This window comes from Streptomyces sp. RLA123, assembly GCF_056270165.1.
In genome coordinates, this window is sequence record NZ_JBWDOR010000003.1 from 2,353,406 (window position 1) to 2,411,076 (window position 57,671).

Sequence of the window (57,671 nt, forward strand, 5' to 3'; positions counted from 1 at the left end):
CGCCTCCGCCAGCTTGCGGAACAGCGCCCTGGCGTCGACCTCCTCGATGACCTCACCGGTCATGCGGGCACGCAGGCCGAACTTCTCGCCGTTCTCGTACGCCGTCATGAACTCTGCGTTCACGCGGACGGAGTTGTTGGCGTTCTGGTACTGGACGGACGCGATGTCGTCGCCGCCCAGGTCCATGTCGAAGCCCGCGTCGCGCAGGGCGCGGATCTTCTCCTCCTCCTTCACCTTGGTCTCGATGAAGGCCTCGACGTCCGGGTGGTCGACGTCGAGCACGACCATCTTGGCGGCGCGTCGGGTGGCACCGCCGGACTTGATGGTGCCGGCGGAGGCGTCGGCGCCGCGCATGAAGGAGACCGGGCCGGAAGCATTGCCGCCGGAGGAGAGCAGCTCCTTGGAGGAGCGGATGCGGGAGAGGTTCAGGCCGGCGCCGGAGCCGCCCTTGAAGATCATCCCCTCTTCCTTGTACCAGTCGAGGATCGACTCCATGGAGTCGTCGACGGAGAGGATGAAGCAGGCGGAGACCTGCTGCGGCTGGGCCGTGCCGACGTTGAACCAGACCGGCGAGTTGAAACTGAACACCTGGTGGAGCAGTGCCCAGGTCAGCTCGTGGTCGAAGATCTCGGCGTCGGCGGGCGACGCGAAGTAGCCGTGGTCCTCACCGGCCTTGCGGTAGGTCCTCACGACACGGTCGATGAGCTGCCGCAGGCTGCTCTCGCGCTGCGGCGTGCCGACCGCGCCGCGGAAGTACTTGCTGGTGACGATGTTGACCGCGTTCACCGACCAGGAGCCGGGGAACTCCACGCCGCGCTGCTCGAAGTTGATCGAGCCGTCGCGCCAGTTGGTCATGACGACGTCACGACGCTCCCAGACCACCTCGTCGTAGGGGTGCGTCCCCGGGGTGGTGTGGATGCGCTCGATACGCAGACCCTTGGCAGGCGCCGCGCCCGCCGCGCCTGCCGCCTTGCCGGACTTGGCGCGGGAACCCCGTGCCGGGCCGCTCGTCGTCTCTGTCATGTGCCGCCTCCCATTACAGGCATTACATCTAAAACGCCTTGAAGCGCCGCGATCTTCCCGCGGCGATGCTGTTGCACGGCCGGAACACCCCTGCGGGTGCCCGGCAAATCTGAGTTGTCCGCCGGCCCTAGTCGGCGGCGGCGACGGCGACGGGCGACGGGACAGCGCCGTCCCGGTCCCGTTCGCCGGTGTCGATCGGTGACCTCCGGTCGCGCAGCTCGGCGATCGCGGCCTCGAAGTCCTCGAGCGAGTCGAAGGCCTGGTAGACCGAGGCGAAGCGCAGATAGGCGACGAGGTCCAGGTCCTTCAGCGGGCCGAGTATGGCCAGGCCGACGTCGTGGGTCGACAGCTCCGCGCTGCCCGTGGCGCGCACCGCCTCCTCGACGCGCTGCCCGAGCTGGGCGAGTGCGTCCTCGGTGACGGGGCGTCCCTGGCAGGCCTTGCGGACTCCGGCGATGACCTTGTTGCGACTGAAGGGTTCGGTGACCCCGCTGCGTTTGATGACCATCAGCGAGGCCGTTTCCACGGTGGTGAAGCGGCGGCCGCAGTCGGGACACTGCCGGCGACGGCGGATCGACGTGCCGTCGTCGGTGGTTCGGCTGTCGACGACGCGGCTGTCGGGGTGTCGGCAGAAGGGGCAGTGCATCGATTCCCTCTCCCTCCCTCACCCACGGTGAGCGCACGACGATATGACGCGGGGAACCCCGGGGGGCCTCGCGAAGCAGCCACAAGCATAGGCGATCCGGGAGGGCCTGAAGACCCGGGACCACTACTTGTGGGGCCTGCCCCCTATGCAACCACTAGATCTGGTGGCCTGGGGGTCATGTGCGCCAATCCGGCGGAGCGCGTGTCGCGGCCCGCCGACGGGACGGGAGCCTACGCGACCCCACGCCCCACGGGAGCGGCGGGGCGGAAGTGACACACTGGGTGTACGGATCGTCACGGCTCGCGCATCATGGAACCCGGGGCGTAGCGGACGAACGCCGGAAGCCGGGCCGCGAAGGCCGGGAGAACCGCGGGAGAACCGCCGGGAAGCGACGGAAGATCGACGAGGGCGGCAGGCGGCCGGAAACCCGTCCGCGCGACGGGGATTGGGCGCGGCGGATTCCCGGGAAGAATCGAATTCGCATTCGATCTATATCATCGGCGCCTTGATCTCGTCAGCGGAACTGCGGAAATTCACTCGAACGTGTGTTTGGCGCAACCTTTCGAAAGCAACTACCGTTGTCTTACTAGGGAGAACATCTCGAGAGGGGCCGCCGTGACCACCACCGCCGACAGCGCCACACTGACCGCACATGACCGCCCCCAGGACCGGCTACGCCCGATGGATGCGATGAACGACGAGACCACCAAGCCCGCACGCGCACTTCCCGGACGACCTCCTGGAATCCGCGCGGACAGTTCCGGACTGACCGACCGGCAGCGCCGGGTCATCGAGGTCATCAGGGACTCGGTGCAGCGCCGTGGATACCCGCCGTCCATGCGGGAGATCGGCCAGGCCGTGGGCCTGTCGAGCACCTCGTCGGTCGCCCATCAGCTGATGGCCCTGGAACGCAAGGGGTTCCTTCGCCGGGACCCGCACCGGCCCCGCGCCTACGAGGTGCGCGGCTCCGACGCCGCGCAGGCGCAGCCGACCGATACCGCGGGCAAGCCTTCCGCGTCGTACGTGCCGCTGGTCGGCCGGATCGCCGCCGGTGGCCCGATCCTGGCCGAGGAGTCGGTCGAGGACGTCTTCCCGCTTCCCCGCCAGCTGGTGGGTGACGGTGATCTGTTCGTGCTCAAGGTCGTCGGCGACTCGATGATCGAGGCCGCCATCTGCGACGGGGACTGGGTGACGGTGCGCCGTCAGCCCGTCGCCGAGAACGGCGACATCGTCGCCGCGATGATCGAGGGTGAGGCCACGGTCAAGCGCTTCAAGCGCGAGGACGGCCATGTGTGGCTGCTTCCTCACAACTCCGCGTACCAGCCCATCCCGGGCGACGAGGCGACCATCCTCGGCAAGGTGGTGGCGGTGCTGCGCCGGGTCTGACCCACGACCCGCCCGTGACCGGGCCCCGGAACCTCTGCGCCGGTTCCGGGGCTCGTCTGTGCACGGGCCTGTCCTGTGTATGGGCGGGGTGCCAGGCCCCAGGACGTGGACCCCCGCTAGGACACCGGGGCCTCGGTCGCCTTCGCGGCCGCGTCGATGGCGGCGAGCGACCTGCGGACCTGATCGCGGTCCGTGGTCTGCCAGAAGTCCGGCATCGAGGCCTTGATGAAGCCGCCGTAGCGGGCCGTGGCGAGCCGCGGGTCGAGTACGGCGACCACGCCCCGGTCGTCGGCCGCGCGCACCAGGCGGCCGGCGCCCTGGGCCATCAGCAGCGCCGCATGCGTGGCGGCGACCGCCATGAAGCCGTTGCCGCCCTTGTCCTCCACCGCTTTCTGACGCGCGCTCATCAGCGGGTCGTCCGGCCGGGGGAAGGGAATCCGGTCCATCACCACGAGTTGGCAGCTGTCACCCGGCACGTCCACCCCCTGCCAGAGCGAGAGCGTGCCGAACAGGCAGGTGCCGGGGTCGGCGGAGAAGCGGCGGATCAGCTCACCCAGCGTCTCCTCGCCCTGGAGCAGCACCGGGTGGTCGATGCGGCCGCGCAGCGCCTCGGCGGCCGCCTGGGCCGCCCGCATCGAGGAGAACAGCCCGAGGGTGCGGCCCCCGGCGGCCTCGATGAGCTCGGTGAGTTCGTCCAGCATGTCCTCACGTCCGCCGTCCCGTCCGGGCTGGGACAGGTGGCGGGCGACGTAGAGGATGCCCTGCTTGGGGTAGTCGAAGGGCGAACCGACGTCGAGGCCCTTCCAGACCGGGAGTTCGTCTTCGCCCTCCGCGGCCACGGTGCCCTCCCGAGGGAGACCGAGCGAGGCCGCGACACCGTTGAAATCGCCGCCCAGGCGCAGCGTGGCCGAGGTCAGCACGACGGAGCGCTCGGTGAACAACTTCTCGCGCAGCAGCCCTGACACGTTCAGCGGGGCCACCCGCAGTGAGGCACCGAAACGGTCGTGGCGCTCGTACCAGACGACGTCCCACTCGGAGCCCTCGACGATGCGCTCGGCGACCTCGTGGACATTCTCGGCCGAGGCGAGCGCCATCTTGCGGACGGCGTCCTCGTCCTGCACGGACCGGTCGCGGGTCTCGCCGAGTGAGGTGATGACCAGCCGGCAGGCGTCGCGCAGCGCCATCAGGGCGTAGCGCAGATCCTCCGGCAACTCCTCCAGCCGCCCGGGGAGGGCCAGCTCCATCAGCCGCTCGAAGCCCTCGGACGCACTCATCAGGGCGTCCGCGGCCTTCTCGTTGACCAGCTTGGCGGCCAGTCTGACGGTGCGGTTGACCCGGCCGGGGGCGAGCTCGCCGGTGGCGACACCGGTGACCCGCGAGACGAGTTCATGAGCCTCGTCGACGATCAGCACCTCGTGGGACGGCAGGACCGGCGCGCCTTCGAGGGCGTCGATCGCCAGCAGCGCGTGGTTGGTGACGACGACGTCGGCCAGTTTCGCGCGCTCGCGGGCGGCCTCGGCGAAGCATTCGGCGCCGTACGCGCAGCGGGAGGCGCCCAGGCACTCCCGGGAGGTGACGGCCACCTGCTGCCAGGCGCGGTCGGACACGCCGGGGGTGAGGTCGTCCCGGTCACCGGTCTCGGTCTCGTCCGACCAGTCCCGCAGCCGCAGCAGATCCTGGCCGAGTTTGCTGGTCGGCGCCGCGGCCTCGAACTGGTCGAAGAGGCCGGCCTCGCCCGTGTCCTCCTCCCGGGGCACGCCCTCGTGGAGCCGGTGCAGGCACAGATAGTTCGACCGGCCCTTGAGCATCGCGAACTGCGGCTCCCGCCGCAGCAGCGGGCGGAGCGCGGTGACGGTACGCGGCAGGTCGCGTTCCACGAGCTGGCGCTGGAGCGCAAGGGTCGCCGTGGCGACGACCACGCGCTCCCCGTGCGCCAGGGCGGGCACCAGGTACCCGAGGGACTTGCCGGTGCCGGTGCCGGCCTGGACCAGCAGGTGGGAGCCGTCGTCGACGGCTTCGGCGACGGCTTCGGCCATGGTGACCTGGCCGGGTCGCTCCACGCCGCCGACCGCGGTGACGGCGGCGTGGAGGAGGTCGGTGAGGGCGGGCTTCGCGGGCTGTGTCATAGCAGCACCACCCTACGGGGCGGCACCGACAACGCAGGCGGCCGCGGATCACTCCGGGGCCCTGCATCCCGCGTCCTCTGCCTCAGAGGACGTGCCGCAGGGCGCGGTCCCGGATGAGCAGGGCGGCCCGCTTGCCGGGCATCTGCACCTCCGCCGAGAACCGGAACCCCGCGGCGAGGAAGGCCGACACCGAGGGGGTGTTGCGCAGGTCGGGCTCGGCGACCACCCGGGCGCAGCTCGGGCGGTGTGCCAGGACGTGGTCGGCGACGGCACGCAGCAGGACGCCGCCGAGACCGCGCGCGCGGTCCGAGACGCGGCCGATGAGCAGATGGAGCCCGGTGTCGTGGGGCCTGGCCGGGTAGTAGCGGGCGAGGCGGTCCAGGTCGGCCCGGTAGATCTCCCAGTAGCTCATGGGGACGCCGTCGAGCACGCCGATGCACGGCACGCTGCGCCCGTCGCCGTCGAGCTGGGCGCGCAGGTGGCGCTCGGCGACCGCCGGGGCGCCCGCGAGCTGCCAGAACGCGGCGACGGCGGGATCGTTCATCCAGCGGCTGATCACCGGCAGGTCGCGTTCGGGCCGCGCGGGGACGAGGTGGAAGGTGCCGGCCGGAGTGTCCACCGGGCCCCAGTCGGCGACCCCGTCGAGCAGGTCGTCGAGAGCGGCGGGGCGGCTCCCGCGGTCGTCGGCGGTGACGTCCTCCGCGAAGAGGGCGCGGACCTCGGGGGGCAGTTCCAGGTCCAGTGTGTCGTCCGGGCCGGGGGCCTCGCGGCGGGCGGGGGCGCCCGGGGCACCGGGGTCCTCCGAGGTGGCGGTGCGGCCAGGGCGTGCGGTGTGGGTGTTGGAGTCGGCGGCCGTCATGGCGGCTGCTGCCTCCTCTCTTCGTGGCCTCCCGCGGTCAGGCGCGGAGGGGGTTGGGGACGGAGACGTACACGGACTGCGTGTCGACGGGGCCGGCCAGTTCGTCCAGGCCGTGCAGCCGGGTGAGCAGGTTGGCCTTGCACCTCAGCTCCGGTGCCTCCAGCAGGTGTCCGGGCAGCGGGGAGCGGCCGCCCGCGGCGGCCTTGCCGAGGAAGCGGCGGAAGGCGGCCAGCAGCACGCGCTCGTCGGCGAGGCGCTGGGAGCCGAACGCCCCGATGAGGCCGAGGACGTTGTTGATGCCCAGGTAGTAGGCGAGTCGCTCGTCGGCGACGGCGTCGGGCACGAAGGTGTCGCTCACGGCGCCGACGCCGGGACGGCGCGCCTCCAAGGCGGTGCGTGAGCTCTCGCGGAAGTAGTAGCCCTGGTTGTCGCGGTAGCGGCCGCCGGCCGGCCAGCCGTGGGCGTCCAGCACGACGAGGGTGTTCTGCTGGTGGGCCTCCAGGGCGATGCCGGCCTCGCCGTCGAGCCACAGCACCGGGCGCACGACCGCGTCGAGGTAGCGCAGGAACCATTCCGCCGACACCGCCGCCGCGGGCCGCCCGCTGCGTGCGGCCAGCCCCCCGACCAGCTCGGCGAGGCGCGAGGGCATTCCCGGTCCCCCGTCGGGCGCGGGCCGCGGCGCGGTGAGTCCGGCGAGGCAGGCCACGTCGTCGCCGGGCCCGAAGGGGTTGTGCCGTACGACGACGTCGAGACCGCGGACCGGGGCGCCGTCGTCCGGGGCGTCGACGGCGAGCCAGGCCGGGTCGCGGACGATGTCGAACCCCGGGTGGGCCAGGCGCCAGCGCTCGGCCAGGCCGGCCCGCAGCAGGCGGTGCACCTCGACGCCCCGGTGGAGCTCCTTGCGGAGGTTCTCGCGGCGGGAGTTGGTGATGCGTACGGCGAGGGAGAGCTTGAGCATCGCGGCCGTGCCGGGCCGCAGGACCGTCCGCACGGAGGACGTCGGGTGCCAGGGCTCGCCCGCCGTGCCCAGGTCGTGCAGCAGTCCGGCCTCCACAAGCGCACGCACTTCGGGCCGGTGCGCGAGATCGCGTGCCTGCCAGGGGTGCAGCGGCAGCGGCACGGTGCCCGGCGGGAGCCGCCGGACGACGTCGGGGCCCGCCAGGGCGGCCATAAGGCGGGCGGCCGGCACGGTGCGCCCGCGCTCGGTCCACGCCGAGTCGCCGGCCAGGACGCCGCGGTCCACGGCCGCCCAGTGCAGGGCGAAGGACCCGCGCCGTTCGGGCGCGTAGACGGCCGATTCCGCGTCCGTGAGGCCTTCGCGGCTCTTCGGTGTCGGGTGCAGGGGATGGCCGAGGACAAGAGCCTGTTCGGCGTCGAGGAACGGGATCGTGCCGGGCGGCGCTGCCGGTCGTGCCCTGCGCTCGGCGACGATCGCCGTGGTCCGGCGGACGGAGTCCGCGACCCGGGCCACCAGGTCGGCGCCGTCCGGTGCGGGGACGCCCGCCTCGCGGGCGAGCAGGGCGGCGAGCGTCACGGCGCCCACCTCCTGGCCCGCGGCGGACAGGCGCGGGGGGCCGAAGCGGTGGTGACCGGTGGCCGACCAGTGGCGGACCGGCACCCGCAGTTCGGTTCCGGTCGCGGGCAGCGGCACGCACAAGGTGTCGCCCTGCGGCACCGGCAGGCCCGTCTCCCGGGCCCAGCACCGCAGCAGCGCTTCGGTGCCGGCCGCGTCGGCGACGGCGTACGGGTCGTCGTACTCCTCCTGCCGGGCCTGCGGGGGGACCGTCGCCGGGGTCCCGACGAAGGGGCGTGCGGTCATGGGATGACTCCTCGGGAATCGGCGTGGCGGCGCGCGGGGCCGGCGGCGTCCGGGGTCACGAGGGCCCCCACGTCCGGTTCGCGGCGGCCGCCGTCAGGGCGTCGGCCAGGCGGTCGAGGACGGCCTCGGACTGCTCGTCGGTCATGGTGAGCGGGGGCAGCAGGCGGACGACGCTCGCGTCGCGCCCGCCGAGTTCGACGATGAGGCCGCGGTCGAGGGCGGCGCTGCGGACGGCGGCGGCCAGGCGGGGTGCGGACGGCGGGACTCCGTGGACGCCGGGTGTGCCCTCGGGGTCGACCAGTTCGAGGCCGAGCATGAGGCCGCGCCCGCGGACGTCCCCGACGCAGGGGTGGGCGGCGGCGAGTTCACGCAGCCGGACGAGCATGCGGGCGCCGAGGGCGGCGGCGCGGGCCGCGAGGCCTTCGCGGCGGACGTGGGTGAGGGTGGCGGCACCCGCGGCCATGGCGAGCTGGTTGCCGCGGAAGGTGCCGGCGTGGGCGCCGGGCCGCCAGACGTCGAGTTCCTCGCGGTAGACCACGACGGCGAGCGGCAGGCTGCCGCCGATGGCCTTGGCCATCACCATCACGTCCGGCACGACACCACTGTGCTCGACGGCCCAGAAGGCCCCGGTCCGGCCGACGCCGGTCTGCACCTCGTCGGCGATGAGCGGGATGCCGCGGGCCCGGGTGACGGCGCGCATGCGGCGCAGCCAGGCATCGGGGGCAGGGATGACACCGCCCTCGCCCTGGACCGGTTCGAGGAGCATCCCGGCGGGCGGCCGGACACCTCCCTTGGGGTCGTCGAGCAGGCTCTCCGTCAGCCGGGCCGACAGTTCCGCGCCCTGCTCCCCGCCGATGCCGAACGGGCAGCGGTAGGCGTACGGGTACGGGAGCCGGGTGACACCGGCGTCCGCGGCAGCGCCGGCCGCGCCCCGTACGGCGGTGTCGCCGGTGACGGCCAGCGCGGCGGCCGTCATGCCGTGGTAGCCGCCGGAGAAGGCGAGCAGGCCGTCGCGGCCGGTGGCGGTGCGCACGAGCTTGAGGGCGGCCTCCACCGCGTCCGTGCCGGCCGGGCCGCAGAACTGCACCCTTCCGTGCTCGGCGAGTTCGCGGGGCAGCGTCTCGAACAGGGCGGTGGTGAAGGCGTCCTTGACAGGGGTGGCCAGGTCCAGCACGTGCAGCGGGGCGCCGGAGTCGAGGACGGCGCGGATGGCCTCCACGACGACCGGGTGGTTGTGGCCGAGCGCGAGGGTGCCCGCCCCGGAGAGGCAGTCGAGGTAGCGGCGGCCGTCGGCGGCCTCGATGGTCATCCCGTGCGCGCGCACGGGCACGACGGGAAGCGAACGGGCGTAGGTGCGCGCAGCCGACTCGCGCAGCGATTGTCGTCGCAGGATGCCCTCGGCGTCACCGAAGTCGCCCTCGTGCACCGCCAGTCGGTCCGGTGCGCTCGGCATGGCGGCCACGTGCTCACTCCTCGGTGTCGGGTGCGGCGCCCCCGGAGCTACCAACGACCGCACGCGCGCACGGCAACTGCCTGTGCCGGAGATCTCACGGCGGAACCGTCCGCCCGGCACGTGCCGTCCCCCTTCACGGGGCATACGTCGCCCATGAGAGGGCAGAGTTGGGCATTGCCCGTCAGCGAGCAACCGACATGTTCACAACAGGGGGATCGCAACCGATGCCATCGATAAGCCGGTTGGCCGTGGCGGCGACCACGGCCGCGTTGCTCGCCGTCACCGCGACCGCCTGCGGCGGGTCGGGCGACAACGCCGATGCCAAGCCCAGCCCCTCGGCGACCGCGTCATCCGACGACAGCGGGCTCCAGCTGCCCACCGATCTGCCCACCACCCTTCCCACCAGCCTCGACGACCTGGACAAGTGGGCGGACGCGCTGCAGAACGGCGGCTGGAAGGACTGGGACAAGGACAAGTGGCTGCGGGACGCGGCCGACTTCATCAACCCCATCATCAAGGACCTCTGGGACGCCGACCGGCTCCGCGAGGCCGACGGCACCCCGGACGACGAGCAGAACCCGGACGTCCGTCGCGCGGACGACGGCACCACCGACCCGGAGCCCGCCGCGATCAGGGCACAGCGGCTGGCGACCCCGTTCCACGACGCCTCACCGGCGACGGGCAAGCTGCTGTTCGACATGCCCGATGGCCAGGCGGTCTGCTCGGCGACCGTGGTGAGCGACCCGGCGAACCCCGGGAAGAGCAATCTGGTGTGGACGGCAGGCCACTGCGTGCACGCGGGCGCCGCGGGCGGCTGGTACCGCAACATCGTCTTCGTACCCTCCTTCAACGATAAGGGCCTGAGCGGCGCGGCACTGCAGAGCGCCACCAAGGAGCAGCTCGCCCCGTACGGCACCTGGTGGGCGGCAAAGGCCGGCACCTCGCAGCAGTGGATCGACGGCGGCGGGGAGTCCTCGGAGACCAGCTCGGCCTACCCGTACGACTTCGCGGTCCTGAAGGTGACCAACCCGGACTCCGCCACGTCCCTGGAGGAGACGGTCGGTGCCTCCGTGCCGGTCTGGTTCGACGCGCCCACCTCGGCCGGCATCGACTCCATGGACGTCCGCGGCTATCCCGCGGCGGCGCCCTTCGACGGCTACGGCTACCAGCAGTACCACTGCGCGGGCGACCCGGTCCGGCTGGCGCTCACCAGGGGCGCGCCCACCATGCACTGGCTCGGCTGCACCATGACGGCGGGCGCCTCGGGCGGCGGCTGGTTCGCCAAGGAGCCCGACGGCAGGCTGGCCCTGGTCAGCAACACCTCGATCGGCCCGCAGGACAGCCCCCGGTGGCTGGCCGGACCGCATCTGGGGCCCGAGGCCGAGGCGATCTTCAACGGCGTACGGGAGTAGCGCGGCGGAGAACGCCGCAGGGCCCGCCCCTCCATGGGGGCGGGCCCTGCGGCGTCGGTACTCGGCAGGCTAGCGGCGCGCGGCGAGCGCGAACGGCTCCAGCTCCGCCGCCAGCTCGTCGTGGACGCGGGCCTTGAGCAGCGTGCCGTCGCCGGTGTGCTCCTCGGAGAGCACCTCGCCGTCGGAGTGCACCCGGGCGACGAGTGCGCCCCGGGTGTACGGCACCAGGGCCTCGATCTCGACGGCGGGCCGCGGGAGCTCGTCGTCGATCATCGTCAGCAGCTCCTGGATGCCGCGCCCGGTACGGGCGGACACCGCGATGGAGTGCTTCTCGCGGCGCAGCAGCGACTGCAGCACCACGGGGTCGGCCGCGTCGGCCTTGTTGATCACCACGATCTCGGGCACGTCCAGCGCGCCGACGTCACGGAAGACCTCGCGGACCGCGGCGAGCTGCTCGTCCGGGTTCGGGTGCGAGCCGTCCACCACGTGCACGATGAGGTCGGCGTCGGCGACCTCCTCCATCGTGGAGCGGAAGGCCTCGACCAGGTGGTGCGGCAGGTGCCGCACAAAACCGACGGTGTCGGCCAGGGTGTAGAGCCGCCCGCTCGGGGTCTCCGCCCGGCGCACGGTCGGGTCCAAGGTGGCGAACAGCGCGTTCTCCACCAGGACGCCCGCACCGGTGAGCCGGTTGAGCAGCGAGGACTTGCCGGCGTTGGTGTAGCCGGCGATCGCCACCGAGGGCACCTTGTGACGCTTGCGCTCCTGGCGCTTGAGGTCGCGGCTGGTCTTCATCTCCGCGATCTCCCGGCGCATCTTGGCCATCTTCTCGCGGATGCGGCGCCGGTCGGTCTCGATCTTGGTCTCACCGGGACCACGGGTGGCCATACCGCCGCCCGAGGAGCCGGAGCCACCGCCACCCATCTGCCGGGACAGCGACTGACCCCAGCCGCGCAGGCGCGGCAGCATGTACTGCATCTGCGCGAGCGAGACCTGCGCCTTGCCCTCACGGCTCTTGGCGTGCTGGGCGAAGATGTCGAGGATCAGCGCGGTCCGGTCGACCACCTTGACCTTGACGACGTCTTCCAGGTGGATGAGCTGGCCCGGGCTGAGCTCACCGTCGCAGATCACGGTGTCGGCACCGGTCTCCACGACGATGTCCCGCAGTTCCTGCGCCTTGCCCGAGCCGATGTAGGTGGCCGGGTCCGGCTTGTCGCGGCGCTGGACGACGCCGTCCAGGACGAGTGCGCCCGCGGTCTCGGCGAGGGCGGCGAGCTCCGCGAGGGAGTTCTCCGCGTCGCGGACGGTGCCGTCCGTCCAGACACCGACGAGCACGACCCGCTCCAGGCGGAGCTGCCGGTACTCGACCTCGGTGATGTCCTCCAGCTCGGTGGACAGACCCACCACACGGCGCAGGGAGGCACGTTCGGAACGCTCGAACTGCTCGCCGTCACGCTCCCCGTCGATCTCGTGACTCCAGGCGACGTCCTCTTCCATCAGGGCGTCGGCCCGAAGGCTCTCGGGGAGGCGCTGGCGGCTGCTTGCAGAGCTCGAAGAGGAAGAAGAGGAGGTCATTGGATCCTTTGCTCGGAGAGGAATCGATGGGCGGGGCGCTCGCGCCTCGCTTGTGGGACAACGCCTGGCGCGTCCGGTGGATTCCCCGGCCGCGCCGCCGTCGCCGTACCTAGATGGTCGCACGCCGGTCGCCGCCCGGTCACGCGACTTTCGCCCGCGCGGGCCGGGGCCCTCAGTGGTGCCCGCCGTGCGGGGCGCCGTGGTGCCCGCCGTGCGACTGACCGTGCGACTCGGCGTGCGGTCCGACGTGGGGCCCCGGCTTGGCCGCGGCCGTTTTCCAGTCGGGGTGGCCCGGCATGGGAGGCGTGGTGGGCCCGTACAGCCACGCCCGCAGGAAGGGGCCGAGGTCGCGGCCGGCGGTCTCCGAGGCGAGGTCGATGAAGTCCCTGGTCGTGGCCACGCCGTCGCGGTGCCGGGTGACCCAGGCCCGCTCGAGCTCCTGGAAGACGTCGTCGCCGATCTCCTGGCGGAGCGCGTACAGGGCGAGGGCGCCGCTGAAGTAGACGTTGCCGCGGAAGATGCTCAGCTTGGCCTGCGCTCCGGGGTTGCCGGGCACGAGCGGGTGGGCGGGAGGCCCGCCGGCGCGGCGCAGCTCGCCGTCGATCTGGTAGGCGCTCCTGGCGAGCTTGTCCAGGGTGTACTCGTGGTACTTCTCGGCGCCGTAGCGCCACTGGTACCAGGTGGCGTGGCCCTCGTTCAGCCACAGGTCGGACCAGGTAGCCGGGCTCACGCTGTCGCCGAACCACTGGTGGGCCAGTTCGTGCACCATCACCGGCGTGGCGTCCGCCTCGCGGGCCATCAGGACGCGGCGCTCGAAGAGCGAGAGGGTCTGCGTCTCCAACTCGAAGCCGGTGACCGTGTTGGCGGCGAGGATGCCGTAGGTCTCGAAGGGGAACGGGCCGACCTGCTGCTCCATCCACGCGATCTGGTCGGCGGTCTGCGCCAGCCGCTTCTCCAGCGTCGCCCGGTCCGGGTCGGCGGCGTCCAGGACGTCGCGCAGGGGCAGGCCGCCGGGCCCGGTGCGGTGCAGGACGGCGCTGTGGCCGATGGAGACCTGGGCGAGCTCGGTGGCCATGGGGTGCGCCGTGCGATAGGTCCACGTGGTGGTGGCGCCCCGGGTGAGGGACGGCTCGGGCAGACCGTTGGCGACGACCGTGAGGTCCTTGGGGGCGGTGACGTGGAAGGCGAACCGCGCCTTGTCCGAGGGGTGGTCGTTGCAGGGGAAGACGGTGTGGGCGGCGCTGGCCTGATTGGCCATGACCAGTCCGTCCTTGGTGGGGATCCAGCCGGTGTCGTCCTTGGTGGTGGGGTCGCTGGTGTGGACGACGGTGATCTCCGTCCGGCCGCCCTCGGGGACGGGGGCGGACGGGGTGACGACCAGTTCCTCGCGCTCGGTGGTGAACCGGGCGGGCCGGCCGTCGACCTCGACCGAGCTCACGATGCCCCGGGCGAAGTCGAGGTGGAAGCTGCGCAGGGTGTCGGTGGCGAGCGCGTCGATGCGGGTGACGGCGCTGAGCGGCCGGTCCTTGCCGTGGTAGGTGAGCGAGATGTCGTAGTCGAGGACGTCGTACCCGGGGTTGCCGAGCTCGGGGTAGAGCCGGTCGCCGATGCCGGCGGGGGTCGTGTCGCCGCCGGGCAGTCCCGCCGCAGTGAGCGCGATCACCGCGGCCGCGGTGAGGGCGCCGCGGCGCGCAAAGGATCCGATCATGAGACATCGGTATCAGCGGTCCGGGCCCCCGAGGTGGCGGCGCGTCAGCACCCCACCCGATCGGGTACTCCTCAGACCTGCGGGGTGGCGACGGCGCCCTGGGCGCGGTACACGTCATAGACGCCGGGCACGGCGCGCATCGCGCGCATCAGGGCGGGCAGCGATCCCGGGTCGGGCAGCTCCACGGTGTACGTGTGGCGTACCCGGTGCTCCTGCGGGGGCTCCACGGCGGCGTAGACGATGGCGGCACCCTGGCCGGCGATGACCTCGGTCAGGTCGGCGAGCAGCCGCGGACGGCCCAGCGCCTCGGCGTAGAGCGTGGCGCGGTGGCCCGCGTCGGGCGCGTCGTGACGCCAGCGGACGGCCACCGGGTCGCGGCCGGAGGCGACCATGCGGGCGCTGACCGGGCAGCCGGCGCGGTGCACGGCCACCGTGCCGCCGCGGATGACGAAGCCGGTGATCCCGTCGGGCGGCACGGGCGTGCAGCAGCGGGCCATGCGCACGGTGCCGCCGGGCGGGTCGGTGTCGGCGGTCTCCGCGAGGGGGTCGGCCGTGCGGCGCGTGATCGTCCCGGCGGTGCGGACGGTGGGCGTGGCCGGCTGCTCCTCGGCGCCGTCCGCCGGATGGGCCTCCAGCCACCGGCTGATGGCGATGCGGGCGGCGGGGGTGCGGGCGTGCTCCAGCCAGTCCGGTGACGGTCCGGAGGCTTCCCCGCCGGTGTTGTGGGCCATGAGCAGTTGCAGGGTGTCGCCGTCCTTGAGGGGGGTGCGCAGCGGCGCGAGCCGGCCGTTGACCCGCGCGCCGACGACGGCGTGGGCGGCCGCCCCGTGCAGGGCGTAGGCCGCGTCGGTGCACGTGGCGCCGTCCGGCAGGCCCACCGTGCCGCCGTCGGCGGAGAAGACGGTGATCTCCCGGTCCTGGGCGAGCTCGTCGCGCAGGGTGCTCCAGAAGAAGTCCGGGTCGGGGGCGTCGCGTTGCCAGTCCAGCAGCCGGGCGAGCCAGCCGGGCCGTGTCGGGTCGACACGCTCGCCGTCGGCGCCGTCCGGTGCCTCGCCGGCCGTGTACGGATTGCCGAGCGCGATGACGCCGGCCTCGGCGACGAGGTGCATCTGCCGGGTGCGGATGAGGACTTCGGCGATCCGGCCGTCGCTGTCGCGGATGGCGGTGTGCAGCGACTGGTAGAGGTTGAACTTCGGTGCCGCGATGAAGTCCTTGAACTCCGCGACGACCGGGGTGAAGCAGGTGTGCAGCTCGCCGAGGACGGCGTAGCAGTCGGCGTCCTCGGCGACCTGGATCAGCACGCGGCCGAAGTCGCTGCCGCCGGGCAGCGCGCCGCCGCGCTTGAGCCCGACGCGGTGCACCGACACCACGTGCCGCGGCCGGACGTCGACCTCGGCGCCGATCCCGGCGTCCCGCAGCACCCGGCGCACGTCCTCGGCGACGGCGCCCAACGGGTCGGGCAGGGCGGCGTGTTCGACGATCAGGTCGGTGGTGCGGCTGTACTCCTCGGAGTGCAGGATGGCGAAGACCAGGTCCTCCAGCTCGGTCTTCAGCGCCTGGACGCCGAGGCGTTCGGCGAGCGGGATGAGCACGTCGCGGGTGACCTTGGCGATGCGCGCCTGCTTCTCGGGACGCATGACGCCGAGGGTGCGCATGTTGTGCAGCCGGTCGGCGAGCTTGATCGACATCACGCGGACGTCGTTGCCGGTGGCGACCAGCATCTTGCGGAAGGTCTCGGACTCGGCGGCCGCGCCGTAGTCGACCTTCTCCAGCTTGGTGACGCCGTCGACGAGGAAGCGCACCTCCTCGCCGAACTCCTCCCGCACCTGGTCCAGCGTCACATCGGTGTCCTCGACGGTGTCGTGGAGCAGCGAGGCCGTCAAGGTCGTGGTCTCGGCGCCGAGTTCGGCCAGGATGAGGGTCACCGCGAGCGGGTGCGTGATGTACGGCTCGCCGCTCTTGCGCATCTGGCCGCGGTGCGAGGACTCGGCGAGCTCGTAGGCCTTGCGCAGGATGGCGAGGTCGGCGCCGGGATGCCGCAGGCGGTGCACCTTGGCGATGTGCTCGATCGCGTCCGGCACACGCCCCCGTCCACCGGGACCGAGCAGGGCCGCGCGCCCCAGCCGGCGCAGGTCCGCCGCCCGAGGGATGCGCCTGCGCCCCTCGGCGTTCGGGGCGGCTTCCACTGCGTTGTCTGGGCTCATACGGGCACCTCCGGCAGCGTCGACCGGCGGCGGGATGGCTTCCGTGCCGGTGCTTGATGCTACCGAGCCCATCACGTGCCGCTGACACCCTCTCGCCCAGCGTGATCGGCATCACCCGTTCGAGCGAATGAAATCCCCGGAAGATGGGTAGGCTTACGCGCCTTCGTGCAGCCAGACCGGATCGATCACGCCCGTGGCGACGATGACGGCCGGACCGGTCATCTCCACGGTGCCGTCCGGGCGTTCGGTGATGGACAGGCGACCGCCGGGCAGGTCCACGGTGTACGTCTGCGGACGGCCCGTCACGGCCGGGTCGATCCCGTCGCGTCGGGCCGCGGCGACCATGACGGCGCAGGCGCCCGTGCCGCAGGAACGGGTCTCGCCGGAACCGCGCTCGTGGACCCGCATGGCGACGTGCCCAGGGCCCCGGCCGACCACGAACTCGACGTTCACACCGTCCGGGTAGGCAGCGGCGGGCTCCCAGACCGGGGACGCCAGCAGGTCGCCGGCGTCGGCGAGATCGTCGACGAAGGCGACGGCGTGCGGATTGCCCATGTTCACGTTACGTGCCGGCCAGCGGCGCTCGCCGACGGAGACCTCGACCTCGCCCTCGGGAAGTACGACACGTCCCATGTCCACCGTGACGTCGCCGTCCTTGGCAATGTGCGCCCGCCGCACGCCGGCGCGGGTGGCGACCGCAAGGTCGCCGGCTTCCGCGAGACCGGCGCGCTCCAGGTAGCGGGCGAAGACCCGGACGCCGTTGCCGCACATCTCGGCGATGCTGCCGTCGCCGTTGCGGTAGTCCATGAACCACTCGGCCTCCGCGGCCATCGCCGCGGCCTCGGGGTGCTTCGCGGAGCGGACCACCCGCAGCACGCCGTCCGCACCGATCCCCGCCCGGCGGTCGCAGAGCCGGGCGACCATGGCGGGGGTCAGTTCCAGTTCCCCGTCGTGGTCAGGAATGATCACGAAGTCGTTCTCCGTGCCGTGCCCCTTGAGGAACGGCAGGCCCTGCGGCGCGGCGGTGGTCATGCCCCGATCCTACGGGTCAGCGCAGGCGGGCGATGCGCCAGAAGGCCAGCAGTGCCAGCACCACGATGATCGCCGCGTACAGGGCGAGGTAGCGCCAGTCGGGGCGCCGCTCGGAGCCGCGGGCGGGCAGGCCGGGCCAGGTGTGACCGACCTTGCGGGCGGCCATCAGGCCCCAGCCGGCCGCGCAGCAGCCGAGCAGGAAACCGAGCATGGCGACGACGGCGCCGCCGTCGCCGGTCTCGAAGGCGAGCGGGAAGGCGAACATCAGGGAGCCGAGCGCGCCCAGTCCGACGATCGGGGCGATCTGCCACACCCGTAGACGGCGCTCGGGGCGCAGTTCACGGAAGGACTGCTCCTCCTCCGCGAGGGTCTGCGCGTCGAGCGGGTCCTCCAGGGGTCCGTCGACCACGAGGCGGTCCTGTTCCGCGTCCGCGGCACCCTCCGCCTGTTCCGGTTGCGGTCCGTTGCGAGGGCCGGCTTCCATCGCCACGCGCCCTCCAAAGAGTCCGACACCGTAGCCCGATGCTCGATGATGGCACGCTCGAAGTGGCGTCAAGTGCCGCTGAGGCGTCCCGATGCCATCACGTGATCAGGCTGTGACCGCTGGGCCGGGCCGGGCCGAACAGGGCGAGGGCCTGGGCCACCAGTTCCTCCCCGCGGCCGCCGAGCCAGTGCACACGCTGGTCCCGGCGGAACCACGAATCCTGACGGCGCGCGAAGCGTTTGGTGGCGCGCACGGTCTCGTCACGCGCCTCCTGCTCGGTGCAAGCGCCCACGAAAGCGGCGAGAACCTGCTGGTAGCCGAGCGCCCGGGAGGCGGTGCGGCCCTCTCGGAGACCAGCCGCCTCCAGTGCCCGCACCTCGCCGACCAGCCCAGCCTCCCACATGCGGTCGACCCGCAGCGCGATGCGCTCGTCGAGCTCGGGGCGCGGCACGTCGACGCCGATCTGGACGGTGTCGTAGACCGACTTTTTGGCGTGGGCATCGGGAAGGTTCGCCGTGAAGGGGCGGCCGGTGATCTCCACGACCTCCAGGGCGCGCACGACGCGCCGCCCGTTGCTGGGCAGGATCGCCCGCGCCGCCTCGGGGTCGACGGCGGCCAGGCGGGCGTGCAGCGGTCCGGAGCCCCGCTCCTCCAGCTCGGCCTCCAGTCGGGCCCGCACCTCGGGGTCGGTGCCGGGGAAGTCCAGGGCGTCGATCGCGGCGCGCACATAGAGGCCCGAGCCGCCGACGAGCACGGCGCTGCGCCCGGCGGCGAGCAGGCGGTCGATCTCGAGCCGGGCCAGGCGCTGGTACTCGGCGACACTGGCCGCCTCCGTGATGTCCCAGATGTCCAGGAGGTGGTGCGGGACGCCGTGCCGCTCCTCCTCGGCGAGCTTGGCGGTGCCGATGTCCATGCCGCGGTACAGCTGCATGGAGTCGGCGTTGATCACCTCACCGTCCAGGGCCCGGGCCAGGGCGACACCGAGGTCGGACTTGCCGGCGGCCGTGGGGCCGACGACGGCGATCACATGGGGGGCGTCGTTCTTCACGTGCACAGTTTCGCAAATTCCGGCGGCGCGGATTCACCCTTGGACGAGTAGCATCATCAAACAGAAAAGGTCATTTCAGGCTATTCCACGCAGGGGACGGTGAGCCATGAATCTCATGGACACGTTGAAGGCCAAAGCCGAGCAGGCCAGGGTCAAGGCGGGGGATTTCGTGGAACGCCACGGCGACGCGATCGAGTCCAAGCTGGACAAGGTCGCGCACACGGTCGACGAGAAGACCAAGCACAAGTACAGCGGGAAGATCGACTCGGGCGTGGGCAAGACCAAGGGCGCCCTGGGTCAGATGAAGGAAAAGCGGGACTAGGACCAGACCGACACGAAGTAGCCGACTCCGTAGGGCGCCTCGTCGAACAGCAGCGCGCCGCCGAGCGCGGCCTTCTCCCCCGCACCGGCCAGGACCTGCCACGGCGCCCGTCCCGCGGCGCCCAGCTCGCCCGCGAGGCCCGCGTCCAGCCCGGCGAGTGCGGCCGTGTCCGCCGCGCCCAGCGCCCGTGCGACGGACGCGTCGAAGGCCTCCGCGCGGTCGTCCAGGTAGCCGGGAGCCTTGAGGGTGCGGCAGTTGCTGCCGTCCGCCATGACGAGCAGCGCGACCCGGTCCGCCAGCTCCGCCAGGCCACGGCCCAGCTCCAGCATGCGCCCCGCCGGAGCGTCCTCGGGCACCGCGCAGCCGTGCAGGGGCGCGGCCAGGCGCGCGTCGTCCAGCAGTGCGGCGGCGACCGTCAGCGCGGGGGCCAGCGGCTCGGGGTCCGAGCCGTCGCCGAGGCGCACCGCGCGGTTCACGCCGTACGGGCGCAGCGAACCGGTGCCACCGCCCTCCCAGACGTGGGCGCTCTCCCCCGTGCCGACCGCGCCGACCACGACGAGCAGGTCAGGGCGGGCCGCGGCGATGACGGCCAGCGCGTCGGCGCAGGCGGCGCGCAGGACGTCCAGCTCGGTGGACGCGCCCGAGGCGACCTCGGGCACGAGCAGCGGCGGACAGGGGCACACGGCGGCGGCGACCAGCATGATCGGAAGCCTAACGTGCGCCGGCTCAGTACCCCTCGGGCACACGGTCCCGGGGCGTGGCCGCCACCGAGGCGTCCTTGCTGTCGGCGATGAGCTCGGCCACGGTGAAGCGGCAGATGTAGGTCGTGGTCATGCCCTCGTTCACCTGGAGCAGGCCGTCCCCCGTGCGGTAGGTCCAGCTGCGCCGCACGCTCAGCGGCTTGCGGGGCCGGAACGCCTGGGCAGCGTGCTCAAGGGCGCACAGCGCGTCCTCACGGCTGCCGTCCGCGTGGCCGAGGAGGTCGAACTCCCAGCGGCTGTCGCCCCCGCTGCCCACGGTCTCCTCGACGAACAGTCCCCACCGGCTCACGCCGTCCCCCTTGGATCTTCCGTTTGTGTGCAGTCCTGCCGGGCCCGCGGTCGGTCAGTGGGCGGCGCAGCCCGGTGCGGCGGCGGGCACCGGCGCCGGGACGCCGATCGTCGGCAGTCCGAGCATGACGCCCTCCGGCTTGGCGGCCGCGGCGGCCGTGCGGCGCTCCCAGGCGTCGCCGGCCGGGGTGCGGCGGACGGTGAAGGCGGGGCGCTCCGCGAGCAGGTGGTGCGGCGCGGCGTAGGTGATCTCGGCGGTCACCATGTCGCCGGGCCGCACGGGCCCGGCGGGCGGCGCGAAGTGCACCAGGCGGTTGTCGGCGGCGCGGCCGGACAGGCGGTGCGTGGCGTCGTCCTTGCGGCCCTCGCCCTCGGCGACCAGGATCTCCAGGGTGCGGCCGACCTGCTTCTTGTTCTCCGCCCAGGAGATCTCCTCCTGGAGCGCGACCAGGCGCTCGTACCGCTCCTGCACGACGGCCTTGGGCACCTGGCCGTCCATCTCGGCGGCGGGGGTCCCCGGGCGCTTGGAGTACTGGAAGGTGAAGGCCTGGGCGAACCGCGCCTCGCGCACCACATGCAGCGTCTGCTCGAAGTCCTCGTCGGTCTCACCGGGGAAGCCAACGATGACGTCGGTGGAGATGGCGGCGTCCGGCATGGCCGCGCGCACCTTCTCGATGATGCCGAGGTAGCGCTCCTGCCGGTACGAGCGGCGCATGGCGCGCAGCACCGTGTCGGAACCGGACTGGAGCGGCATGTGCAGCTGGTGCATCACGTTCGGAGTCTCGGCCATGGCCGCGATCACGTCGTCGGTGAAGTCGCGCGGGTGCGGCGAGGTGAAGCGCACGCGCTCCAGTCCTTCGACCCTCCCGGTGGCACGCAGCAGCTTGCTGAAGGCCTCGCGGTCGCCGATGTCGGAGCCGTACGCGTTGACGTTCTGGCCGAGCAGGGTCACCTCGACGACGCCCTCGGCGACCAGGGCCTCGACCTCGGCGAGGATGTCGCCGGGACGGCGGTCCTTCTCCTTGCCGCGCAGCGCGGGGACGATGCAGAAGGTGCAGGAGTTGTTGCAGCCCACCGAGATCGACACCCACGCGGCGTACGCGGACTCCCGCCGGGTCGGCAGCGTGGAGGGGAAGGTCTCCAGGGACTCGGCGATCTCGACCTGGGCCTCCTCCGCGACCCGGGCGCGCTCCAGCAGCACCGGCAGACTGCCGATGTTGTGGGTGCCGAACACCACGTCGACCCAGGGGGCCTTCTTCACGATCGTGTCGCGGTCCTTCTGCGCCAGGCAGCCGCCGACGGCGATCTGCATGCCCGGGCGGGCCGCTTTCTGCGGGGCCAGACGGCCGAGGTTGCCGTACAGGCGGTTGTCGGCGTTCTCGCGGACCGCGCAGGTGTTGAAGACCACGACGTCCGCGGCCACCGCGCCGTCGGCGTCCTTGGGCGCGCGGACGTAGCCGGCCGCCTCCAGGAGGCCTGCCAGCCGCTCGGAGTCGTGGACGTTCATCTGGCACCCGTAGGTGCGGATCTCGTAGCTCTTCACACCCTGCTCTTCACGCTGCACCCATCCAGAGTAAGGGGGCGCCGGAGGCGCTCGTGCTCGCGTTCCCCCCGGGACGCGCGCGAGGCGGTGGCCGGCGGGAGCGGCGGACGCTGGCCAGGGCGGGAGGGGGCTGGCAGTATCGCCCGGATGGAGGCTCCCCGTATCGGCAGGCGCCGGGCCGTGCAGGCGGTGCTGGCGACGGCGGCGGCGATGGCGCTGCTGCTCTGGTGGCTGCTGCCCGCGGACGGGCCGTCGCGCCCGAAGGGCACGGTGTCGTTCTCGACCGGGTCGCGCAACGGGGTCTACGAGACCTACGGCAAGCGACTCCAGCCGTACCTGCGCACCGATCTGCCGGGCGTGCAGGTGCGGCTCGTGCCCTCCGAGGGCTCGGTCGACAACGTACGGCGGGTGGCGACCGGGGAGGCGGACTTCGCGATCGCGGCGGCCGACGCCGTCGCGGACTACCGGGGCAGGGGGGCCGCACGGCTGCGGGCCTGCGCGCGGCTGTACGACGACTACATGCAGTTGGTGGTGCCCGCGGGCTCCAAGGTGCGGTCGGCGAAGGACCTGCGGGGGCTGCGCGTCGGGGTGGGACAGCCCAGTTCCGGGGTGAACCTCATAGCGCGCCGGCTGCTCACCGCGGCGGGGCTGGGGCACGAGGGGGACGTGCACCGGGAGGCCGTCGGCATCGACACGGCGCCCCAGCTGCTCCGCGAGGGCAGGCTGGACGCGTTCTTCTGGTCGGGCGGGCTGCCGACGAAGGCCGTGACGGATCTGGCGGAGCGGTCCGACATCAGGCTGGTCCAGCTCGGCGACCTCGTGAACGCCCTGCACTCCGGGCGCGACGAGTCCGGCTACTACCGGCAGGCGCTCATGCCCGCGGACGCCTATCCGATGATCCAGGGCGGGCGGGCCGTGCAGACGATCGCCGTCGCCAATCTGCTGATCACCACGGACCGGGAGGACACCGGGCTGGTGGAGCGGCTCACGCGGACGGTCATCGACAGCCGGGACCGGATCGGCCAGGAGGTGCACGCGGCGCAGCTGGTGGATCTGCGGACGGCCGTCTTCACCGACCCGCTCCCGCTGCACGCGGGGGCCGAGCGCTACTACCGCTCCGTGAAGCCTTAGGCCCGGTAAGCGGCGTTCCGTCCGACATGTGATCATCCCCCTTCCCCGGGGCCGATGTTCATCCCCGGCGCCGCCCCATAACCTGTAGCCGACCACGGACCGATGGGGGCACAGGCATGAGCACTGAGGGTATTCCGGAGACCCTCATCGACGGCCGCTACGAACTGCGCCGGCAACTAGGGCGCGGCGGCATGGGCGTGGTCTGGGAGGCGTACGACAACCGGCTCGGCCGTCAGGTCGCCGTCAAGGAGCTGCTGTTCCGCGGGGCGCTGGACCCGGAGACGCAGGCGCAGTGGGTGGAGCGGGCGCGCCGGGAGGCGCAGGCGATCGCCCGGATCGGGCACGAGCACGTGGTCGCGGTGCATGACGTGATCGAGGCCGAGGGCCAGGTCTGGATCGTCATGGAGCAGGTCAACCCGCACTCCCTGGCCGACCAGTTGCGCGAGCGGGGCCGGCTGCCGGCCCTTCAGGCCGCGCAGATCGGGCTGGAGGTGCTGCGCGGACTGCGCGCGGTGCACGCGGCCGGGGTGCTGCACCGGGACGTGAAGCCGCACAACATCCTCTTCCGGCGCGACGGCCGTGCCGTGCTGATGGACTTCGGCATCGCCACCTTCGAAGGCGCGGCCCAGGTGACGCGGCTGCACGAGACCGTGGGCACCCCGCAGTACCTCGCCCCGGAGGTGGCCAACCGGCAGCCCCCGACGCCCGCCTCCGACCTGTGGTCGCTGGGCGTCACCCTGTACGAGATGGTCGAGGGCAGAGCGCCCTTCCGGGGGCCGACACCGTACGAGGTGCTGGAGGCGGTGCGCACCTCGGAGCCGCCACCGATGGCGCACGGCGGGCCCCTGCGCCCGCTGGTCGACGGGCTGCTGGTGAAGGACCCCGCGGCACGGATGACGGCGCAGCGCGCCGAGCAGCTGCTCCAGCACGTGGCGCAGGAGACCCCGCAGTTCCCCCTGCCCGTCCTTCCCGAGTACGACCCGCAGGCCACGGAGTCGGACGTGGCAGGCGTCCCGGAGCGGCTCACGGACCCGTCCGCGGCGGAGGACGCCGAGTCGGCGCCGCGGCCCGGCGGAGGGCGCCCCGCGTGGCGGCGCTGGCGTGCGCTGCTGGCGGGCGGCGTGGGGCTGGTGGTGCTCGCGGCGGCAGGCTGGTTCGCCACCGACGGGCTGCGGGACGGCAACGGGCTGCGGCTGGCCGGCTCCCCGACGTACCAGGCGGCCCGCGAGCGCGGCTATCTGCTCGTCGGCGTCAAGAAGGACCAGCCGGGGCTGAGCCAGGAGAACGCCGAGGGCGGCTACGAGGGCTTCGACATCGACCTGGCGTGGGCGATCGCCCGTCATCTGGGGTTCCAGCACGTCCAGTTCACGGTCGTGGACACGCAGTCCCGCGAGTACCGGCTGAAGGCGGGCCAGGTCGACCTGATAGTGGCGAGCTACTCGATCACCCCGCAGCGCAAGAAGGAGGTCGACTTCGCGGGCCCGTACTACCAGGCCGCGCAGGACTTCCTCGTGCGTGGGAACTCGCCCATCCACGGTGCGCAGGACCTGATCGGCCGCACAGTGTGCACGGTCACCGACTCCACGCCCGCCGAGCGCCTGAGGCAGCAGTTCCCGCTGATAAAGACCGACCAGCAGGCCTCGTACGGGATCTGCGTCAACGAGCTGCTGGCCGGACAGGTCGACGCCGTCTCCACCGACGACATCATCCTGGCCGGCTACAGGGCCCAGCACCCCAAGCAGCTGCGCCTGCTGGGCGTCCCCTTCGGGAGCGAGGAGTACGGCGTGGGCATCCAGAAGAACGAGCCCGCGCTGAAGCACGCCATATGCGACGCGATCCAGGACGAGATCACCTCGCGTGCCTGGCAAGCGTCGTACAAGAAACACCTCAAACCGCTCAACCCGCAGCAGGTGGCGGACCAGCGGCCGCCCGAGGAGATGGACGAGTGCGCCTGACGGCGCCGCTGTCCCCGGACGGCCCCGCGGGCCTCAGCGCAGCGCGAAGGTCGTGACGACGGCGGCGTGGTCGGAGGGCCACGCGTTGCCCGCGACGCCGGGCTCGGGGAGGGGGTCGCCGGTGACGAGCGTCGTGGAGTCCAGGACCTCCAGCCCGCTGCCCGCGTAGAGCACGAAGTCGATCCGGTCCTGCGGTTCGGGATCGGGGTTCACCGGCGACCAGGTGGTGCCCGGGTCGCGCACCGGGTCGGGGTGGGCGTCGCGGTAGGAGTCGCGCAGTCCCGCCGCCTCGGCCTCCAGGGTGACCGGCCAGGCCACCGGGCCGCGACCGCCGTGCAGAGGGGCGGCCTCGGCGGTCCAGTCCAGGTGGGACGGGACGTTGAAGTCCCCGACCAGCAGCACCGGGGTGGTGTCGCGGGCGCCGAGGTCGCCGGCCATGGCGCCCAGGATGTGCCGGATCTCGCCGAGGCGGCCCGAGGATGCCTCGCGCTCCGCCAGCACCTCGACCGGCAGCCGGTCGTGGAGGGCGTCGTAGGGGCCGTAGGGCGTGTAGTTCAGGTGCGCGCTCCACAGCGTGACGTCGCGGTCCGCGTCGAGGCGGACGGTCGCGCCGAGGCCGCCGTAGAACGACGTCGCGGGCAGGCCGTGGCGGGAGACGATCGGATAGCGGCTGATCACGCCGAGGTTGTCGCCCGCCTGGTGGTAGTCCCAGCCGAGCGCCTCGGCCAGTTCCTTGGCGGAGTGGGTGAGCGTCTCCTGGAGGCCGACGACATCGGCGTCCGCGTCCAGCAGGACGCGCAGCTGCTTGTCGCGGTGGTCGTCGACCATGGTGCCGCCGAGCCACAGGTTCCACGTCATGACGCGCAGCCGGCGCACCAGGGGCTCGCCGGCCGCGGCGACCGGCACCCGGACGGTGACGGAGGCGGTGCGCCCGGTGTCGTCGGTGGCGGTGACGGTGACCTCGGCCTCGCCGGGCGCGTCGGGTGTGCCGGCCACGGTTCCGTCGGCGGAGACCTCGGCCCAGGCGGGGCCGGCGCTCCTGGTGTACGTCACGGGGGCGCCGCGCAGCAGCCCGGCCACGGTGGCGCGGAAGGGCTCACCGACGCGGGCGGCGCGTGTGGTGAAGGCGGGTACCAGGAAGGACGGTTCACGGCGGACCAGGTCCCGCAGCACCGTGACGCCGGCCCTCTCCAGGCTGTCCAGCACCATGCGCCCGGGACCGGGCGCGATCGGTGCCAGGGAAGGCACGGCGAGCACCCGGCAGCCCGCGGCCTCGGCGGAGGCCACGCCGGTGGGGGTGTCCTCGACGGCGACACAGGAAGCCGGGTCGACGCCCAGGGCGCGGGCCGCGGCGAGGTAGGGGTCGGGGGCGGGCTTGGTGCGCTCGGTGTCGTCGGCGGTGAAGGAGACCGCGAAGCGGTCGCGGCCGAGGACGTCGAGGACCATGTCCACGACCTCACGGGACGAGGCCGACACCAGCGCGATGGGGACGGCGTGCCGGGCCAGTTCGTCGAGCAGTTCGATCGCTCCGGGGCGCGGCACGGTACGGACCCGGACCCGGGTCGCGAACTCGTGGTGCAGGACGGCGGCCAGCTCATCGGCGCGGGTCGCCGTCCCGGTCGTGCTCACCAGATGTGCGGCGGTGTGCTCGACGGCCTGACCGAGGACCTCGGTCACGTCGGCGTCGCCGAGCACGTGCCCCAACCCGGCGGCCACCTGCTCGACCGCCTGCCACCACAGCTCCTCGGTGTCGACGAGCGTGCCGTCCATGTCGAACAGGACAGCCTTGAGCGGGTGGGTCGGTGGGTGGGTCACGGGGCTCTCTTTCAACGGGGTGTGGGGGGATGGGCGGTGCGGTCGGGGTCAGGCGGCGCGGTCGGGGTCAGGCGGTGCGGTCGGGGTCAGGCGGCGCGCGGAGCCACCAGGACGGGGCGGTCGGGCAGGGTCAGGGAGACGGTCGCGCCGGGCGGCAGCACGGCGGCGTCGATGCTGGGCAGGTCGGCCTTGACGTCGGTGCCGTCGGACAGCCGTACGGTCACCCGGGTCACCGCGCCGAGGAAGGCCGTCGCCACGACGTGCGCGTCGCCGGTGGGGTCGGCGGCCACGTTCACCGCCTCGGGACGCACCAGTACGTCGACCTCACGGCCGCCGGAACCCTCGGGGGTACCGCTCTCGGCGGGCAGCCGGCGGCCCAGGACCTCGACGTACCCGTCGTCGGCCAGGTGGCCGGGGATCCGGCTGTTGGTGCCGACGAACTCGGCGACGAAGGCGGTCGCCGGGCGGTCGTACAGCTCGGCGGGGGCGGCGCACTGCTCCAGCCGGCCGGCGTTCATGACGGCGACGCGGTCGGCCATGGACAGCGCCTCCTCCTGGTCGTGCGTCACGAACAGGGTGGTGATGCCGAGTTCCAGCTGCAGGCGGCGGATCTCCTCGCGGAGGTTGGTGCGCACCTTGGCGTCCAGGGCGCTCAGCGGCTCGTCCAGGAGCAGGACGCGCGGCCGCAGCGCCAGCGCGCGGGCGAGGGCCACGCGCTGCTGCTGACCGCCGGAGAGCTGGTGCGGGAAGCGGTCGGCGTGGCTCGGCAGACCGACGAGCTCCAGCAGTTCGGCGGCGCGCCTGCGGCGCTCGGCGGCGCCGACCTTGCGCATGCGCAGCCCGAAGGCGACGTTGTCGACGGAACTGAGGTGCGGGAAAAGGCTGTAGGACTGGAAGACCATGCCGGCGTCGCGGCGGTGCGCCGGGGTCGAGGTGACGTCCTTGCCGTCGACCAGGACCTGGCCGGAGTCGGGGTGCTCGAAGCCCGCGAGCATGCGCAGCGCGGTGGTCTTGCCGCAACCGGACGGGCCCAGCAGGGCGACCAGTTCGCCGGGCTGCACGGTCAGGTCCAGCCCGTCCAGGGCGGTGGTGGTGCCGAAGGTCCGGCGCAGCGAGCGGAATTCGACGGTGGCGCCGCCGGCGGCGCGCGACACGGCGTCGGTGGGCGGGGCAGGGACGGTGTCGGTCATGGTGTCGGTCACTCCTGGGAGGCGGTGCGTGTCGAGGAACGGCGTCCGCTGAACGCGGTCAGGGCCAGCAGCAGCGCCCAGGTGACGAGCAGGCTGAGCACCGAGACGGCGACGGACAACTGGGCCTGCGAACCGCTGGCGGTGACGATCCACACGGCGAAGGGCTGGAAGCCGAGCAGCGAGGCGACGGTGAACTCGCCGAGCACGAGCGCGAGGGTGAGGAACGAGGCGTTCAGCAGCGCCCCGCGCAGGTTCGGGAGCACCGTGCTGATCAGGGCGCGCGGGTAACTCGCCCCGCAGGAGCGGGCGGCCTCCACCAGGGTGCGCACGTCGATGGCCCGCAGGCCCGCGTCGAGCGCCCGGTAGACGAACGGCAGCGCCATCACCACGTCCGTGAGGACCAGCACCACGGGGAAGTCCGGGTTCTGGACGGCCACGAACGTCTGGAACAGGGGCGTGCTGGACAGGTACTCCGGCCCCCAGCCCAGCACCGTGCGGACACCGGCGACCAGGGCGATCGGCGGCACGACCAGCGGCAGCGAGCAGACCACCTCGATCACCGGGCGCAGCCGGGGCGCCGACAGCCGCAGCGCCACCATGGCGGGCACCATGAGGAGCAGGACCACGAGCACGGTGGCCAAGGCCAGCTCGAGGGAGAGCAGCAGGCTGGTGGTGAAACCCTCGGCCTTGAAGATCTGCCCGTAGGCGTCGAGGGTGAAGCCCTGGCCGGGGACGTCCACGGTGAAGATCACCGAGGCGGCCAGCGGTACCAGGAAGTAGATCGCGGCGAAAGCGAGGACGACGCCCCGCCAGGGCCGCAGCCGTGCGGTGGTCACACGAGCCATCGCGCGCTCCGTCGTTGCAGGGGCAGATAGATCGCCATGACCAGGCCGGCGACGACGACCATGTCGAGACTGAGGGCCAGGCCGACGTTCTCCTGGCCGACCAGCACATTGCCGGAGATGGCGTCGGCGATCTGCAGGGGCACCAGCGGCACCGAGCTGCCGACCATCGCGGCGGCGGTGGCGTACGCGGCGAAGGCGCTGCCGAAGAGCAGCACGAAGCCCCCGAGCAGTGAGGGGGCCAGCACGGGCAGCGCCACGTGCCGCCAGTACTGGACACCGGTGGCGCCGTTGTTCTGCGCGGCCTCACGCCACTGGACCCGCAGGCCGTCCAGCGCGGGGGTCACGGTGAGCACCATCAGCGGGATGAGGAAGTACAGGTAGACGATCACCAGGCCCCAGAAGCTGTAGAGGTTCCAGCCCTTGTCGGCGAGGCCCAGCCGACGCGTGAGGATGCCCGAGTTGCCGAGGGTGGCGACGAAGGCGAAGGCGAGCGGCACGCCGCCGAAGTTGGCGAGCACGCCGGAGGCGGTCAGAACGGCCTCGCGCAGCGCGCGGAAGCGCGAGGTGACCACGGCCTGCGCGAGCAGCAGCCCGCAGACGGTACCGATCGCCGCGGAGAGCGCGGACAGCTTGACGCTGCCCCACAGGGCGGTCAGGTAGGCACCCTGCAGGGAGTGCGTCAGGTTGGCCGTGGTGTACGAGGAGGCCCCGGTGGCGGGGTCCTTGACGGTGAAGGCGCCGTTCAGCATGGCCAGGGCGGGGGCCCCGAAACTGATCGCCACGAAGACGAGCAGCGGGGCCACCGCGAGCCAGCCGGCGGGGCGCCGCCGCGCCGGGGACTTCTCCCCGGCGTCGGCGACGGGCGCGACGGTGGCGGTCATGAGGTCGGTCATCCGGTGACGGCCTTGGCCCAGCCCTGGGCGAGGACGTCCTTGGCCTTGGCCTGCTGGTCCTCGGTCGGGAAGGACGGCGTGCCGCTGACCGGGGGAAGCTTGGCGGCCGAGTCCTTGTCCAGGGTGCCGGCCGTCTCCATGGCGGGCATCAGGACGGGGCGGGCGAAGCCCTTCAGCCACAGGTTCTGGCCCTCGGCGCTGTAGAGGTACTCCTGCCACAGGCGCGCGGCCGCGGGGTGCGGGGCGTCCTTGTTGATCGCCTGGGAGTAGTACTGGGCGTACTTGCCGTCCTCGGGGATGACGACCTTCCAGTCCAGGCCCTTGCTGGCGAACTCCTGGTTGTAGCCGGCGTTCAGGTAGTCCCAGTCGATGGAGATGGGCGTCTCGCCCTTCTCGACGGTGGCCGGGGTGGACTCGACGGGCGTGTAGTTGCCGTTCTTCTTCAGCTTGGCGAAGAAGTCCAGGCCGGCCTGGATGTCGTCGAAGGAGCCGCCGTTGGCCAGGGCCGCCGCGTAGACGCCGCCGAAGGCGGAGCCGGACTTGGTCGGGTTGCCGTTCATGGCGACCTGGCCCTTGTACTCGGGCTTCAGCAGGTCGGCGAAGGACGTCGGGCAGGCCTTGACGCGCTTGGCGTCGCAGCCGATGGAGACGTAGCCGCCGTAGTCGTTGTACCAGCGGGCCTGTGCGTCCTTCTGGGCCGCCGGGATGTCGTCGAAGGAGGCGACCTTGTAGGAGGCGAAGAGGCCCTGCTGGGCACCGCTGAGGGCGAAGGAGCTGCCGAGGTCCAGGACGTCGGGGGCGCGGTCCTGGCCCTTGCGGGAGGTGACGGCGTTGATCTCGTCCTGGCTGGCGGCGTCGGGAGTCTCGTCGTTGATCTTGATCCCGTACTTCTTGGTGAAGCCGTCGATCAGCTCGCCGTAGTTGGCCCAGTCACGGGGCAGGGCGATCGCGTTGAGCGTGCCCTCCTTCTTGGCGGCGGCCACGAGGGCGTCCATGCCGCCGAACTCCTCGGCGGAGGTCGCGGTGGCGGCGCTCTTGCCGTCGGCGGAGGTCTGGGAGGAGGGGGCGGAGCCACAGGCGCTGAGGGCCAGCGCGGTCAGAGCAAGACCGGCGGCGACGGATGCCGCCTTCGGGAGGGACGAGGGCACGGAACTCTCCTGGGTAGGGGTGTCGGGTCCTGGGGAACGGACCGGCATCACTTGTTTGAACAAGTCGACCCCAGTAGGCCCGGCATCCATGTCCTTTCCGTTAACACGACGAGAACCCCGGACAGCGGCCGAAGGACAGTACGCCGCCTGTGGCAACCGATCTGCGTCATCAGCAAGTTGACCGATGCCCATGCGGACGGACACGGTCCGGCTCGTCTACGCTGACCCTTGTTGTGCGCAGACGGCGGGCGAATGAACGGAAGGGGACGCGGTGGCGGCGCGGCACGAGGAGATCGCCGAGGAGTTGCGGCGGGCTATAGACGACGAGCAGTACACAGTCGGTGCCCTGCTGCCCCCGGAGACCGAACTGGCCGCCCGCCACGCCGTCTCGCGCGGCACGGTGCGGCAGGCGATCGCGGCGCTCACCGCAGAGGGCCTGATCGGCTCCCGGCAGGGCGCGCGGCGCGTCGTCCTGGCCAGCCGGCGCAGCCAGAGCTTCGCGGAACTGCGCAGCTTCGCCCAGTGGGCCCGCGCCATGGGCCGCGCCGCCTCCGGCGAGGTGGTCTCCTCCGAGACCCGGCCGGCCGGCGCGGAGGACGCCGCGCGCCTGCACCTGCGCACGGGCACCGACGTGCTGTACGTGCTGCGCGTACGCGGTCTGGACGGCGAGCACGTCCTGGTCGAGCGCACGGTGTACGCGGACTGGATCGCCCCGGCGGTGCGGCGCATAGAGCCGGACTGCCTGTCGGTGACCCAGCGGCTGTACGACGACACCGGCCTGGTCTTCGCCTACGGCGAGCACCTGATCGACGCCGTCGCGGCCGGCACCAGGGACGCCGAACTGCTCGGCGTGCGGCGCGGCAGCCCGCTGCTGCGGGTGCGGCGGGTGACGACGACGCAGAAGGGCCGCCCGGTCGAGTGGTCGGACGACCGCTACCGCTCGGACGCCGTCAACTTCAGCATCCACAACTCCATAGGGTCCAACCCGCTGGCCCGTCAGGCCGGTCCGGGCCTCAGGGAGCCGCTCTCGGCACGGTGAGCGTCACGCGCAGCCCGTGCGGCTCGTTCGGGGCGTAGGAGATGCCGCCGCCGCCCTGGGTGAGCAGGACCCGCGCGATGGACAGGCCCAGACCCGAGCCGTCCACGTTCTGGTGGCGCGGGCTGCGCCAGAACCGGTCGCCGATCCGGGCGAGTTCGTCCCCGTTCAGCCCTGGGCCGCCGTCCGCCACGGTGATCTCGACCCGGCCGGGACGGGTCGCCACGACGGTTCCGACCCGCACCCGTTCACCTTGTGGGGTGAACTTCAGCGCGTTGTCGATGACGGCGTCCAGCGCGCTGGACAGCGCGAGCCGGTCCGCCCACCCGGTGGCCGCCGCGAGACCGTCGTAGGACAGCTCCACACCCTCGCGGTCGGCGACGGGCCGCCAGGCCTCGACGCGCTCCGCGGTGAGGGCGGCGACGTCGGCGAGGGCGAGGTGGGCCTCGGCGTGCTCGGCGGTGGCCAGGCCCAGCAGGTCGTCCAGGACGGAGGCCAGACGCTTGCCCTCGTCCTGGACCGAGGCGATCTCCTCGTGGCCCTCGGGGAGTTCCAGGCCGAGCAGTTCGATCCGCAGCAGCAGCGCGGACAGCGGGTTCCGCAGCTGGTGCGAGGCGTCGGCGACGAAGGCCCGCTGCTGGTCGAGCACTTCCTCGACGTTGTCGGCCATCTCGTTGAAGGAGCGGGCCAGCCGGCGCAGTTCGGGCGGCCCCCCGGCGGCCGCGACGCGGGACTTCATACGCCCGGTGGCGATGTCGTGGGTGACCCGGTCGAGCACCCGGACCGGGCGCAGCACCCATCCGGTCAGCCGGAAGGCGGCCATCACGGCGACCCCCATGGCGGCGAGTTCACCGGCGGCCAGCAGCAGCCAGCCGTGCAGGATCCGCGAGCGCATCGCACCGGTCGGCGAGTCGGTGAGCACGACGGCGACGACGTCGCCGTCCCGGACCACCGGGGAGGCGACCGGCAGCCGGCGGTGCTGCCAGGGCCAGATCTGCCGGGGGTCGTGGCTGCGGCGCCCGGCCAGCGCCTCGCGGTACGCGGTCCTGGCCTCACCGCCCTCGGGCAGTCGCCAGCCGGCGGGTGCGGAGGCGATCGGCTGCCCGTCGCGGCCGAAGACGCCGGCCCGGATCCCGTACACCTGCTGGTACTGCAGCAGGTCAGCCTTGAGCGTGCCCTCCCGCTCACCGCCGGTGTCGGTGTTGACGTACTGGGCGAGCGCGGCGAAGCGCGCGGTGTCGTCGATGCGGTCCACGACGACCCGCTGCTGCTGGGCGGCGGCCAGGCTGGCGGCGAGCGGGAAGCCGAGCGCCAGCAGCACACCCGCCATGAGGACGATGAGCAGAGGGAGCAGCCGGGTGCGCACCGCGCGGTTCCCTTAGGAGGACGGCACGACGAGCCGGTAGCCGACCCCGCGCACGGTCTCGATCAGGGACGGCAGGCGCAGCTTGGAACGCAGCGACGCCACGTGCACCTCGAGGGTGCGCCCGGTCCCCTCCCAGCTCGTCCGCCACACCTCGCTGATGATCTGCTCGCGGCGGAACACCACACCGGGCCGCTGCGCGAGCATCGCCAGCAGGTCGAACTCCTTGCGCGTGAGCGCCACCGGCTCCTCGCCGACGGTCACCTTGCGGGTGGCCGGCTCCAGGCAGACCGGCCCCAGCCGGATCGGGCCGCCGCCGTCGGCGGTCTCGCCGCGCTCTTTCTCGACAGCGGGCGCCTCCTGCGCCTTGCGGCGGCACACGGCGTGGATGCGGGCGAGCAGCTCTCCGGTGTCGTACGGCTTCACCACGTAGTCGTCGGCCCCGAGATTGAGGCCGTGGATGCGGGAGCGCACGTCGGCGCGCGCCGTGACCATGATCACGGGGATGGCGGTGCGCAGCCGGATCCTGCTGCACACCTCGAAGCCGTCCTGGTCGGGCAGGCCGAGGTCGAGCAGCACCACGTCGTAGGCCGGACCGTGGTCCGGCAGGAGGGCGTGCAGGGCCTCCTCGCCGCTGCGGGCGTGGGTGACCTGGAGCCCGTGCTTGCCGAGCACGGCGGACAGCGCGGCGGCGACCCGGTGGTCGTCCTCCACGAGCAGCAGCCTCATCCGTTCACCTCCCGGCGACGGGCCTTCACGTTCCGGCAATGATGACCCACCCCCGCATCCACGCGGATCGGCGATGCGCGCGTCAAGCGGCTCCGGGGGCAACGGCCCGACTGTTACGGAGCCGGTACGCTCCACCGGCCGGAGCGCTCACCCAGAGTGCAGGAATTGTGTCCATCGGTAATCGGATCGTGATGCTCAAGTTCCCCTCAGATCGGGTGACTCGGTTCCCCCGATGTCAATAGGGTCGATCTTCAAGGTCTGGTCAACCGATGAGTCAACCGACGAGGATGGAGCACACGCCGATGACGGAGGTTCCGGTGACCGAGGACGTCACGGCCACGGCCGACGCCCTGGTCGTGCTGGAGAACGTGAACAAGCACTTCGGCGCTCTGCACGTGCTCCAGGACATCAACCTGACCATCGGACGCGGTGAGGTCGTGGTCGTCATCGGCCCGTCCGGGTCCGGCAAGTCGACCCTGTGCCGCGCCGTCAACCGGCTGGAGACGATCGACACCGGCCGCATCACGATCGACGGCAAGCCGCTGCCCGCGGAGGGCAAGGAGCTCGCCCGGCTGCGCGCCGATGTCGGCATGGTGTTCCAGTCCTTCAACCTCTTCGCGCACAAGACCGTGCTCCAGAACGTCACGCTCGGGCAGGTCAAGGTCCGCAAGACCGACAAGAAGGACGCCGAGGAACGTGCCCGCACCCTGCTGGACCGGGTGGGCGTGGGCAGCCAGGCGGACAAGTACCCGGCCCAGCTCTCCGGCGGCCAGCAGCAGCGCGTCGCCATCGCCCGCGCACTGGCGATGGAGCCCAAGGTGATGCTCTTCGACGAGCCGACCTCGGCGCTGGACCCGGAGATGATCAACGAGGTGCTGGAGGTCATGCAGCAGCTCGCCCGCGACGGAATGACGATGGTCGTCGTCACCCACGAGATGGGCTTCGCGCGGTCCGCCGCCAACCGGGTGGTCTTCATGGCCGACGGCCGGATCGTCGAGCAGGCGACGCCGGACCAGTTCTTCAGCAATCCCCGGAGCGACCGGGCCAAGGACTTCCTTTCGAAGATCCTCCACCACTGAGGTTTGCCGACCTAAGGATGATGACGATGAGGTTCCGTACCACCGCCGCCGCCGGACTCGCCGTCCTGGCACTGACCGCGACCGCCACCGCGTGCGGCAAGGAGGGCTCACCCTCCTCCAGCGCGCCGTCGAGCGGCTCCAGCAGCGCCGCCGCCGCCGAACTGCCCTCGTACACCGTCAAGACCGGTGTGGACCTGGCCGGGTCCAAGACCTGGGACCGGATCAAGAAGGACGGCAAGCTCGTCATCGGCGTCAAGGCGGACCAGCCGAACCTGGGCTACCAGGACCCGGGCAGCAAGAAGTACTCCGGCTTCGACATCGAGATCGCCAAGATGGTCGCCGCCGACCTCGGCTTCGACGAGAGCAAGATCGAGTTCAAGACGATCCAGTCGGCCAACCGCGAGACCGCCATCTCCGGCGGCCAGGTCGACTACTACGTCGGCACCTACACGATCAACGACGAGCGCAAGAAGCAGATCTCCTTCGCCGGCCCGTACTTCGTCGCGGGCCAGGACCTCCTGGTCAAGAAGGGCGGCGGCATCAAGAGCACCGACGACCTCAAGGGCAAGAAGGTCTGCTCGGCCACCGGCTCCACCTCGATCCAGCGGATCAAGGACGGCGGCTACGGCGCCAAGACCGTCGAGTACGACTCCTACTCGCTGTGCGTGCAGAACCTCGCCTCCGGCCAGGTCGACGCGGTCACCACCGACGACGCCATCCTCAAGGGCTACGCCGCGCAGGACCCGGCCAACCTGGAGGTCATCGGCAAGCCGTTCTCCGAGGAGCCCTACGGCGTCGGCCTGCTCAAGGACGACACCGTCCTGCAGAAGGCGGTCACCGAGGCCCTGAAGAACCACGAGGACAACGGCGACTGGAAGAAGGCCTACGACGCCACGCTCGGCAAGTCCGGCGTGAGCGCGGAGATCCCCCAGCTCCAGTCCTGACCCCCCGCGCGCCGTACGGGACCCGGGGCCTTCCCCCGGGTCCCCTCCCTCCCCCGGCACAGCCCGAGCGTGATGCGCCGGCGGCCCGGTGCGGCCGCCGGCGCACCCCTTCCGGAGAATCGGTTTCGGAGAATCGATGAACGTACTGCTGGACAACTTCGCGCTCTTCCGCGAGGGGTTCCTCGGCACGGTCGAGCTGACCGCGCTCAGCGGGGCGATCGCCCTGGTGCTCGGGGTGGTCATGGCCGCGTTCCGGGTGTCCCCCGTGCCGCCACTGCGCTGGTTCGGCACGGTGTGGGTGACCCTGCTGCGGAACACCCCCTGACCCTGCTCTTCTTCGTCGCGGTGTTGGTGCTGCCCCGGCTGGGGCTGAACACCTGGAGCTTCTTCCAGCTCGCCGTGCTCGCCCTGAGCTGCTACACCTCGGCCTTCATCTGCGAGGCGGTGCGCTCGGGCATGAACACGGTGCCGCTGGGCCAGGCCGAGGCCGCCCGCAGCCTCGGGATGACCTTCACGCAGACCCTGCGGCTGATCATCCTGCCGCAGGCCACCCGCACCGTCGTGGCGCCGCTGGGCAGCCTGCTCATCGCACTCGCCAAGAACTCCGCGATCGCCGGCGGATTCAGCGTCTTCGAGCTGTTCACCGTCCAGAAGACGCTCGGCGAGAAGGGCTACAACATCTTCCTCAACTTCCTGTGGGTGGCGGTCGCGTACCTGATCATCACCTTCGCCATCAGCGCCGTCTTCCGGCTGCTCGAGTCCCGGCTGGCGGTGGCCCGATGAGCGCGAACGTCCTCTTCGACGCCCCCGGCCCGCGGGCCAGGATCCGCAACCGGGTCATCGGCGCGGTCGCCGCCCTGGCGATCCTCGCGCTGCTGTGGTTCGTCTACCGGCGGCTCGACGAGACCGGGCAGTTCGCCTCGTACCTGTGGGAGCCGTTCCAGTACGCCGACATCCAGCAGCGGATCCTCGACGGCCTGCTCGCCACGCTGAAGGCCTTCGCTCTGGCGGCGGTGCTCTCCCTGCTGCTGGGCGCGCTGCTGGCCACCGGCCGGCTCTCCGATCACGCGCCCGTGCGCTGGGTGGCCACCACCGTCGTGGAGTTCTTCCGCGCGATGCCGCTGCTCATCATGATCTTCGCGCTGTACGTGGGCGTCTTCACCTCCGCCCCGCTGTGGGCCCTGGTGATCGGCCTGACCCTCTACAACGGCTCCGTGCAGGCCGAGATCTTCCGGGCCGGCATCAACGCCGTGCCCAAGGGGCAGCGCGAGGCGGCGTACGCCATCGGACTGCGCAAGACCCAGGTCATGGTCTCCGTGCTGATCCCGCAGGCGGTGCGGGCGATGCTGCCCTCGATCATCAGCCAGGTGGTGGTCACCCTCAAGGACACCTCGCTCGGCTACATCATCACCTACGAGGAACTGCTCTACAGCGGCAAACTCGTCGCAACGAACAGCGCCGGATTCCCCTTCATCCCGATGATCATCGTGATCGGGCCGATCTACATCGCGATGTGTCTGGCCCTCAGCGCGCTCGCGAACTGGATCGAGCGACAGGGCCGCCGCAGCCGCAAGGGCGCCCCGCCCGGGGCCGGTGACATCAAGGCCGTGGAGGCCGCGGCGGAGTGACGGTGCGCCAGGCGCACCCCCCTCGGCCAGGTGTCGTCACTTGACGCACGCACGCGCAGTGGGTTGCATACGCAATGTGACTGCACATCTTCCCGGGACCGCACCGTGGACCCGGTGATCATCACGGGGGCGGGTCCGACCGGACTCGCCCTCGCTCTCTCCCTGGCGCGGCACGGCGTGCCGAGCATCGTTCTGGACGAGTACGACCACGCGCCCTCACCGGCCCCGGAGCGCACCGCCGTCCTGACACCGGAGACCGCCTCCCTGGTCGCCCGGCTCGGGCACACCCGTCTGTACCAGGACGGCGCGACGTGGACGGCCTGGCGGACGCTGCGGCGCCGCCAGGAGACCGCCCGCGTCGAGTTCGGCACCGAGGGGCACAGCGGCCAGGGCCCCTCCCCCCTGCACATCACCCAGGAACGGCTGGAGCACGGGCTGCGCGCCGCGATCGGCGCCCAGGCTCTGGCCCGGATCGTGCCCGGGGCGCACGCGGACGCCGTGGAGCAGGACGACTCCGGCGTCAGCGTGCGCACCCGGGGCGCCAACGGCACCTGGTGGCGCGGCAGTTACCTGATCGGCTGCGACGGACCGCGCTCCACGGTGCGCAAGCTGCTGGGGGTGCGCTTCCCCGGCCGCACCGCCGTCGACCGGCACGCGGTCGCCGCGCTGAAGGTGGCGCTGCCCGACGAGGGCGTGGCCCTGCTGCACCGCGAACCCCCGGGACCGGGTGCCGGGCCGGAGGTGACGGCGCGCCCGCTGCCGGACGGCGTGTGGCGCCTGGACTGGCTGCTGCCCGCACGCGGCGCGGACCTCACCTCCGACGAGCTGGTGTCCCGCGTCCGGGGCACCCTCACCGCCTGGTGCGGAAGCGTTCCGCCCTACGAACTGCTGGGTTCCGCCGAGTACCCGGTGCACCAGCGGCTCGCCCGGCGCTGGCGCGCGGGACGGGTCTTCCTCGCGGGCGACGCGGCCCACCTGACGGGCGCGCTCGGCGCCCAGAGCGTCGAGGAGGGCCTTCGGGACGCGGACAACCTCGGCTGGAAGCTGTCGCTGGCCTGGCACCACGGGGCCTCCGACACCCTGCTCGACAGCTACCAGGCCGAGCGGCGCAGCGCGGTCGGCGCCCGGCTGCGCGCCACCGACCAGGTGCTGCCGCTGCTGCGGGCCAACGGCGTCTGGCACACCGTGCGGCGCTCGGTGCTGTCCGGCTCCGCCCGGCGGTACGCCGAACTCCTCACCGACAGCCACATCGGACGCGGTCCCCTGGGTGCCTCGCCGGTCTACGCCCGGTCCCCGCTCGCCCTGCCGGCGCCGCGCGGCTCCGCCTCGCCCTCCGCGGGCGGCGCCGCCGACGCGCCGTCCCCGCTGATCGCCGCCTGTGCCACGCCACCCGGCGGCGCCGTGGCCGACGTACCCGTCACGGCCCTCGACGGCTCCCAGGGGCATCTGTACGAGCACCTGGGCCGCGATCTGCTGGTGGTCCTCGTCGCCCCCGGCACCGGCGTGTGGGAGAGCCGGCACTGGCTCACCGCGGGCCTCATGCCACGGCTCGCCAAGGCGGTCTCCGCCCTCCCCCAGCGGGCCGAACTTCTCGTCACGGACGCCTATCCGGGCTCCACGGCGCACAGCGTGCTGCTGATCCGACCCGACGGCCACCTTGTCACCGTGATGACCGGCTGCCGTCCGACGGAGCTCTACGCCTACGCCGACCTCGCCCGCGGCGGTCCTCCGTCGCCGGTCGAGGACCCCGTCCCGCACTGAGCGGCGGTCGCCGGTTCAGCGGATCAGCGGTTCATCCGTTCGCCGATTCACCGGTTCGCCCGTTCAGCGGGCGAACTCGGTGGCGCGGGACTCGCGGACGACGGTGATGCGGATCTGGCCGGGGTAGGTGAGTTCCTCCTCGACCTGCTTGGCCACGTCGCGGGCGATCACCTGGGCCTGGATGTCGTCGACGTCCTCGGGGCGCACCATCACGCGGACCTCGCGGCCGGCCTGCATGGCGAAGACCTTGACGACGCCTGCCTGCGCCGCGGCGATCTGTTCCAGGCGCTTGAGGCGGCGGACGTAGCTCTCCAGGGATTCGCGGCGGGCGCCGGGGCGGCCCCCGGAGATGGCGTCGGCGGCCTGGGTGAGGACGGCTTCGACGGTGCGGGGATCGACCTCGTTGTGATGGGCCTCGATGGCGTGGACGACGTCCTCGGACTCGCCGTGCCGGCGGGCGAGGTCCGCGCCGATGAGGGCGTGGCTGCCCTCGACCTCGTGCGTGAGGGCCTTGCCGATGTCGTGCAGCAAGGAACCGCGTTTGACCGAGGCGGGCTCGACGCCGAGTTCGGCAGCCATCATGCCGGCGATGTGCGCCGACTCCAGGAGATGGCCGAGCACGTTCTGCCCGTACGAGGTCCGGTAGCGCAGACGGCCGAGCAGGGTGACCAGCTCCGGGTGCATGTCGGTGATGCCGACCTCGGTCAGCGCGTCCTCCCCGTGCCGGACGCACAGCTGCTCCACCTCGGCGACCTTGCGCTCGTAGACCTCCTCGATGCGGTGCGGGTGGATGCGGCCGTCGGTGACCAGCGCGTCCAGCGCGAGGCGGGCGACTTCGCGGCGCACCGGGTCGAAGCAGGAGAGCAGCACCGCCTCGGGGGTGTCGTCGATGATCAGATTGACGCCGGTGATCGCCTCGAAGGCACGGATGTTGCGCCCCTCACGGCCGATGATGCGGCCCTTCATGTCGTCCCCGGGCAGCTGGAGCACGGAGACCACGGACTCGGCGGTCTGCTCGGTCGCCACCCGCTGGATCGCGGCGGCCACGATGCGCCGGGCCCGCTCCTCCCCCCGGTCGCGGGCGGCGCGCTCGATGTCCCGCACGATCAGGGCGGCTTCCCGCTTGGCCTGCTGCTCGACGGAGCGGACCAGGTCGCCGCGGGCCTCAGCCGAGGTGTAGAGGGCGACCCGCTCCAGAACGGCACGCCGCTCGTCCTCCAGCCGGTTCACCTCGGCGCGGCGGCGGTCCAGCTCGTCGCGTTCGTCCGCCAACTCGCGGCGGCGCCGGTGCAACTGCTCGGACTCGGCGTCGATGCGGGCCTCACGGTCGATGAGCCGCTTCTCGCGACGCTCCAAGTCGGCCCGGATCTCGCGGACTTCCTCCTTGGCGGTGGCCCGGATCTCCCGGGCCTCGCGCTCGGCGGCCGCACGGAGCCGTTCACGCTCCGCACGCAGCCTCAACAGCAGCGCGAACGCGATGACGGCGGCAACGACGACGACCGTGACGGAGACGGCCACGACAGTGAGTACGGATCCGGTCCCCAGCGCGATGCCCATGGCACCAACTCCCGTGTCTGCGAGGCCACGATCCCTCACCCGTTGTGAGGCTAAGTCGACTCAGAGGCACGGTCAAGGAACCTCAACGATGGTTCAGTCCGGCAGGCCGTACTCCAGTGCCTCCGGGTCGTCACCTTCCTCCTCCAGGGCACGGCGCACCACCCTCAGGGCGAGTCCCTCCGCGTATCCCTTGCGGGCGAGCATGCCGGCGAGCCGGCGGATGCGCTTCTCCCGGTCCAGACCGCGGGTGGCCCGCAGTTTGCGGTCGACAAGGGCGCGGGCCGTGGACTCCTCCTGCTCGGCGTCGAGCTGCCCGACGGCGTGGCCGATCGCCTCCGCGTCCACCCCCCGGGTGCGCAGCTCCTGGGCGAGGGCGCGCCGCGCAAGCCCCCGGCTGTGGTGCCGGGACTCCACCCATGCGTGGGCGAAGGCCTGGTCGTCGATGAGCCCCACGTCCTCGAACCGCTCCAGCACCTCTTCCGCCGCCTCCTCCGGGATGTCCCGGCGGTGCATGGCGTCCGCGAGTTGCTTGCGAGTGCGCGAAGTCCCCGTGAGCAGGCGCAGACAGAGCGCCCGCGCCTGCTCCACGGGGTCAAGTGGCGGCTCTTGCTCGGCCCTCGACGAGAAAGAGCCACCACGATCCTTGTGCCCGGATGTCACCGTCAGACCTTGACTGCCGCCGTGGCCTTGGTCGCCTTGGCGGCCTTGGCCGCCGGGGCCGCCGTCGCAGCAGCCGCGGCCGCCGGAGCGGGAGCGTCGCCCTCGGCCACCGCGGTGGGACCGGCGGCGTCGGGCTGCTCGCCCGGAGCCTCGGGCCGGACGCCGACGCCGAGCTTCTCCTTGATCTTCTTCTCGATCTCGTCGGCGAGGTCGGGGTTGTCGCGCAGGAAGTTGCGCGCGTTCTCCTTGCCCTGGCCGAGCTGGTCGCCCTCATAGGTGTACCAGGCACCGGACTTGCGGATGAAGCCGTGGTCCACGCCCATGTCGATCAGGCCGCCCTCACGGCTGATGCCCTGGCCGTAGAGGATGTCGAACTCGGCCTGCTTGAAGGGCGGCGCGACCTTGTTCTTCACGACCTTGACCCGGGTGCGGTTGCCGACCGCGTCGGTGCCGTCCTTCAGGGTCTCGATGCGGCGGATGTCCAGACGCACGGAGGCGTAGAACTTCAGCGCGCGGCCACCGGTGGTGGTCTCCGGCGAGCCGAACATGACGCCGACCTTCTCGCGGAGCTGGTTGATGAAGATCGCGGTGGTCTTGGAATGGTGGAGTGCACCGGTGATCTTGCGCAGCGCCTGGCTCATCAGACGGGCCTGGAGACCCACGTGGGAGTCACCCATCTCGCCCTCGATCTCGGCCCGCGGCACGAGGGCCGCCACGGAGTCGATCACGATGAGGTCCAGCGCGCCGGAGCGGATCAGCATGTCGGTGATCTCGAGAGCCTGCTCGCCGTTGTCCGGCTGGGAGAGCAGCAGCGAGTCCACGTCGACGCCGAGGCGCTTGGCATAGTCGGGGTCGAGGGCGTGCTCGGCGTCCACGAAGGCGACCTTGCCGCCGGCCCGCTGGGCGTTGGCCACCGCGTGCAGCGTCAGAGTCGTCTTGCCGGAGGACTCCGGGCCGTAGACCTCCACCACGCGGCCGCGCGGCAGGCCGCCGACGCCGAGCGCGACGTCCAGGGCGGTGGACCCCGTCGGGATGACCTCGATGGGCTCGTTCGGCCGGTCGCCGAGGCGCATGACGGCACCCTTGCCGAACTGCCGTTCAATCTGTGCGAGCGCGGCGTCGAGCGCCTTCTCGCGATCGGTTCCTGCCATGGGTTCCACCCTGGGTGTCTGAGTCGTTCGCTTCACGTCCAAGACGCTACTGCCTGCCACTGACAATGCGTCCCGGCGTCGCTCGGGCCTGTGGATAACTCCGTGAAAATCGGCCCGCCCCACTCATGAGAATGGATGTTCGATTTGCGTGTCAAGCGACACGCACGGCTCAGGCGCCACCGCCGCCGCCCCTGTCCCGGTCGACTCCGTCACTCCCGTTGTCCCGGTCGGCGCCGTCTCGGCCGTCTCGGCCGTCTCGGCCGTCACCGGCGCCCGGCCGCCGCCACGGCACCGGCGGCCATGACCACCGGATCCGCCGCGGCTGGGGCTCGTGGGCCCGCGGGTCGGTCACCGCGTACCGCTTCACGTACGCCCCGAGGAAGCCCTGCAGGGTCGCCGTCGCCGGGATCGCCACCAGCGCCCCGACGGCGCCGAGCAGCGCGGTGCCCACGATGACCGAGCCGAAGGCCACCGCCGGGTGGATGTCGACGGTGCGCGCGGTGATCCGCGGCTGCACCAAATAGTTCTCGAACTGCTGGTAGACCACGACGAACCCGAGCACCCACACCGCGTCCCACGGGTCCTGCGTGAACGCGATGAGCATCGGGAGCGCTCCGGCCAGGTAGGTGCCGACCGTCGGCACGAACTGCGAGACCACGCCGACCCACACCGCCAGCGCCGGGGCGTACGGGATGCCGAGGATCTGGAAGAGCACGTAGTGGGCGACCGCGGAGATCAGCGCCATCAGCGCCCGCGAGTAGAGGTAGCCGCCCGTCTTGGCGACGGCGATCTCCCAGGCGCGCAGCACCTCCGCCTGCCGGGCCGGCGGCAGCACCGAGCACACAGCCCGCCGCAGCCGGGGGCCGTCGGCTGCGAAGTAGAAGGTGAACAGGGTGATCGTCAGCACCTGGAAGACGCCGCCCAGGACGGTCGCCGACAGCCCCCAGACGTTGCCCGCCTGCTTCTGCACGTAATTGCGCAGCCAGTCGGAGTGCAGGACGTTCTGCTGCACCTTTCCCACGGACAGGTCGGTGCCGAAGGTGTGGTTGACCCACAGCACCACGTCGTCGACGTACTCCGGCAGGTTCCGGCCGATCGAGGTGATCTGGTCCACCAGCAGCGACCCCAGCAGCAGCACGAAGACACCGCCCAGGACCAGCACCACCAGGAAGACCAGCCCGGTCGCCAGCCCCCGGCGCATGCCGCGCGCGGCCATCCAGTCCACCGCGGGCTCGATCGCCAGGGCGGCGAAGAAGGCCAGCAGGATGTTCACCAGCAGGCCGATGACCTGGTGGAAAGCCCATTCTGCCAGCTGGAGGACGGCCAGCAGTGACACCGCCAGCACCATGGCCCGCGGCAGCCACCGGGGCATCCTCGGCGCCCCCGCCCCTTCCCCGGTACCCTCCCCCGGGTCCCTGAGCGGCCCGGTGGGCTCGGCGGGACCGGGGTACATCAGTTCGTCGCTTCCTGCCACGGGCACAGTCTCGCGCAGTCGTCAGCGCCGCGAGGCCGGTACGTCCATGGCGGCGCACACCGCGCGCCAGATGTCCTTCGCCGCCCAGCCCGCCTCCAGCGCCTGGTACACGGTCCGGCCACCCAGCTCGGACATGACGTGGTCACGCGCGAACGAGTCGGCATACGCATCGCCGAAGTGCGCGTGCATCCGCTCCCAGAACACCGTCAGCTTCATGCCGCCAGTATCCCGTGCCCCGCGGACGGACCACGGACGGGCCACAGACCGCCACGTGCGGAGGCCGTACCGACGACCGCGCCGTCGGTTCACCACGGCTCCCGCAGGGCCGCCTCGGGGCCGGGACCGAGGCCCTGGTCGAGGTAGTACGGGTTCTCCACGGCCATGCCGCTGAGCCACACCCTGGGGTGCGCCTTGGCCATGGGGACGATCAGGTCCCCGCCGAAGAATTCGAGGTCGTACATGCAGACGCCGACCTGCGGACAGGGCCTCAGCCAGGAGGTGGCGCGCGTCTCGTACTCGACCAGTTCACGGACGAAGCCCGGCCGCACCAGGGGGTACGCCCAGCTCATGTCCGCGGCGGTCCGCAGCAGCCGGGGACGGCGCTGCCCGCTCCGGTCACCGTCACCGTCACCGCCGAAGAGCTCGGCGACCCAGCTCCGCTTCGGCGAGGACTTCCGCCGCGTTCCCGAGGACTACGACGAGCGCGTGGGCGCGGGCGTGGGGGCCGGGGCGCGGGCCCGCGGCGGCGGCGCTGGCGCCACTCCTCGCCAGGTGTACATCACCCAGCGGCCGGCCGGGCTGCTGGACACCGCGGAGCACAAGGCCGAGCGGCTCAAGGACGAGTACGTCGAACTCAGCGGTGCCGCCCGCGAGCTGATCGCCGGCAGGGCTTCGATCCCGTCCACGGCGCCCGGCCGCTGCGCCGGTACCTCTCGCACGAGGTGGAGACACTGGTGGGCCGGGCCCTGATCCGCGGCGACGTGCAGGACGGCGCCCAGGAGGGCAACCTCGTCCGCTCGTCGGGACGGGAGGACAGCCGGCCGGTCGGCGGCCTGGCGCTGACCTCCCGGGCGTCCTGCCATAAGGTGCCGGTCATGAGCCATCCGACCCCGTGGGAACCCAAGAACCCCTTGGAGCAGCGGGCCTCGCACGAGGACCGCGACCGGATATCCGACGTCCTGCGGGTCGCCGCCGGGGACGGCCGGCTGAACCTGGACGAGCTCGAGGAACGGCTGGAGGCCTGCTACGCGGCCCGTACCTACGCCGACCTCGCCCCGCTGGTCGCCGACCTCCCCGGCCAGGACCTGGTGCGGCAGCCGCCGCAGCTGCCCCCGCCGAAGGACGTCGTGCAGACCCGGCGGGTGGGCGGGAACCTCCGCTGCGAGGGGGCCTGGCTGGTGCCGAAGAGGCTGGAGGCGGAGGTGCGCGGCGGCAACGTGGTCCTCGACTTCACCTCCGCCACGGTCTCCGAACCGGTCACCGAGGTCGACGTGACCCTGCGCGGCGGCAATCTGCGGCTGATCGTCCCCGCGGGCTACGACGTCGACGCCGCCGGGGTCGAGATCCGCGGCGGCTCCGTCGTGCACCGCCGCGGGGCGGACCAGCAGCAGGACACCCCGGTCGTGCACCGGATCGTCGTCACCGGCCGCATCGTCGGCGGCAGCGTGGTGGTCGTACCGCCCCGTCCCCCGCGCCGCCCGGGCCGGTTCCGCAGGATGCTGGGCCGCGGCTAGCCGACGAGCCGCCGGCGCGAGTCCGGCGGCGCCACCGTGACGCGCGCCCGAGGTCCCGTCCCGCTCCACGGACGGCCCGGCCTCCGAAGGCGGTGACGGGCCGGTCCCGTCCGGGCGGGACCGGACGGTCGTCGCCGGAGACAAGGCGATCCTCCGCGATCTCCGTCGGTACGGCCCGCTCCGGGGCCGCCGCCGCCGTGATCGTTCCGGCGACCGGGCAGCGTTCGGGCGTACATTCGACATATGGGACAGCCCACCGCCGGCGCGTGGCTGCCGGCCCGAAAAGCGGGGCTCCGGGTCCTCTGACGCCCATGGGACCGCGATGAGCAGCACCTTCTGGCGCCGTTTCCGGTGGCTCCCGCCGCAGCGGAGCGCCTCACCGGGTCCGCAGGCCGCGAGGTCCTGGCGGATGGCGGCCGTGCAGGGGCCCGGGCCGCTCGTGCTGGCACTGGTGATGATCGCCGGGCTCCTCATCGCCGGTTTCATCGTGCCGACGACGCAGCACCTCGCCTCGCTGATGGCCGTCGTCCCCGCGACGACGGCGGCGCTGGCGGGGCCCCGGCTGACCACGGTGATCGCTGGCCTGTCCTGCGTCGCCGCCTTCGTGCTGGACGTCCACGACGACCTCCTGGGCACCTCGATCCCCATCGTCCACCTGGCGGAGATCGCGCTCATCTCCGCGTTCGTCATCGCCTCGCGCAGCATCCGCGACCGCAGTGTGCGGGAGCTGACCGAAGTGCGGATCGTCTCCGACACCGTCCAGCGCGTGCTGCTCCGACCGCTGCCACCGCACGTGGGGCACCTGCGGATCCGGGCCACCTATCACGCCTCGCATCCGCACGCGCAGATCGGCGGCGACCTGTACGCGGTGGCCAGGAGCGCGGCCGGGGTGCGCATCCTCATCGGCGACGTCAGGGGCAAGGGCCTGCCGGCGGTCGAGGACGCGGAGGCGCTGCTGGGCGCGTTCCGCGCCGGCGCCCGCAGGGTGCAGTCGCTGCCGGAACTGATGGCCGAGCTGGAGTTCAGCGTGCGCAGCCACTTCGAGGAGGCGGGCCTTGCGGACGCCGACGCGGTGGAGCGCTTCATCACAGCCCTGCTCCTGGAGGTGCCGGACGAGGGCGACATGGTCCGCGTGGTCAACTGCGGCCATCCACCGCCGTACCTGGCCCATGGGTCGGACACCTTGCTGCTGGCGCCCGCGTCGTCGTCTCCCCCGCTCGGCCTGGGCAGCCTGAGCGCCGACGGCTACGTGGTGGACACGTTCCCCTTCTCCCGCCGGGCGACCCTGCTGCTCTACACCGACGGCGCGATCGAGGCCCGCAACTCCGACGGCCAGTTCTACGACCTCGGGGCGCACGTCGCCGCCTGGCCCGGCTCCCAGCCCGAGGACCTGCTCCGGCACGTGCTGGACGGCCTCTCCCACCACGTGGGAGGCGGCGGCCCCTTGGAGCTCAACGACGACATCGCGCTGATCGCCGTCCAGCACGGCGACGACCTGCCCGCCCCCGCCCGCGCACCGGCCGCCGAGGCCCTGGTGGCCGAGGGCCGCACGTCCTTCAGCGGTCCTGACGCCCGGGCGGTTCCTCCGCGGGGAACAGGACCGGGCTGATCAGATGCCGGGGCCGGTCCGGAGCCGGGGCCGGTCCGGAGCCGGGGCCGGTCCGGAGCCGGGGCCGGTCCGGAGCCGGGCCCTGCGCCGGCCGCGGGAGGAGGACGGCTCGCACGTCCTCGATCATCGCGGCGCGTTCGTCCTCGCCGAGCCGGACGGCGTGCTGTCGGTCGCCCACGGAGTCGGCGGCCGGGTCGGCCCCGGTCCCGCTCGAGGCAGGCGTTGGACTCGGCGAGCAGGGTGCCCACGGCCACCGCGAAGATCCGCCGGTGGTCGTGGCGGCTGACGGACGCGGCCCTCGCCGCGTCGGTGCCGCGCGGCACCCATCACGTCCTCGACGGCGCCGGGCACGGATGGGCTCCACGAGGAGCGCCCTGACACCGTGCTCGGGGCGGATCTCGGAGCTCCTGCGCCACGGGCCACGCACCCCGCTGAGCCGTACGGCCGCCGGTGTCGCGCTCGGTGAGCGGGCCGTGAGCGCCCGGTGAGCGAGCGGAGCCGGACGTCCGGCCGTTCCCCGGCCCGTCCCGGGGAACGGCCCCCGAGCCGTCCCGACCTGAAGGACGGGCCGCCGTCCATGGCACGTGCCAGGATGACCGGGTGAGTGCCTTCTCGTCCCTGCGGGCATCGGGGCAGACGCCGCGCAGTGCCGGCCCGACCGCGCCGCTGCTGCGGTTCCTGCGGACCGAGACGGCGAGCGCGGCCTATCTGCTCGCCGCCACGATCCTCGCCCTGGTCTGGGCGAACGTGGCGCCCGAGAACTACACCTCGGTCTGGCACACCCACCTGTCGCTGACCCTGGGGTCCCACGGGGTGTCCCTGGACCTGCGGGAGTGGGTCAACAGCGGCCTGATGACGCTGTTCTTCTTCATCGTGGGCCTGGAGACCCGGCGCGAGTTCGACCTCGGCGAATTCCGCGAGCGCATGCGGATCACCCTGCCGACGGCGGCGGGCCTGGCCGGGATGCTGGTGCCGCTGGCGATCTACCTCGCCATCACGCACGGCACGCACGGCGCGAGCGGCTGGGGAACCGTGATCTCCACGGACACCGCGTTCGCGCTGGGGATGTACGCCCTGGTGGGGCGGCGGCTGCCGGTCGCGACGCGGGCCTTCGTGCTGACGACCTCCGTGGTCGACGACTTCGTCGCGCTCGCCGTCATCGCGGTCGCCTACACCAGCGGGGTGTCCTGGCCGGCGCTTTTCGCCGCGGTCGGCATCTTCGTCGCGGGCACCTTGATCGGCAACTACGTGGTGAGCGCCTGCGGCGAGTGGCGCGGCGCCGGTTACGCGCTGACCGGCCTCGCCGTCTGGTTCGCGATGCTGGAGTCGGGTGTGGACCCGGTCGTGACGGGCCTGGCGCTGGGCCTCATGGCATGCGACTACCCGGCACGCGGCGAGGACCTGCGCCGGGCCAGTCTGCTCTACCTGCGTTTCCGGGAGCAGCCGACGCCCGGCCTGGAACGCTCGGCGCGCCGCGGCCTGGCGATGTCGGTGTCCTTGAACGCGCGCCTGCAGCAGCTGTTCCACCCCTGGACCAGCTATGTGATCGTCCCGGTGTTCGCCCTGGCCAACGCGGGCATCACCGTGAACGCCTCCCAGTTGTCGGCCGCCTTCACCTCCACCATCACCTTGGGCATCGTCGCCGCCTATGTGATCGGCAAGCCGCTCGGTATGGTGGGCGGCTCCGCGCTGACGACATGGCTGAGCCGGGGACGGCTGCGCCCGCCGGTCGGCTGGGGCGCGGTGACGGTCGGCGGGGCCATCTCCGGCATCGGCTTCACGATCGCCCTGCTCATCGCCAACCGGGCGTTCGCAGGGCAGCAACTCGCCGAGGCCAAGATCGGCATCCTCTGCGCCGTGGTCCTCGCCTTCGTCCTGACCTGGCTCGTCACCCTCGTACTGGCCCGGCTGCCCCGGGCCCTGCGGCGCCGGGCGCTGCTCGGCAGGGCGGAGCAACTGGAGGACCTGGCCGAACCCGTGGATCCCGAGCGGGACCACATCCGCGGCCCCCATGACGCCATGGTCACCGTCGTCGAGTACGGGGACTTCGAGTGCCCCTACTGCGGGGAGGCCGAGCCGGTCATCCGCGACCTGCTCGCGGACTTCGGCGACGTCCGGTACGTCTGGCGGCATCTGCCGCTCTCCGATGTGCACCCGAACGCCGTGACGGCCGCCCGCGCCGCGGAGGCCGCCGCGGTCCAGGAGCGCTTCTGGGAGATGTACGACCAGATCTTCGCCCACCCCCAGTCACTGGACGGCAAGGGCCTGGTCCGGCTCGCCGGCGCGATCGAACTCGACGTGGAACGCTTCCGCCGCGACCTGGACGCCCGCCCCGTCGCGCTGCGGGTCGCGGAGGACGCCGAGTGCCGACCTCAGCAACGTCTCGGGGACGCCCACCTTCTTCATCAACGGCCGCCGCCACTACGGCGCGTACGACATCGAGACGCTGTCGGCCGCGGTGCGCACCGCCCTGGAGCGCGCCAAGACACTCCGGCACTACTGAGGCCGAAGCGGGGACGACGAAGCTCACGGCCCCCACCACCGCGGCGGCTATGCGGCCGCGCGCGCGGGATCCGGCGCCGAAACCGTGTCCGCGCGCGATCCCGCCCTGCGCGCGAGGAGCTTGCCCGCCTCCCACAGCAGCAGCAGGACGACGGCCGAGAGCAGCGCCCAGCCGAACTGGCGCAGGTCGATCCGGGTCGTGCCGAGCACGGCCCGGAATCCGTCCACCTGGGTCACCAGTACGGCGAGGACGAACTCGGACAGCGCCGCGCGGTTCATCTGCTTGCTGTCGAAGGTGGACGTCGTGAGGACCGTGTCCCTCGCGCTGCGGCATTCGAAGGCGGCCACGATCAGGCAGAGCGCGAAGGCGGTGAACGCCATCGAATTGCCGGTCCGGGCGCTGCCGAAGTGGGATTCGCCCACTTTGATGAGCGCGAGCAGGATCACGGTCAGGGCCAGTCCGCCGAGTCCGACCGTGACCAGGACCGGCCGGGTCAGCACGGACTCCCCCCGGGGACGCGGCTTGCGCCCCATCAGCCCCGGGCTCTCCCGGTCGAATCCAAGGGCAAAGCCGAACGGGGCGTTGACGACGAAGTGCACCCACAGGACCTGCGCCGGGGTGAACGGCTCACCGGCGGCGATGTTGAGCACCGTGGCACCCAGAAAGGTCAGAACGAAGGCGACCAGCAGCAGGAGGACGAAGCGGATGTACTTGGTGAGGTTGTCGTAGAGCTTCCTCCCCTCGGCCACGGCGTAGACGATCGTGGCGAAGTTGTCGTCGGACAGGATCATGCGGCCGGCATTCTTGGCCACGTCCGTACCGCTGCCCATCGCGATGCCGATGTCGGCGGCTTTGATGGCGGGCGCGTCGTTGACACCGTCACCGGTCATCGCGACGACCTCGCCCTTCTTTTTGAGCGTGTCGGCGAGCAGCACCTTGTGCTCGGGTGCGACCCGCCCCACCACTCCGATGTCGTCGATGCGGGCGAGCTGCTCGCTCTCGGGAAGTGCCGCGAAGTCCGCGCCGAGGATCGCCTCGCCGGGGATGCCGAGTTGCCGGGCGATAGCCGCGCCGGTGGTCACGTCGTCACCGGTCACCATGCGTACCCGGATGTGCGCTTTCTGCGCCTCGGCGACCGCGGCCTGTGACTCTTCACGGGGCGGGTCGACCATGGCCACCAGGCTGGTCATCCGCAGGCCGGTGACGAGGGCGAGCAGATCGCCGTCCGGGTCGAAGTCCGCGGGGTCCAGATCACGTGTCGCCGCGGCCATCACGCGGCGTCCCTCACTGCCCATCCGCTCGATCTGCTCCTGGGCACGCCTTTGCAGTCCCACGTCCCACGGGATGTGGTCGCCCCCCGAGAGCACGGTGACGACGCGGGACGTGACCGCGGGTGCGGCACCTTTCACGAAGCAGCGGACGACCGGGTGGCCGGACGCGTCGGCCGCCGTGTGGAAGGTGGCCATGAGCTTGTAGACGGGGTCGAAGGGCAGTGTGGCGATCCGGGGCAGCCGGGCACGGGTCTCGTCGATGTCCAGGCCCGCCTTGTGGCCGAGGACGAGCAGCGCGCCCTCGGTGGGGTCTCCCACGACCTGGCCGTCCACAAGGCCGGCGTCACTGGCGACGAGGTACGGCAGAATCGCGTCCTCAATGTCCGCCGAGGAGCCCGCGGCGTGGTGGATCCGCCCCTCCAGGCCGTAGCCGGTGCCCGAGACCGTGTACCGGTCGGTGGGGGTGACCACCTCCACGGCGGTCATCTGGTTCAGCGTCAGCGTGCCGGTCTTGTCGGAGTTGATCGCCGAGGTGAAGCCCAGCGTCTCCACCGAGGGCAGCTCCTTGACGATCGCACTGCGCCGGGCCAGATTGAGACTGCCGACGGAGAGGATCACCTGGGTCACCGTCGGCAGCGCCTCGGGAATGGCGGCGATGGCCAGTGAGATCGCGCTGACAAACAACGCGTCCCAGGCCTGGCCGCGGGTCCGGCCGAGCGCGAACATCACGATCATCGTCAGGCCGGCCGCCGCCGCGATCCACAACGTGAGGCTGTTGAGCTCCCTGGTGAGCGGCGACTGCTCCTTGGCGGTGGCCGACAGCATCCCGGAGATCTTGCCCAGTTCGGTGTCCGCGCCCGTCCCGGTGACGAGCAGCACCCCGCTGCCGTGCGTGACGGTTGTGTTCATGAACGCGGAGTTCGCCAGGTCGCCGGGTCCCGGGCGCCTCGTGCCGCGCGGCAGCGTCCCGGCGTCCTTGACCGCCGGGACACTCTCGCCGGTGAGCGCCGACTCGTCGATCTGCAGCGCGTGGGCCTCGATGATGCGTCCGTCGGCCGGGAGCTGATCGCCGGCGGCGATGAGCACCACGTCGCCCGGCACGAGCCGTTCGGCCGGGACCTCCCACTCCGCACCCTCGCGCCGGACCCGTGCCGTCACCTTCATCATGGACTTCAGCGCGTTCATCGCGCTCTCGGCCTTGCCCTCCTGGCGCAGTCCGACGACCGCGTTCAGCAGGGTCAGGAGCACGAGGAGGATGCCGGTGCTCCACTGCTGGATCAGGAACGAGACCACCGCCGCGGCCACCAGGATGACCTGCATGTAACTGCGGTACTGGTCGAGGAACCGACGCCAGGCCGGTAGGGGCTTCTCCTCGGGCAGTGCGTTCGGGCCGTACGCGAGAAGCAGTTCGGCGACCCGCTCCGCGGACAGGCCGGCCAACGGATCCACCCCGAGAAGCGCGGCGACGTCCTCGGGGGCGCGCGTGTACCAGTCGTCCGGGACATCCGGCCGTGGTGGCGCGGGAAGGGACTCCTCCGTCATCTCCAGCCTCCGATCAACCGGTCACATGCCGTGCCCGTCGCGCGGGTGGCCGGCCCCGTAGGGGTCGGCCGGTGCGCCCTTGGGGGCTTCGGCCTCGAGTTCCCGCCGGGCGGTGAGGAGTTCCTCGCGAGCCGCCGCGCCGACCGTGGGGTACTGGGGGTCGATCTCCATCAGCGTGTGCGCGAGCACGGCCGCCGCGCAGATCCGCGCGAACCACTTGCGGTCCGCCGGCACGACGTACCAGGGCGCCCAGGTGGTGCTGGTGGCCGAAAGCATCTCGGAGAACGCCTCCTGGTAGGCGTCCCAGTGGCGCCGCTCCCGGACGTCCGCCGCGGAGAACTTCCAGTTCTTCTCCGGCAGGTCGATCCGCTTCAGGAAGCGGGCGCGCTGCTCCTCCTTGGAGAGGTTCAGGAAGACCTTGACCACCTTGAAGCCGTTGTCGGTGAGGTACCGCTCCCAGTCGTTGATCTCCCGGTAGCGGCGCTTCCACAGCGCCTTGCCGTGCCGGGCGCCCGGCAGCCGCTGGCGGTCGAGGACCTCCTGGTGCACGCGTACGACGAGCACCTCCTCGTAGTGCGAGCGGTTGAAGATCGCGATGTCCCCGCGGGCTGGCAGCCTGCGGGCGTAACGCCACAGGTAGTCGTGGTCCAGCTCCTCTGCGGAGGGCACCTTGAAGCTGCTGACCTTCACCCCCTGCGGATTGACACCGCTCATGACGTGACGGATCGTCCCGTCCTTGCCCCCGGCGTCCAGCGCCTGGAGGCACAGCAGCACGCCGTAGGTGTCCTGGGCGGCCAGCCGCGCCTGGTACTCGGCAAGCAGTGCCACGCCTGCCTTGAGCAGTTCCACGCCCTCCGGCTTGGTCAGGTGGGCCTTGTAGCGGGGGTCGTAGTCCTCGGCGAGGTCCACCTTCGACCCCGGCTCCACACGCAGCGGCTCGATGAACTCCGCGATGCGCCGGGCTCTGGTGGCCTTCATCGCCGGCCCCCTTCCCTTCCCATCGGGTCACGGCACGCGCCGCGGGGTGTGTACGGCAACGCTCCGCCTGCGCTGTGGCACTGGCAACCGCACCACGACCGTTCGACTGACCCTCCCGGCGCGGGTCAGACGACCGGTGCCGGCCGTACGGCGGCCGTCCCGGGGGCGGTGCGGGTCTCCGCCCAGGAGCGCAGGGCAACGCTGCTCGCGTGGTCCCGGTGCCGCAGCCCCGTCAGGTCCAGCTCGACGGGCCGGTGCGCGGGCAGGGCCTCCAGGACGTCGAGCATCTTCGGCAGGCGCAGGAAGGTGGCGTTCCCGCTGAGCCGCACGGTGATGGCACCCTGCCCGCGGTCCGTGACGGCCACGTGCACCTGCGAGATCTCCCACGCCGTCTTGGCGACCGCGAGCCCCAGCCCGATGAGGACACCCTCGAACATGTTGACCGTCACGATGGCGGTGACGGTCACCGCCAGGACGACGGCCTCGCCCCGGTGCGCCGGCCACAGCGCCCGCAATGAGGCGACCGGCAGCAGCTTGACGCCCGCGTGCACCAGGACACCGGCCAGAGCGGCGAGCGGGATGTACCCGAGGACGGCCGGCAGCAGCGCGGCGAACAGCAGCAGCCACACCCCGTGCAGGACCCGGGAGGCCTTCGTGCGGGCCCCGGCGTGCACATTGGCCGAGCTGCGCACGATGACGGCCGTCATGGGGAGCGCCCCCAGCAGCCCGCACACGGTGTTGCCCGCGCCCTGGGCCATGAGTTCCTTGTTGTAGCGGGTACGCGGACCGTCGTGCAGCCGGTCCACCGCCGCCGCGCTGAACAGGCTCTCCGCGGAGGCGATGAGCGTGAAGGCCACGACGGTGCCGAGCACTTCGAGCGAGGCGAGCGCGCCGAGCGCATCCGCGCCGGGCAGCCGCAGCGCGTCCACCACTCCCCGCACCTGAACGGTCTTCAGCGGCAGGTGCAGCAGCGCCCCGGCCGTCGTGGCGCAGGCGACCGCCACGAGCGCCCCCGGCACCACCCGGGCCCTGGCCGGCAGCCGCTGCCACAACATGATGACCGCGATCGTGCCCACCCCCACGGCAAGGGCCGACAGCGCCCGCGGTTCGGTCGCCGCATGCGCGACCAGGCCGGGCAGACCGGTCAGTTTGCCGGGGCCGGAGGCGGGCGCCTCGTGGTCGGCCATGGCGTACAGCTGCCCGACGATGATGACCAGGCCGATGCCGCCGAGCATCCCCTCGACCACCGACACCGAGATGGCCCGGAACCACCGGCCCAGCCCGGCCGCGCCCAGGGCGAGTTGCAGCACGCCGGTGGCGAGGACCACGACACCGAGCGCGGCCACGCCGTGCTCCCGGACGGCCTCGTAGACGATCACCGTGAGGCCCGCGGCCGGTCCGCTGACCTGGAGGCTGCTGCCCGGCAGCAGTCCGGTCACCAGGCCGCCGACGATGCCGGTGACCAGGCCCAGTTCCGCGGGGACGCCGGAGGCGACGGCGACGCCCACGCACAGCGGCAGGGCGACGAGGAAGACGACGAGCGAGGCGGTGAGATCGGTGCGCAGGACGCGCGTGACGGACGGGACGGCAGGAGGCATGGCGTGCACCTTCGTTGCGGAACGCGGACAGGGGGCGCCGGGCCATGGAAGGCCGGGCGGTACCGGGGACGGGACACGTCCCCTGAGCAGGGGCGAGCGGCCCCGGCCCTGTCAGCAGCGCGGAACGGGCCGCGCCGAAGGCGCGTTCGGCGGTTGGGCGGCGGCAGTGGCGGCGCGGCACGCGCCGCCGTCCGGCACGGCGGCCTGGGCACCGTCGTCGTGTGTCACGGCCGTCGCAAGGTCGCGGACGGCGTGCCCGTGCCGGGAGTGCGGGGCGGCGACGCGACAGGAGTCGGAGCCGCCCCCGTGGTGCCCGCTGTCGGCCGGGACGGCCAGCGGCTGGAAGGAAGCGCTCGCGGGCGCGGCGCAGCGGCCGGTCCCGGTGGAGGCCGCGTGGGCACCGGCGGGAGTGAAGGCCGCGTGCAGGAGCGAGAACAGGGCGATCAGGACCGTCGCGCACCACAAGCCGCGCCGCGTGGGGCGGCGGGTGCCGTCGACAGGCCGCATGGAGACCCCCTTGTGTTCCTCTCCTACGAGGGAACCTCCCGGCCTCGCGAAACAGGGGGCGCCCGGGGCGCGCGTCCGCGCGTTTCACCCGCAATGGTGAACGGCGCGGTCACCGCCCGGCGTCCCCCAGGGGCTGCTCCGCCCAGATCGTCTTACCGGTGTCTGTGTAGCGGCTCCCCCAGCGGCTGGAAAGCTGCGCGATCAGGAACAGGCCGCGCCCTCCTTCGTCGGACAGGCGCGCCCGGCGCAGCCGCGGCTGGGTCTGGCTGGCGTCGGACACCTCGCAGACCAGGTTCTCGTCCCGGATCAGGCGCAGGCTGACAGGGGCGCCGCCGTAGCGGATGGCATTGGTGACGAGTTCACTGGTGATCAGCTCGGTGGGGAACGCCAAGTGCGTCAGGTTCCAGCGCTCCAGCTGCGCCTCCACCGCCGTGCGGGCCTCGGCGACCACCGCGGGGTCGGCGGGGAATCGCCAGGTGGCGACTGCGTCGGGGGGCAGCGGCCTCATGCGGGCGACGAGCAGGGTCACGTCGTCGTCGGGCGGACCTGGGAGCAGGTCGTCAAGGAGCGTGCGGCCGGTGCGGGTGGGCGTGGCGCCCTCCGCGGCGTCCGCGGCGAGTACCGCGCGCATGCGGGCCAGACGCTCCGCCGGGGTGCCGTCTGGCTGCGACAGCAGCGGCAGGTTGTAGAAGGCGAGCATGCTGCCCGGCAGGATGTCGAAGCCCACCGGCTCGAAGGGCAGGCTGTCCACCCCGAGCGGCGGCCCGGGTTTGACGTCGACGACCTCGGCGGGAGCGCCGGGGGCGGCGAAGACCGGCGGCGGGTGTCCGGCGCTGGCCATCTCGCAGCGGCCCGCCAACGGGTCGTACACGCAGTACAGGCAGGTTGCCCCCGTCGCCGTGGACGGGGCGTCGCCGGGTGCGTCCTCGGTCGGCGGCTCCACATCGCCGAGCCGGACCACCAGGTCGTCCAGGTGGGCGAGGAGTTCGCCGGGGGGCAGGTCGAGGTCGCCCAGCGTCTGTACGGCGGTCCGGAGCCGCCCCATGGTGGCCGCCGCGTTGAGGCCGTGGCCGGTCACGCCGCCGATGACGAACGCCAGCCGCGACGAGGACAACGGGATGACGTCGAACCAGGCGCCGCCCACCCCTTCGGTGCTGCCGGCCGGGACGTAGCTGCCGGCGGTCCGCGCCGCACGGGTCTCGGTGACGGCGGGCGGCAGCAGGCTGCGCTGCAGCGCCTCGACGGTGCGGTGCTCGCGGGTGTACCGGCGGGCGTTGTCCAGCCCGAGGGCGGCCCGCGAGGCGATCTCCTCGGCGAGGGCGGCGTCGCCGTGGCCGAAGGGGGCGACGGCACTGGTGCGCCACAGCATCAAGGTGCCCAGCACCAGGCCGCGGGCGCTCAGCGGCACCACGAGGAACGACTCCGCGGCATCCGGCAGCAGCGCCATGGCCTCCTCGGAGCCGAGGACGTGGCCGGCCCGCCACTGGCCCATGTGCGGCTGGAGCCCGGCCGTGCCCCGGCGCAGGTACTCCTCGGCCAGCGCGGGCACCGCGAACGTGGCACCCAGCGGGTGGATCTCCGGCGGCCAGTCACCGTCGGAGGAGGCCACCGCGACCCGCTGGAAGATGGTTCCGGCCCCCGCCTCGCCGGGCTCCTGGCCGAACAGCACCGCCTGTGTGAGGTCCACTGCCGCCATGCCGGCGAATCCCCGCGACACCAGAACGTCCGCCAGTTCCCGGGCGACGGTGGGGACGGCCAGGCTGCGGCCGATGTGTTCGGCGGCGGCCTGGAGCAACGACATGCGCTCACGCGCCGCGTGCTCCTGTGTGACGTCGGTGAAGACGACCGCGACGCCGATGGGGCGGTCTGCGGCAGCCTGCAGCCG

General features: G+C 72.2%; 44 protein-coding genes and 4 pseudogenes (2 of these 48 running past the window's edge). 15 read left to right on the plus strand and 33 right to left on the minus strand.

What is annotated here, in order from left to right; genetic code table 11:
- A protein-coding gene (locus tag RV983_RS10560; RefSeq protein ID WP_475985540.1) for a vitamin B12-dependent ribonucleotide reductase crosses the window boundary here: on the minus strand, positions 1–1,023 show its start. It extends 1,905 nt beyond the left edge of the window; only the first 1,023 of its 2,928 coding nucleotides appear in the window; the start codon lies at positions 1,021–1,023; the stop codon falls past the left edge of the window.
- A 127-nt stretch (positions 1,024–1,150) separates the two neighbouring features.
- On the minus strand, positions 1,151–1,669 hold the full coding sequence (gene nrdR / locus RV983_RS10565) for a transcriptional regulator NrdR (RefSeq protein ID WP_475985541.1): 519 nt from the start codon (positions 1,667–1,669) through the stop codon (positions 1,151–1,153).
- A gap of 615 nt (positions 1,670–2,284) precedes the next feature.
- Here nrdR and lexA point away from each other — a divergent pair.
- Positions 2,285–3,055 (plus strand): transcriptional repressor LexA, encoded by a 771-nt coding sequence (gene lexA / locus RV983_RS10570; RefSeq protein ID WP_475985542.1) that lies wholly within the window; start codon positions 2,285–2,287, stop codon positions 3,053–3,055.
- A 116-nt stretch (positions 3,056–3,171) separates the two neighbouring features.
- Here lexA and RV983_RS10575 read toward each other — a convergent pair whose 3' ends face one another.
- From RV983_RS10575 to RV983_RS10590, 4 genes are all read right to left on the minus strand, one after another.
- Positions 3,172–5,181: an ATP-dependent DNA helicase gene (locus RV983_RS10575; protein WP_475985543.1), complete on the minus strand. Its 2,010-nt coding sequence runs from the start codon at positions 5,179–5,181 to the stop codon at positions 3,172–3,174.
- An 82-nt stretch (positions 5,182–5,263) separates the two neighbouring features.
- A complete protein-coding gene (locus tag RV983_RS10580) occupies positions 5,264–6,040 on the minus strand; it encodes a GNAT family N-acetyltransferase (protein ID WP_475985544.1) in 777 nt (258 codons plus the stop codon).
- Positions 6,041–6,077: 37 nt separating this feature from the next.
- Positions 6,078–7,859: an IucA/IucC family protein gene (locus RV983_RS10585; protein ID WP_475985545.1), complete on the minus strand. Its 1,782-nt coding sequence runs from the start codon at positions 7,857–7,859 to the stop codon at positions 6,078–6,080.
- A gap of 55 nt (positions 7,860–7,914) precedes the next feature.
- The gene (locus RV983_RS10590) at positions 7,915–9,312 is read right to left on the minus strand and encodes a diaminobutyrate--2-oxoglutarate transaminase family protein (RefSeq protein WP_475990279.1); all 1,398 of its coding nucleotides are present in this window, start codon (positions 9,310–9,312) and stop codon (positions 7,915–7,917) included.
- Positions 9,313–9,536: 224 nt separating this feature from the next.
- On the opposite strand from RV983_RS10590, the gene RV983_RS10595 reads away from it, so the two are divergent.
- The gene (locus tag RV983_RS10595; protein ID WP_475985546.1) at positions 9,537–10,724 is read left to right on the plus strand and encodes a trypsin-like serine peptidase; all 1,188 of its coding nucleotides are present in this window, start codon (positions 9,537–9,539) and stop codon (positions 10,722–10,724) included.
- Positions 10,725–10,793: 69 nt separating this feature from the next.
- Here RV983_RS10595 and hflX read toward each other — a convergent pair whose 3' ends face one another.
- From hflX to miaA, 6 genes are all read right to left on the minus strand, one after another.
- Complete coding sequence (gene hflX / locus RV983_RS10600) at positions 10,794–12,296, minus strand: GTPase HflX (RefSeq protein ID WP_475985547.1); 1,503 nt, start codon at positions 12,294–12,296, stop codon at positions 10,794–10,796.
- A gap of 172 nt (positions 12,297–12,468) precedes the next feature.
- On the minus strand, positions 12,469–14,004 hold the full coding sequence (locus tag RV983_RS10605) for a M1 family metallopeptidase (protein ID WP_475985548.1): 1,536 nt from the start codon (positions 14,002–14,004) through the stop codon (positions 12,469–12,471).
- Between the two features lie 71 nt (positions 14,005–14,075).
- A complete protein-coding gene (locus RV983_RS10610) occupies positions 14,076–16,208 on the minus strand; it encodes a RelA/SpoT family protein (RefSeq protein ID WP_475985549.1) in 2,133 nt (710 codons plus the stop codon).
- A 153-nt stretch (positions 16,209–16,361) separates the two neighbouring features.
- Positions 16,362–17,240, minus strand: coding sequence for a diaminopimelate epimerase (dapF, locus tag RV983_RS10615; protein ID WP_475985550.1), 879 nt, complete (start codon positions 17,238–17,240; stop codon positions 16,362–16,364).
- A 16-nt stretch (positions 17,241–17,256) separates the two neighbouring features.
- Complete coding sequence (locus tag RV983_RS10620) at positions 17,257–17,724, minus strand: hypothetical protein (RefSeq protein ID WP_475990280.1); 468 nt, start codon at positions 17,722–17,724, stop codon at positions 17,257–17,259.
- Between the two features lie 97 nt (positions 17,725–17,821).
- The gene (gene miaA, locus RV983_RS10625) at positions 17,822–18,772 is read right to left on the minus strand and encodes a tRNA (adenosine(37)-N6)-dimethylallyltransferase MiaA (RefSeq protein WP_475985551.1); all 951 of its coding nucleotides are present in this window, start codon (positions 18,770–18,772) and stop codon (positions 17,822–17,824) included.
- A 115-nt stretch (positions 18,773–18,887) separates the two neighbouring features.
- On the opposite strand from miaA, the gene RV983_RS10630 reads away from it, so the two are divergent.
- Positions 18,888–19,094 carry an antitoxin gene (locus RV983_RS10630; RefSeq protein WP_475985552.1) on the plus strand — a complete coding sequence of 69 codons (207 nt, stop codon included), beginning with the start codon at positions 18,888–18,890 and terminating at the stop codon, positions 19,092–19,094.
- On the opposite strand, the gene RV983_RS10635 is transcribed toward RV983_RS10630, so the two are convergent.
- Genes RV983_RS10635 through miaB form a run of 3 tightly spaced genes read right to left on the minus strand, consistent with a single transcriptional unit; the run spans position 19,091 to position 21,707 of the window.
- Positions 19,091–19,795: a class III extradiol dioxygenase subunit B-like domain-containing protein gene (locus tag RV983_RS10635; protein ID WP_475985553.1), complete on the minus strand. Its 705-nt coding sequence runs from the start codon at positions 19,793–19,795 to the stop codon at positions 19,091–19,093. The genes RV983_RS10630 and RV983_RS10635 overlap by 4 nt on opposite strands.
- Before the next feature lie 25 nt (positions 19,796–19,820).
- Positions 19,821–20,144: a hypothetical protein gene (locus tag RV983_RS10640; protein ID WP_475985554.1), complete on the minus strand. Its 324-nt coding sequence runs from the start codon at positions 20,142–20,144 to the stop codon at positions 19,821–19,823.
- Between the two features lie 54 nt (positions 20,145–20,198).
- On the minus strand, positions 20,199–21,707 hold the full coding sequence (gene miaB / locus RV983_RS10645) for a tRNA (N6-isopentenyl adenosine(37)-C2)-methylthiotransferase MiaB (protein WP_475985555.1): 1,509 nt from the start codon (positions 21,705–21,707) through the stop codon (positions 20,199–20,201).
- Positions 21,708–21,833: 126 nt separating this feature from the next.
- On the opposite strand from miaB, the gene RV983_RS10650 reads away from it, so the two are divergent.
- A complete protein-coding gene (locus RV983_RS10650; RefSeq protein WP_475985556.1) occupies positions 21,834–22,817 on the plus strand; it encodes a TAXI family TRAP transporter solute-binding subunit in 984 nt (327 codons plus the stop codon).
- A 116-nt stretch (positions 22,818–22,933) separates the two neighbouring features.
- Positions 22,934–24,772 (plus strand): bifunctional serine/threonine-protein kinase/glutamate ABC transporter substrate-binding protein, encoded by a 1,839-nt coding sequence (locus RV983_RS10655; protein ID WP_475985557.1) that lies wholly within the window; start codon positions 22,934–22,936, stop codon positions 24,770–24,772.
- Between the two features lie 33 nt (positions 24,773–24,805).
- On the opposite strand, the gene RV983_RS10660 is transcribed toward RV983_RS10655, so the two are convergent.
- The 5 genes from RV983_RS10660 to RV983_RS10680 form a co-directional block, all read right to left on the minus strand.
- On the minus strand, positions 24,806–26,587 hold the full coding sequence (locus RV983_RS10660) for an HAD-IA family hydrolase (RefSeq protein ID WP_475985558.1): 1,782 nt from the start codon (positions 26,585–26,587) through the stop codon (positions 24,806–24,808).
- A gap of 86 nt (positions 26,588–26,673) precedes the next feature.
- Positions 26,674–27,777, minus strand: coding sequence for an ABC transporter ATP-binding protein (locus tag RV983_RS10665; protein WP_475985559.1), 1,104 nt, complete (start codon positions 27,775–27,777; stop codon positions 26,674–26,676).
- 8 nt (positions 27,778–27,785) lie between these two features.
- Complete coding sequence (locus tag RV983_RS10670) at positions 27,786–28,622, minus strand: ABC transporter permease (RefSeq protein ID WP_475985560.1); 837 nt, start codon at positions 28,620–28,622, stop codon at positions 27,786–27,788.
- Positions 28,610–29,503 (minus strand): ABC transporter permease, encoded by an 894-nt coding sequence (locus RV983_RS10675; protein ID WP_475990281.1) that lies wholly within the window; start codon positions 29,501–29,503, stop codon positions 28,610–28,612. The genes RV983_RS10670 and RV983_RS10675 overlap by 13 nt, the downstream gene beginning before the upstream one ends.
- Before the next feature lie 8 nt (positions 29,504–29,511).
- The gene (locus RV983_RS10680) at positions 29,512–30,663 is read right to left on the minus strand and encodes an ABC transporter substrate-binding protein (protein ID WP_475985561.1); all 1,152 of its coding nucleotides are present in this window, start codon (positions 30,661–30,663) and stop codon (positions 29,512–29,514) included.
- Between the two features lie 271 nt (positions 30,664–30,934).
- On the opposite strand from RV983_RS10680, the gene RV983_RS10685 reads away from it, so the two are divergent.
- On the plus strand, positions 30,935–31,702 hold the full coding sequence (locus tag RV983_RS10685; RefSeq protein ID WP_475985562.1) for a GntR family transcriptional regulator: 768 nt from the start codon (positions 30,935–30,937) through the stop codon (positions 31,700–31,702).
- On the opposite strand, the gene RV983_RS10690 is transcribed toward RV983_RS10685, so the two are convergent.
- Together RV983_RS10690 and RV983_RS10695 are read right to left on the minus strand one after the other, a co-directional pair.
- Entirely contained in the window at positions 31,677–33,065 is a 1,389-nt protein-coding gene (locus tag RV983_RS10690; RefSeq protein ID WP_475985563.1) for a sensor histidine kinase, read from the minus strand. The genes RV983_RS10685 and RV983_RS10690 overlap by 26 nt on opposite strands.
- Before the next feature lie 12 nt (positions 33,066–33,077).
- A complete protein-coding gene (locus RV983_RS10695; protein ID WP_475985564.1) occupies positions 33,078–33,791 on the minus strand; it encodes a response regulator transcription factor in 714 nt (237 codons plus the stop codon).
- A gap of 302 nt (positions 33,792–34,093) precedes the next feature.
- Here RV983_RS10695 and RV983_RS10700 point away from each other — a divergent pair, with 302 nt between their 5' ends.
- The 5 genes and pseudogenes from RV983_RS10700 (at position 34,094) to RV983_RS10720 (ending at position 39,203) form a co-directional block, all read left to right on the plus strand.
- Entirely contained in the window at positions 34,094–34,870 is a 777-nt protein-coding gene (locus tag RV983_RS10700) for an amino acid ABC transporter ATP-binding protein (protein WP_475985565.1), read from the plus strand.
- Positions 34,871–34,896: 26 nt separating this feature from the next.
- Positions 34,897–35,814 carry a glutamate ABC transporter substrate-binding protein gene (locus RV983_RS10705; RefSeq protein ID WP_475985566.1) on the plus strand — a complete coding sequence of 306 codons (918 nt, stop codon included), beginning with the start codon at positions 34,897–34,899 and terminating at the stop codon, positions 35,812–35,814.
- A gap of 136 nt (positions 35,815–35,950) precedes the next feature.
- Positions 35,951–36,597 (plus strand): annotated as a pseudogene (locus tag RV983_RS10710) (amino acid ABC transporter permease).
- The gene (locus RV983_RS10715; protein ID WP_475985567.1) at positions 36,594–37,442 is read left to right on the plus strand and encodes an amino acid ABC transporter permease; all 849 of its coding nucleotides are present in this window, start codon (positions 36,594–36,596) and stop codon (positions 37,440–37,442) included. The pseudogene RV983_RS10710 and the gene RV983_RS10715 overlap by 4 nt, the downstream one beginning before the upstream one ends.
- 105 nt (positions 37,443–37,547) lie before the next feature.
- Positions 37,548–39,203, plus strand: coding sequence for an FAD-dependent monooxygenase (locus RV983_RS10720; RefSeq protein WP_475985568.1), 1,656 nt, complete (start codon positions 37,548–37,550; stop codon positions 39,201–39,203).
- Between the two features lie 63 nt (positions 39,204–39,266).
- On the opposite strand, the gene rny is transcribed toward RV983_RS10720, so the two are convergent.
- The 6 genes and pseudogenes from rny to RV983_RS10750 all read right to left on the minus strand — a co-directional run bounded on the left by rny (position 39,267) and on the right by RV983_RS10750 (position 44,614).
- On the minus strand, positions 39,267–40,760 hold the full coding sequence (gene rny, locus RV983_RS10725; protein ID WP_475985569.1) for a ribonuclease Y: 1,494 nt from the start codon (positions 40,758–40,760) through the stop codon (positions 39,267–39,269).
- A gap of 93 nt (positions 40,761–40,853) precedes the next feature.
- Positions 40,854–41,531, minus strand: a pseudogene (gene recX / locus RV983_RS10730) (recombination regulator RecX); the annotation flags it as partial.
- The gene (gene recA / locus RV983_RS10735) at positions 41,423–42,571 is read right to left on the minus strand and encodes a recombinase RecA (RefSeq protein ID WP_475985570.1); all 1,149 of its coding nucleotides are present in this window, start codon (positions 42,569–42,571) and stop codon (positions 41,423–41,425) included. The gene recA and the pseudogene recX, both read right to left, overlap by 109 nt.
- A 169-nt stretch (positions 42,572–42,740) precedes the next feature.
- On the minus strand, positions 42,741–43,943 hold the full coding sequence (locus tag RV983_RS10740; RefSeq protein ID WP_475990282.1) for an AI-2E family transporter: 1,203 nt from the start codon (positions 43,941–43,943) through the stop codon (positions 42,741–42,743).
- A gap of 123 nt (positions 43,944–44,066) precedes the next feature.
- Positions 44,067–44,261: a DUF3046 domain-containing protein gene (locus RV983_RS10745; RefSeq protein WP_475985571.1), complete on the minus strand. Its 195-nt coding sequence runs from the start codon at positions 44,259–44,261 to the stop codon at positions 44,067–44,069.
- Positions 44,262–44,350: 89 nt separating this feature from the next.
- On the minus strand, positions 44,351–44,614 hold the full coding sequence (locus tag RV983_RS10750; RefSeq protein ID WP_475985572.1) for a hypothetical protein: 264 nt from the start codon (positions 44,612–44,614) through the stop codon (positions 44,351–44,353).
- 253 nt (positions 44,615–44,867) lie between these two features.
- Here RV983_RS10750 and RV983_RS10755 point away from each other — a divergent pair.
- The 4 genes and pseudogenes from RV983_RS10755 to RV983_RS10770 all read left to right on the plus strand — a co-directional run.
- Positions 44,868–45,040: pseudogene (locus tag RV983_RS10755) on the plus strand (hypothetical protein); the annotation flags it as partial.
- Positions 45,026–45,778: a DUF1707 SHOCT-like domain-containing protein gene (locus tag RV983_RS10760; RefSeq protein ID WP_475990283.1), complete on the plus strand. Its 753-nt coding sequence runs from the start codon at positions 45,026–45,028 to the stop codon at positions 45,776–45,778. The pseudogene RV983_RS10755 and the gene RV983_RS10760, both read left to right, overlap by 15 nt.
- Positions 45,779–46,100: 322 nt before the next feature.
- Positions 46,101–47,387 carry a PP2C family protein-serine/threonine phosphatase gene (locus RV983_RS10765; RefSeq protein WP_475985573.1) on the plus strand — a complete coding sequence of 429 codons (1,287 nt, stop codon included), beginning with the start codon at positions 46,101–46,103 and terminating at the stop codon, positions 47,385–47,387.
- A gap of 618 nt (positions 47,388–48,005) precedes the next feature.
- Positions 48,006–49,890: pseudogene (locus RV983_RS10770) on the plus strand (Na+/H+ antiporter NhaA).
- Positions 49,891–49,937: 47 nt separating this feature from the next.
- Here RV983_RS10770 and RV983_RS10775 read toward each other — a convergent pair.
- The 5 genes from RV983_RS10775 to RV983_RS10795 form a co-directional block, all read right to left on the minus strand.
- Positions 49,938–52,703 (minus strand): cation-translocating P-type ATPase, encoded by a 2,766-nt coding sequence (locus RV983_RS10775; RefSeq protein ID WP_475985574.1) that lies wholly within the window; start codon positions 52,701–52,703, stop codon positions 49,938–49,940.
- Positions 52,704–52,724: 21 nt separating this feature from the next.
- Entirely contained in the window at positions 52,725–53,681 is a 957-nt protein-coding gene (locus RV983_RS10780; protein ID WP_475985575.1) for a polyphosphate kinase 2 family protein, read from the minus strand.
- A 125-nt stretch (positions 53,682–53,806) separates the two neighbouring features.
- Entirely contained in the window at positions 53,807–55,279 is a 1,473-nt protein-coding gene (locus RV983_RS10785) for a SulP family inorganic anion transporter (RefSeq protein WP_475985576.1), read from the minus strand.
- Between the two features lie 111 nt (positions 55,280–55,390).
- The gene (locus tag RV983_RS10790; RefSeq protein WP_475985577.1) at positions 55,391–55,786 is read right to left on the minus strand and encodes a hypothetical protein; all 396 of its coding nucleotides are present in this window, start codon (positions 55,784–55,786) and stop codon (positions 55,391–55,393) included.
- A gap of 109 nt (positions 55,787–55,895) precedes the next feature.
- On the minus strand, positions 55,896–57,671 hold the 3' portion of the coding sequence (locus RV983_RS10795; RefSeq protein ID WP_475985578.1) for a SpoIIE family protein phosphatase. 645 nt of this gene lie beyond the right edge of the window; only the last 1,776 of its 2,421 coding nucleotides appear in the window; its start codon lies off the right edge, out of view; the stop codon is at positions 55,896–55,898.

Bases quoted from the DNA above. Each gene is read 5' to 3' on its own strand.
- nrdR (WP_475985541.1), bottom strand. From the start codon at position 1,669: ATGCACTGCCCCTTCTGCCGACACCCCGACAGCCGCGTCGTCGACAGC.
- RV983_RS10575 (WP_475985543.1), bottom strand. From the start codon at position 5,181: ATGACACAGCCCGCGAAGCCCGCCCTCACCGACCTCCTCCACGCCGCC.
- RV983_RS10580 (WP_475985544.1), bottom strand. From the start codon at position 6,040: ATGACGGCCGCCGACTCCAACACCCACACCGCACGCCCTGGCCGCACC.
- RV983_RS10585 (WP_475985545.1), bottom strand. From the start codon at position 7,859: ATGACCGCACGCCCCTTCGTCGGGACCCCGGCGACGGTCCCCCCGCAG.
- RV983_RS10590 (WP_475990279.1), bottom strand. From the start codon at position 9,312: ATGCCGAGCGCACCGGACCGACTGGCGGTGCACGAGGGCGACTTCGGT.
- RV983_RS10595 (WP_475985546.1), top strand. From the start codon at position 9,537: ATGCCATCGATAAGCCGGTTGGCCGTGGCGGCGACCACGGCCGCGTTG.
- hflX (WP_475985547.1), bottom strand. From the start codon at position 12,296: ATGACCTCCTCTTCTTCCTCTTCGAGCTCTGCAAGCAGCCGCCAGCGC.
- RV983_RS10605 (WP_475985548.1), bottom strand. From the start codon at position 14,004: ATGATCGGATCCTTTGCGCGCCGCGGCGCCCTCACCGCGGCCGCGGTG.
- RV983_RS10610 (WP_475985549.1), bottom strand. From the start codon at position 16,208: ATGAGCCCAGACAACGCAGTGGAAGCCGCCCCGAACGCCGAGGGGCGC.
- dapF (WP_475985550.1), bottom strand. From the start codon at position 17,240: ATGACCACCGCCGCGCCGCAGGGCCTGCCGTTCCTCAAGGGGCACGGC.
- RV983_RS10620 (WP_475990280.1), bottom strand. From the start codon at position 17,724: ATGGAAGCCGGCCCTCGCAACGGACCGCAACCGGAACAGGCGGAGGGT.
- RV983_RS10630 (WP_475985552.1), top strand. From the start codon at position 18,888: ATGGACACGTTGAAGGCCAAAGCCGAGCAGGCCAGGGTCAAGGCGGGG.
- RV983_RS10635 (WP_475985553.1), bottom strand. From the start codon at position 19,795: ATGCTGGTCGCCGCCGCCGTGTGCCCCTGTCCGCCGCTGCTCGTGCCC.
- RV983_RS10650 (WP_475985556.1), top strand. From the start codon at position 21,834: ATGGAGGCTCCCCGTATCGGCAGGCGCCGGGCCGTGCAGGCGGTGCTG.
- RV983_RS10655 (WP_475985557.1), top strand. From the start codon at position 22,934: ATGAGCACTGAGGGTATTCCGGAGACCCTCATCGACGGCCGCTACGAA.
- RV983_RS10665 (WP_475985559.1), bottom strand. From the start codon at position 27,777: ATGACCGACACCGTCCCTGCCCCGCCCACCGACGCCGTGTCGCGCGCC.
- RV983_RS10670 (WP_475985560.1), bottom strand. From the start codon at position 28,622: ATGGCTCGTGTGACCACCGCACGGCTGCGGCCCTGGCGGGGCGTCGTC.
- RV983_RS10675 (WP_475990281.1), bottom strand. From the start codon at position 29,503: ATGACCGCCACCGTCGCGCCCGTCGCCGACGCCGGGGAGAAGTCCCCG.
- RV983_RS10695 (WP_475985564.1), bottom strand. From the start codon at position 33,791: ATGAGGCTGCTGCTCGTGGAGGACGACCACCGGGTCGCCGCCGCGCTG.
- RV983_RS10700 (WP_475985565.1), top strand. From the start codon at position 34,094: ATGACGGAGGTTCCGGTGACCGAGGACGTCACGGCCACGGCCGACGCC.
- RV983_RS10705 (WP_475985566.1), top strand. From the start codon at position 34,897: ATGAGGTTCCGTACCACCGCCGCCGCCGGACTCGCCGTCCTGGCACTG.
- RV983_RS10715 (WP_475985567.1), top strand. From the start codon at position 36,594: ATGAGCGCGAACGTCCTCTTCGACGCCCCCGGCCCGCGGGCCAGGATC.
- rny (WP_475985569.1), bottom strand. From the start codon at position 40,760: ATGGGCATCGCGCTGGGGACCGGATCCGTACTCACTGTCGTGGCCGTC.
- recA (WP_475985570.1), bottom strand. From the start codon at position 42,571: ATGGCAGGAACCGATCGCGAGAAGGCGCTCGACGCCGCGCTCGCACAG.
- RV983_RS10740 (WP_475990282.1), bottom strand. From the start codon at position 43,943: ATGCCCCGGTGGCTGCCGCGGGCCATGGTGCTGGCGGTGTCACTGCTG.
- RV983_RS10745 (WP_475985571.1), bottom strand. From the start codon at position 44,261: ATGAAGCTGACGGTGTTCTGGGAGCGGATGCACGCGCACTTCGGCGAT.
- RV983_RS10750 (WP_475985572.1), bottom strand. From the start codon at position 44,614: ATGAGCTGGGCGTACCCCCTGGTGCGGCCGGGCTTCGTCCGTGAACTG.
- RV983_RS10765 (WP_475985573.1), top strand. From the start codon at position 46,101: ATGAGCAGCACCTTCTGGCGCCGTTTCCGGTGGCTCCCGCCGCAGCGG.
- RV983_RS10775 (WP_475985574.1), bottom strand. From the start codon at position 52,703: ATGACGGAGGAGTCCCTTCCCGCGCCACCACGGCCGGATGTCCCGGAC.
- RV983_RS10780 (WP_475985575.1), bottom strand. From the start codon at position 53,681: ATGAAGGCCACCAGAGCCCGGCGCATCGCGGAGTTCATCGAGCCGCTG.
- RV983_RS10785 (WP_475985576.1), bottom strand. From the start codon at position 55,279: ATGCCTCCTGCCGTCCCGTCCGTCACGCGCGTCCTGCGCACCGATCTC.
- RV983_RS10790 (WP_475985577.1), bottom strand. From the start codon at position 55,786: ATGCGGCCTGTCGACGGCACCCGCCGCCCCACGCGGCGCGGCTTGTGG.